Raw genomic sequence first — 40,487 nt, forward strand, 5'->3', positions numbered from 1 at the left:
GGAGCGGACACGGCGGAGGGCTTTCGCGACGAGGGCGGGGCCTCCCCTGCCGGGTGGGCGGGGAGGCGGGAGGTGCCACCGGGCCGGAGAGCTCCGGGCAGCCTTGAAGGCTATACCCCGGCTATGTGCTCCGTCCAGCGGCCGCCGCGATCCGGCGGTTCCCCCGCCTCCGCCGTCAGCGGACGCGGACCGAGAGGCAGGTGACGCAGCCCTCGAGCTTCTCGAACTCCGAGACGTCCACGGTGAGGACGCGGTAGCCCAGGCTCCGCAGTAGCTCGGCGCTCCGGGGAGCGGAGGCGGCCATCAGGAGGGTGTCGTCGTCGAGGACGACCACGTGGGCGCCCGCCTCCTCAGGCATCGGCAGGAAGGAGGGGAACAGGCGCGGCTCGTCGACGACCGGCTCCCAGCCGATGACCGTGCCGTCGGGCAGCGCGGTCACGGCGCTCTTGAGGTGCAGCACCTTCGTCAGCGGGACCGCGACGACGTCGTACCCGCGGGGCCGGAGGATCGCGCGCAGCTGGGCGACCCCCGCCGCGTCGGTCCGGCCTCCGCGGCCGACGTAGACCGTCGATCCCACCTTGAGGACGTCGCCGCCGTCGAGCGTGCCCGGCTCCTCGATGCGGTCGACCGTCAGGCCGAGGGCGCGGACGGCCTCCTCGGCGCCCGCCGTCTCTCCACGGCGGGACTCCGCTCCGGACCGGGCGATCACAGCGTGGTCGCCGAAGACGACGACCGCGTCCTCGAGGAAGACGGAGTCGGCGAGTCCGGGCGCCGGTGCGGCCTCGACCGTCTCCCAGCCGGCCCGCTCGAGCAGGTCGACGTACGCCTCCCACTGCTGCTGGGCGCGCTGCTGGTCGACGGGGACGCGCTCGAGGTGGGTGAGCTCGCCCGCCGAGAGGTCGGCGGCCGGGGCCCGGACGATCGCGATGCGGCGGTCGGTGACGACGGCGGCCGGAGCGCCCGTGGTGCGGAGGCGGTTCCAGAGCGCGCGGCCGACGCTCGCCGCCGAGACGGTGAACGCGAGCAGGAAGACGAGGTTGAGTCCGGCGAAGGTCTGGAAGATGGAGGCCCAGACGGCGCCCGTGACGGCCTCGCCGGTGGCGCTGGCTTGGACGAGCGTGCCGAACACGGCTCCGACCACACCCGCGACGAGTCCCGCGAGCGCGGCGCTCCAGGTGCGTCCGAGCATCCCCGCGACGGCGAGGACGAGGACGACCACGAAGCCGAGCACGCTCGAGAGCAGGAAGTAGGCGTTGACCTGCGGGATGGAGCCGGGCTGCAGCTGGTTGCCGATGAAGAAGGCCAGCAGGTTGGCGAGGTGCGCCACGAGCGCGGTCGCCGCGGCGGCGAGCAGCGCGACGAGGATCCGGCGGCCCGTCCCGGGCGCGCGGCCCCGGTTCGAGGCGATCGTGGAAGCGGCGGTCGGGGTGTCGGGAGTGGACGCGGGCGTCGAGTCGGAAGGCACCCGGTGACCCTACGCGCCCCCGCCCGCGCCCCGCCTGTCGATCCCCTAGCAGCCCCCTAAGAGCCGCCCGCCGCAGGGCAGAGCAGTTTCAGCGGCGTCCCGTGCCAAGCGATTCCCGCGACCGGCGACGCGACCCGCTCTACGGAACGCGCCCCGTCGCCGAGCCGACCGCGCCCCGCCGCGCAGGGAGCGGCGGTGAGATCGAACACCACTTCTTCCACCGAGTGGCGGGCGCTCCGCGCCCGTCACTCAGTGGAAGAAGTGCCGCTCCCCCGTCGTGTACATCGTGACGCCGGCGCGGGCGGCCGCGTCGATGACCTCGGCGTCGCGGACGGACCCGCCGGGCTGGACGACGGCCTTCACGCCGGCGGCGAGGAGCACCTCGAGGCCGTCAGCGAAGGGGAAGAACGCGTCGGAGGCGGCGACGGAGCCGGGGGCGCGGTCGCCGGCGCGGGTGACGGCGAGGTGGCAGGAGTCGACGCGGTTGACCTGGCCCATGCCGACGCCGACGGAGGCGCCGCCCTTGGCGAGGAGGATCGCGTTCGACTTGACGGCGCGGCAGGCCTTCCACGCGAACTCGAGGTCGAGCATCGTGTCGGCGTCGGCGGGCTCGCCGGCGACGAGCTGCCAGCCGGAGCTGACCTCGCCGGGGCCGCCGATGAAGCGGTCCGGCTCCTGCAGCAGCAGGCCGCCGGAGATCTGCTTGAACTCGCGCTCGACGGGGGCGTAGAAGTCGGGGAGCTGCAGCAGGCGCAGGTTCTTCTTGGTCTTCAGCACCTCGAGCGCCTCGGGCTCGAAGCCGGGGGCGACGAGCACCTCGGTGAAAATCTCCTTCACCGTCTCGGCCATGGCGAGGGTGACGGGCCGGTTCGCGGCGATGACGCCGCCGAAGGCCGACACCGGGTCGCACTCGTGGGCGCGGCGGTGGGCGGAGGCGATGGGGTCGATCGCCTTCGAGCTCGCGATCGCGATGCCGCACGGGTTCGCGTGCTTGATGATCGCGACGGCGGGCAGTACGAAGTCGTAGGCCGCGCGGACGGCCGCGTCGGCGTCGACGTAGTTGTTGTAGGACATCTCCTTGCCGTGCAGCTGCGTCGCCTGCGCGATGCCGGTGCCGTCGGGCGAGACGTAGAGGGCCGCCTTCTGGTGCGAGTTCTCGCCGTAGCGGAGGACCTGCTGCAGGGTCCCGCGGATCTCGACCGAGCCCTCGACGCCCTCGGCCGCCTCCTGCCCGGCGAACCAGGCGGCGACGGCGGAGTCGTAGGAGGCGGTGTGCGCGAAGGCGCGGGCCGCCAGGGTGCGGCGAGCGGCGAGCGTCGTGCCGCCGTCGGCGAGGGCGGTCGCGATCCCGGAGTAGTCGGCCGGGTCGACGACGATCGCGACGTTGGCGTGGTTCTTCGCGGAGGCGCGGACGAGGGCCGGGCCCCCGATGTCGATGTTCTCGACCACGGTCGCCGCGTCGGCGCCGCCGGCGACGGTCTCGCGGAACGGGTACAGGTTCACCACGACCAGCTCGAACGCGGCGATGTCGAGCTGCTCCAGCTGCTCGCGGTGCGAGGCGAGCCTCAGATCGGCGAGGATGCCCGCGTGCACGGCCGGGTGCAGCGTCTTCACGCGGCCGTCGAGCGACTCCGGGAACCCGGTGACGGCCGAGACGTCGGTGACCTCGTGGCCGGCGCCGCGGAGGGTCGCTGCGGTCGAGCCGGTGGAGACGAGCTCGACGCCGGCCGCGGCGAGCGCCGCTCCGAGCTCGAGCAGGCCGGTCTTGTCGCTGACCGAGATCAGCGCCCGGCGGACGGGGACCCGGTCGCGGTCGTCGTAGCTGCTGGGGTCGTGGGCGGTGATGCTCATGCGCGGGCGAGCTCCTCGAGGTCGACGGTTCCGTGGGCGATGTCGAGCACCGTCTGCACCAGCAGGCGACGCTCGATGGTCTTGATGCGCTCGTGCAGCGCGTCCTCGCTCTCGCCGAGGAGCACGGCGAGGCTCTCCTGGGCGATGACGGGGCCCGTGTCGACGCCGGTGTCGATCACGTGCACGGTGACGCCGGTCTCGGTCGCGCCGGCGGCGAGGGCGTCGCGGACGGCGTGAGCGCCGGGGAAGAGGGGCAGCAGGGCGGGATGCGTGTTGATCATCCGCGGGCTGAGCGCGTCCACCACCACGGGCGGCAGGATGCGCATGAAGCCCGCGCAGACGACGAGGTCGGGCTCCCACTCCCGGATGCGCCCGAGCAGGGCGGCGCCCCACTCGTCGCGGGAGGAGAAGCCGCGCGGCGCGACCGTGAAGGCGGGGACTCCGCGCTCCTCGGCGTGGCGGAAGCCCTCGGCGTCGGTGTCGCTGCCGACCGCGACGATGCGGGCGGGGAAGCCCTCGTCGCCGGTGGCGTCCAGCAGGGCGCGGAGGTTCGATCCGCCGCCGGAGAGGAGCACGACCAACTTCAGCACTGCGCAAGTCTAGGGGGACGCCTCCGCCGGCGTCAGCCGCGCCGGCTGCGGCCCGCGGCGAGGCCCAGGCCCGCGGCCAGCGCGAGCTCGAGGGCGGCGACCGCCCCGACGACGAGCGGGTCCGGGCCCACCTGGGCGAGCCGCCCGGGCCCGGCGGCGCCCGCCGAGAACCAGGCGAGGAGCCCGAGCAGCAGGCCGCCGACCACGCCGATCCCGCCGGCCGCGGCCGCGCCCCAGCGCAGCAGCGAGCGTCCGTCGAGCGCCTCGATCACGCCGCGCCGCAGCCGCCATCCCGCGGCGAACCCGGCGAGCAGCGGCACGAGCAGCCCGAGGAATCCGAAGGCCGAGTCCCCTGCGGGCAGTGCGGCGAGGACCGGGATCGACGGGATCGGTCCGAGCAGCGTTCCGGCCGCGCTCACGGAGGAGCCGGTGCCGAGGGCGAAGCCCGGGCCGATCAGCCAGCTCGCCGCCCAGATCACCAGGTTCGGGAGGAACGCGAGCTGCCCGAGAGTGAGGGCCAGGCCGCCGAGCGCCTCGGCGCCGAGGCTCTCGTAGAGCGCGACGACCGAGGTGTAGTGCACGACCAGCAGCACGGCGACGAGCACCGCCGCGACTCCGACCACGCCGGCCGCGGCGAGCGCTCCCCCGCGCAGCGACGCGAGGACGAGCCCGGGCCCCGGCGCGGGGACGCGGTCGAGCGCGGAGGCGGCCAGCTCGCCGAGGGGGTCGGCCTCGTCGCTGCGGGCGGAGTGGAGCGCTGCTCCGACGAGCACCCCCAGCGCGAAGACGAGCGGCGGCAGCAGCGTCCCCTGCAGGGGATCGACGGTGGCGGCCGGGTCCGCGGATCCGAGCGAGACCAGGAGCGCGATCGCCAGGTAGGTCGCGATCGCGACGAGGACGCCGATGGCCCGGAACGGCGACTCCTGGGCGCGGCGGCCGGTGCGCGCGCCGAGCAGCACGGTGAGGAGTGCGAAGGCCAGCGGAGCGATCGTCACCGGGAAGGCGTCCGCGCCTCCGGGCAGCGCGACGGCGAGGGCTGAGTCGGGGGCCAGCGCCGCCTGCAGGTCGGCCCCGTGGCCGAGCAGCCAGGCGTCGGCGGCGACCCGCCAGAACACGCCGAAGTCGACCGTCGTGTCGTACTGCACGGCCCAGAGGACGGTCAGCGGGACGAGCGGGATCGCGATCCCGATCAGCGCCGACAGCGCGGCGTCGAAGGCGGCGAGGAGGGCGACGGTGATCCGGTTCATGGGCCTGACGAGCCTAGCGGCGGCGCGCTCGGAGGCGGGTCAGGGGCGCGCCGCCCGGCCCTCTAGTGTCGGAGCCATGACGGGGACCTCGGACGCACGGACGGAGCGCGGCCTGGACCGCCTCGTGAACTTCTCGGACGCCGTCGTCGCCATCGCCATCACGTTCCTCGTCCTCCCCCTGGTCGACGTGGTCGAGGAGGGCCGCGCGGCCGATCTGGGGTCCCTCCTCACCGGGCACTACGGCACCCTCTCCGCCTTCTTCATCACGTTCGCCGTGATCGGGCGGCTCTGGGCGGTCCACCACTCCGTCTTCGAGGGCGTGGCCCGGTACTCGCCCGCGCTCGTCGTCGCGAACTTCGTCTGGCTGGCCGCGGTCGTCCTGCTCCCCTTCGCGGCGAACCTGATCTCGAACGTGCTCGACACCGACGGCAGCGTCATCGCGCTCTACATCGGCACGATGATCGCGGCGAGCGCGGCGACCCTCGCGATGCAGCTCATCGTGCGCCGCGATCCGGATCTCCTGGCCCCGGGGGCGGAGCCGCGGCGCTCCCTCTCGAGGTCGCTGATCGTGATCAGCGTCCTCCTCGCGGCCCTCGTGCTCGCCGTCGCGGTGCCGGCCGTCAACATGTTCGCGCTCCTGCTGCTCCTGCTCTCGGGTCCGATCGAGCGCCTGGTGCACCGCGGGCGCCCCGGGGGACGCGCGGCCCACCGTCGGACGGAGCGCGGGCTCGACCGGCTCGTCAACTTCTCGGACGCGACCGCCGCCATCGCCATCACCGTCCTCGTCCTGCCGCTGGTGCAGCTGGCTCCCGAGGTCGCCCGGGAGGGCGGCGGAGTCCCGGCGCTGCTCGCGGAGCACCTGGACTCGGTCCTCGCCTTCGCGCTCTCCTTCGCGGTCATCGCCGTCTTCTGGATCCCCCACCACCGCGTCTTCGAGATCGCCGGGGACTACGACGGCGCCCTGGTGTGGCTGGACCTGCTCTGGCTGGCCGCGCTGGCGTTCTTCCCGTTCTCGACGAGCGCGCTGGCGCTGTTCCCGGACTCCCGGGCGACGATCGGGCTCTACATCGGCACGATGGCCGCGATGAGCGGGGCGCTGGTCCTGATCGAGCTGCGCCTCTCCCGGCACCCGGAGCTCAGGCGGCCCGGCGCAGGGCCCCTGCCGCTCGCGCCCGCCCTGCTGCCCTTCGCGCTGCTCCTCGTCGCACTGGGGCTGGCGCTGCTGATCCCGTCGGTCGGGCTCTGGTGGCTGCTCCTGCTCCTGCTGCAGCGGCCCGTCCGGGCACTGCTCGCGCGGCGCTGATCCTCAAGCGCCGGGCGTCCAGCCCAGCTGCGGGGCGATGCGCTCGGCGACGGCGCGCAGGATGCGCCGGTGCGACTCCACCCCGCCGACCGCCGGGAGCGTCACCGTGAGCGCGTCCGCCTCCGCGAGCGCCGGATCCGCGGCGAGCGATGCGACGATCCGCTCCGGGCTCCCGACATGGAGGGGGCTGAAGCGCATCGGGGCGGCGATGATCGACCGGTCGGCCGTGCGGGGGCGGCCCTCGTCGTCCATCCGCGCGAGGTAGCCCTCGATGAAGGGGCGGTGCGCCTCCTCGTCGGCGGCGTCGAGCAGCGGCAGCACGATCCGGCCCGCCGTCACCCTCGACGTGCGCCCCGGGTGCGCTGCGGCGAAGGCCTCGCGGTAGGCGCGGATCTGCACCGCCTGCTGCTCGGCGAACGGCAGGCCCGTCTCCTCCGTGTTGAGCGTGGACACCTGCAGGTGCATGCCCTGCTCGCCTGCCCGGACCGCGGAGGACACCGTTCCCGCCCCGTACCAGAGCCGGTCGGCGAGGCCGGGCGCGTGCGGCTGCTGAACCAGCGGAGCGCCGACCGGGACCGACATCAGGGCCGACTCCGCGACGCCGAGCACGGCGCCCGAGAGCGCCTCGCGGAGTCGCGCGATGCGCTCCTGCGCCTCCTCGCGGAAGTCGCGCTCGGCCTGCCCGAACACCCCGTCGAAGACGGAGGAGAGATGCGCGAAGCCGCTGCTGACGCCGAGGTCGAGGCGTCCGCCCGAGAGCAGGTCCACGGTCGCGGCGTCCTCGGCGAGGCGCACGGGCGACTCGTAGCGGGCGCCGATGACCGCGGTACCGAGGCGGAGGCGGCGGGTCCGCTGGGAGGCGGCCGCGAAGAAGGTCATCGGAGACGCGAGGTAGCGCTCGAAGTGCCGCACGCGGACCCAGCCGGTGCCGTAGCCGAGCTCCTCGGCGAGCTCGAGCAGGGCCAGCCCGTCCTCGAGGCTCCGCGCGGCGTCGCCGGGCTGCTCGGGGCCCTCCGGGTACGGCACGAAGGTCAGCAGGTCGAGTCCGAGGCGGCGTGTCACACTGCGACGCTACTCCGGCCGGACCCGCCCCGACGACGGAACGGACGGCGCCGCCCGCCGGAGCAGGGGCACCGTCCGTTCCGACGGTGGTGCGGGGAGGACGGGCGCTAGAGCGCCGCGTAGACCTCGCGGAGCAGGGCGGCCGTCTCGGACGGCGTCTTGCCGACCTTCACGCCCGCGGCCTCGAGGGCCTCCTTCTTGGCCTGCGCGGTGCCGGCCGAGCCGGAGACGATGGCGCCGGCGTGGCCCATCGTCTTGCCCTCGGGGGCGGTGAAGCCCGCGACGTAGCCGACGACGGGCTTCGTGACGTTCGCCTTGATGAAGTCCGCGGCGCGCTCCTCGGCGTCGCCGCCGATCTCGCCGATCATCACGATCGCCTTCGTCTCGGGGTCGGCCTCGAACGCGGCGAGCGCGTCGATGTGCGTCGTGCCGATGATCGGGTCGCCGCCGATGCCGATCGCGGTCGAGAAGCCCAGGTCGCGCAGCTCGTACATCATCTGGTAGGTCAGGGTGCCCGACTTCGAGACGAGGCCGATCGGGCCCTTGCCGGTGATCGTCGCGGGGGTGATGCCCACGAGCGACTCGCCCGGCGTGATGATGCCGGGGCAGTTGGGGCCGATGATCCGCGTCTTGTTCCCCTTCTCCTGCGCGTACGCCCAGAACTCCGCGGAGTCCTGCACCGGGATGCCCTCGGTGATGACGACGAGGAGACCGATCTCGGCGTCGATCGCCTCGATGACGGCGTCCTTCGAGAAGGCGGGCGGCACGAACGCGATGGAGACGTCGGCGCCGGTGGCCTCCATCGCCTCCTTCACGGTGCCGAAGACGGGGAGCTCGACGTCGCCGTGGGTGACGGTCGTGCCGGCCTTGCGGGCGTTGACGCCGCCGACCACGTTCGTGCCGGCCTTGAGCATCAGCGCGGTGTGCTTGGTGCCCTCGCCGCCGGTGATGCCCTGGACGATGACCTTGGAGTCCTTGGTGAGGAAGATCGACATGCTTGTTCTCTGATTCCTTGAGTCGTCGGGTCCGTTACGCGGCGGCGAGTTCGGCGGCCTTGTCGGCGCCCTCGTCCATGGTCGCGGCGAGCGTGATGAGCGGGTTGGCGGCGGCCTGGAGGATCGCGCGGCCCTCCTCGACCTTGTTGCCGTCGAGGCGGACGACGAGCGGCTTCGTGGCCGAGTCGCCGAGGATCTCGAGCGCCTGGAGGATGCCGTTGGCGACCGCGTCGCACGCGGTGATGCCGCCGAAGACGTTGACGAAGACGCTCTTGACCTGCTCGTCGCCGAGGATCACGTCGAGGCCGTTCGCCATCACCTGGGCGGAGGCTCCGCCGCCGATGTCGAGGAAGTTGGCCGGCTTCACGCCGTTGTGCCTCTCTCCGGCGTAGGCGACGACGTCGAGGGTCGACATGACCAGGCCCGCGCCGTTGCCGATGATGCCGACCTCGCCGTCGAGCTTCACGTAGTTGAGGTCGTTCTCCTTGGCCTTCGCCTCGAGCGGGTCGGCAGCGTCCTTGTCCTCGAGCGCGGCGTGGTCCGCGTGGCGGAAGCCGGCGTTCTCGTCGAGCGAGACCTTGCCGTCGAGCGCGACGATGTCGCCCTCCTCGGTGAGCACGAGCGGGTTCACCTCGACGAGCGTGGCGTCCTCGCCGGTGTAGACGTCGTAGAGCTTCACCAGGACGGGCGCGACCTTGGCGATCAGCTCCTCCGGGAACTTCGCCGCGCGGGCGATCTCCTCGGCCTTGGCCTGGTCGATGCCCTGGCCGGGGACGACCTCGACGCGCGCGAGGGCGTCGGGGCGCTCGACGGCGAGCTGCTCGATCTCCATGCCGCCCTCGTAGGAGGTGAGCGAGAGGTAGGAGCGGTTGGCCCGGTCCAGCAGCACCGAGAAGTAGAACTCGCGGTCGATGCGCGCACCGCCGGCGACCATGACGCGCTTGACGACGTGGCCCTTGATGTCGAGGCCGAGGATCGACTGCGCCGCGGCGAACGCGTCCTCGGGGGTCTTCGCGACCTTCACGCCGCCCGCCTTGCCGCGGCCGCCGATCTTGACCTGCGCCTTGACGACGGTGACGCCGCCCAGCTTCTCCGCCGCGGCGCGCACCTCCTCCGGCGTGTCGGCGACGATGCCCGGGAGCACGGGGACGCCGTACTTCTCGAACAGATCACGGGCCTGGTATTCGAAGAGATCCACGCTGCATTCCCATTCCGCGCCGAGCGCGCTTGCGTTTCGAGTTCGAGGTGGCCCGGACGACGCCGGAGTCTCGGCACTGTCCCTGGGCCGCGCCGAGTCTACTCCGCACCCGCCGGGGGCTTCCCGTGCGGTCGCTCCGCGCCCGCCGGACGCCCGCCGGGGGCACCGGCTCCTCCTATGCCCGCCGCTCCCGCGTAGCGTGGAGCCATGTCGTCGGCCACCCGCACCCCGGACGTCTTCCGCGAGGGCGTGTTCCTGCTGGCGGGGGCGCGCGCGATCCTCCTCCAGATCGCGCACCCGGCGGTCGGGCAGGGCGTCGCCGACCACTCCGACTTCGTGCACCGGGCCGTGAACCGCCTGCACGGGACGCTCTCCTACCTCTATGTCCTGCACTACGGCACTCCCGAGGACGTCCGCGCCGTCCGCCGCCGCGTGAACAGGGCGCACGTGCCCGTGCGCGGCCCCGGCTACACGGCCTTCGACCCGGAGCTGCAGCGCTGGGTCGCGGCGACGCTCACCCAGTCGATGCTGCAGCTCTACGAGGGCGCCTTCGGCGCGCTGAGCGAGGAGGAGGCGGACGACATCGTGCGCCGCTCCGTCGTCGTCGGTGCGGCCCTGCAGATGCCCGCGGACCTCTGGCCCGACTCCCGCACCGCGTTCGACGCCTACTGGGAGCGGGAGCTGGAGCGCCTCGACGTCACGCCCGCGGCCCGCCGCGTCGCCCACGACCTGCTGGGCCCGAGCATCGCCGCCTGGTACCTGCGCCCGCTCGGCCCCTACCTCCGCCTGATCACCGCCGGCCTGCTCCCGGCGGCGCTCCGCGAGCCCTTCGGCTTCCACTGGACCGCACGGCAGGAGGCGCGGTTCGAGCGGGCGCTCTCGCGCACCTTCGCCGTCTACCGCCTGCTTCCCGCGATCGTGAGGACGGCGCCCAGCCGCTACTACCTCGCCCGGGTCCGACGCGACGCTCAGAAGCCGGCCACGACCTCCCAGCCCGCGTAGGCGGCGAGCTCCAGCCCGAGCGCCTGCGCGGCCGCACGCGCCTCGTCGATCCCGCGCTCGTCGCGCACGTCGACGGTGACCGGCACGCTGTCGCCGAACCCCGCGATCTCGACCCGCGCGCTCGTCGGACCGCTGTAGAGCGGAACGTGCGCGTCCGCGGTCCGCGCGCCGACCACTCGCGAGCCGGTCGCCTCCGCGATCACCGCGAGGGCGAACGGAGCCGTCACCACCGCGTCCGTGTAGAGCGTCGCCTCGCCGCGCATCGCGCCTCCCGTCGTCCGACCCGCGAACCGGGCCGCAGCAGTCCGACTGTAGGCAGCCGCCCGCGCCTCCCGCACCCCCTTCCGCTCGGCGCCGGGATGCGCACTCCCCGCCCGTCCGTGCTGAACATCCGGTGCGGATCGCTCGACGCGGCCGCCCGGCGGATCTACGGTGAAGCACCCGGCATCCGCCGCGGCGGTCAACGACGACTGGAGCCTTGATGAGCATCACCGAACCCCGCACGGCCGAGGCCCCCGCCGCTCCCCCGCCCGCCGCCGGCTTCGGCACCCTCTCCGTCGCGGCCATCCTGGCGGAGGCGGCGCGGCGCACCCCTGACACGATCGCCATCCGCGTCGGCGAGCAGGCCGTCGACTACGCGACCCTCTGGCGGCAGACCCGTGCCTACGCCGGAGCCCTGCGCGCCCAGGGGATCGGACCGGGCGACCGCGTGGCCCTGCTCGTCCCGAACGTCCCCGACTTCCCCCGCGGCTACTTCGCCGTCCTCGCGCTCGGCGCCGTGGTGGTCCCGGTGCACGCCCTGCTCAAGCACGACGAGATCGCCTACGTCCTGCGCGACTCCGGAGCCGTCGCGCTCGTGTGCGCCGCTCCGCTGCTCGCCGAGGGGGCCGCCGGAGCGGACCTCGCCGACGTTCCCGTGCTGAGCGTGATGGTGCCCGACGGCACCGCCTCGCCCCTCCCGCGCCTGGAGGACCTCGCCGCGGAGGCGACCCCGATCGACGGCTACGTGCCCCGCTCCCCCTCCGACACGGCGACGATCCTCTACACCAGCGGCACCACCGGCCGCCCGAAGGGGGCGGAGGGGACGCACTTCGCGATCGTCTCGCAGTCGGACGTGCTGCTGATGAACACGTTCGACCTGCACCGCGGCGACGTGGTGCTCGGGGCGCTGCCGCTCTTCCACACCTTCGGGCAGGTCTGCGCGATGAACACGGCCTTCCGCACCGCCGCGACGGTCGTCCTGGTGCCGAAGTTCGACGGCGACGCCGCGCTCGAGGCGATGATCGCCCACGGCTGCACGGTCTTCGAGGGCGTGCCCACGATGTACGTCGCCCTGCTCGACGCCGCGACCCGGCGCGAGGACCGGCCGCCGCTGCGCTACGCGGTCTCGGGAGGCGCCGCGCTGCCCGTCGCCGTGATCGAGCGCTTCCGCGAGGTGTTCGGCGTCGAGATCTACGAGGGCTACGGGCTCACCGAGACCTCCCCGGTCGCCACCTTCAACCACGTCGGAGTCCCGCCGCGGCCGGGCACGGTCGGCACGCCGATCTGGGGCGTCGAGGTCGAGGTCGCCCGCCCCGACGTGACCGACCGCGTCGAGCTGCTCCCCCGGGGCGAGCTCGGCGAGATCGTGGTGCGCGGGCACAACCTGATGAAGGGGTACCTCGGCAATCCGGCGGCGACCGCGGAGGCGGTGATCGACGGCTGGTTCCGCACCGGCGACCTGGGCACGAAGGACGAGGAGGACTACGTCCGCATCCTCGACCGCACGAAGGACATGATCATCCGCAACGGCTACAACGTGTACCCGCGCGAGGTCGAGGAGGTGCTGATCGGGCACCCGGCCGTGCAGAACGCGGCGGTCTTCGGGATCCCGGACGAGCGCCACGGCCAGGAGGTGATGGCCGCGGTGATCCTCGCCCCGTCGGCGACCGCCACCGCGGAGGAGCTGATCGCCTACGCGAACGAGCACCTCGCCGCCTTCAAGTTCCCCCGCCGCGTCGAGTTCGTCGACGCCCTCCCGCTCGGGCCCAGCGGCAAGATCCTCAAGCGGGAGCTCGTCGCGCGCTACGCCGGCTGACCCCTTCCGCGAGATGCCACTCGGGTGAGCCCGCCACGGCGTGCCTCCCACTCGAGTGGAATCTCGCGGACGGCGACCAGAGGGCACACGGGAAGGGACGGACGTCAGCCGAGCAGGGACCAGACGGTCCCGGCGAGGACGGTGCCGACCGCGGCGCCCGCGAGGACCTGAGCGGGGGTGTGCGCACCGAGGCGCACCCGCGACCAGAGCACCCAGAGGACGATGGGCACGCTGATCAGCAGGGAGAGCGGTCCGTAGGCGATCAGCACGACGACGGCGCAGGTGGCGACCACCGCCGCGTGCCCGGACAGCTTCCAGACCAGGTTGACCACGCCGACGGCGAGCACCACGGCCACCGTCACCACGCCGAACGTGGTCACCGCGGCAGGAGCGCCGAGCACGGCGAGCAGTACCAGGCCGGCCGCGATCGACACCAGCGCCAGCGCGATCGGCAGCGCCCGCTCGCGCCGGTCGGGCACGTGATGGTCGCCGTGGATCCGGCCGGTGCGCATCAGCAGGCGGATGACGAGGTAGGGCACCACGCCGACGAAGAGCGCCGCGAGCGCTCCCCAGGCGACGCCGAGCAGGGGCGGATCCGCGACGCGCGCGCCGACCACGACCGGCACGAGCACCGCGAGGACCGCCGGGGAGAACACCTCCGTCGCGAGCCGCGCGGCCGCCGATCCGGCCGCCACCGGACTAGATCTTCTCGATCGGCGCGACCTTGATCAGCAGCTTCTTCGCGCCCACCTGGTCGAAGAGCACGTGCGCGACGCGCTTCGAGCCCTCGCCCGTCACCGCGTTCACGCGCCCCTCACCGAAGTCGGTGTGCCGGATGCGGTCGCCCGGGATCAGCTCGAGGTCGCCGTTGTCGCGCACCATGCCGGTGATCCGGTTCGGGAACTCGCCCTTGGCCTTCGGCGCCGCGGCGAGCGCCTCCCGGAATTCGGTGTTCGATCGCGACTTGCCGAAGCCGGGCCGCTGAGCGTTCAGGGCCCGGGGCTGCGTGCCGCCGCGCGAGGTCGCCGCGCCGGGCGACTGGCGCCACTGGATCAGCTCTCCCGGGATCTCCTGCAGGAAACGGCTCGGCATCGCGACCGACGTCTCGCCGTACTGCGCGCGGGTCATCGCGAGCGAGAGGTAGAGGCGCTTGCGGGCCCGGGTGATCCCCACGTAGAACAGCCGCCGCTCCTCGGCCGGGCCGCCGGGCTCGTTCGCCGAGATGCGGTGCGGGAGCAGGTCCTCCTCGATGCCGGTGAGGAACACGGCGTCGTACTCGAGGCCCTTCGCCGTGTGCAGCGTCATCAGCGAGACGGTGCCGGAGTCGTCGTCGAGGTCGTCGGCCGCGGCGACCAGCGAGACCTCGGTGAGGAAGTCCACGAGCCCGCCGTCCGGGTTGTTGCGCGCGAACTCCTTGGTGACGGCGATGAGCTCGTCGACGTTCTCGGCGCGGGCCTCGTCCTGCGGGTCGCGGCTGGCGCGGAGCATGTCGAGGTAGCCGCTGCGGGTGAGGAGCGCCGTCAGCACCTCGTGCACCTTCGCCTCGCCGCCCTCCCGTGCGGGGTCGAGCATCAGCGCGCACTCGTCGAGGAGGGTCGCGAGGTCGACGATCGCCTTCGTCACCTTCGGGCCCATCCCGAGTGAGCCGGCGTTGCGCATCGCCTCGCGCAGGGTCACCGCGTTGGTGTCGGCGAACGACTGCAGCTGCGCCTCCGTCGCGGGGCCGATGCCCCGCTTCGGAGTGTTCATGATGCGCCGCAGCGCCAGCACGTCGGCCGGGTTCGCCACCGTGATCAGGTACGCCAGGGCGTCCTTGATCTCGGCGCGCTCGTAGAACTTCGTGCCGCCCAGGATCCGGTAGGGCAGCGCGGAGCGGATGAAGATCTCCTCCAGCGCGCGGGTCTGCGCGTTGGTGCGGTAGAAGACCGCGATCTCGTCGTAGCCCGTGTCCGCCGCGTGCAGGCGGGCGATCTCGTCGACCACGAACTGCGCCTCGTCGTGACCCGAGTACCCGGTGTAGCCGACGATCTTCTCCCCGTCGCCGCTGGAGGACCAGAGGTTCTTCGCGCGACGGTCGAAGTTGTTCGAGATGACGGCGTTGGCCGCCGAGAGGATGTTCTGCGTCGAGCGGTAGTTCTGCTCGAGCAGGATCACGCGGCAGCCCGGGAAGTCGCGCTCGAACTCGACGATGTTGCGGATGTCGGCGCCGCGGAACGCGTAGATGGACTGGTCCGAATCGCCGACGACGGTGAGCGAGGCCCCCGGGATGGAGCCGTCGGCCGTGACCGGTCCGCGGTAGGGGCGGTCGAACTGCGCCGCCGCCATCGTCGCCGGCGGCACGGGCCGGGTCAGCTCGTGGATCAGCGAGTACTGGGCGTGGTTCGTGTCCTGGTACTCGTCGACCAGCACGTGGCGGAAGCGCCGCTGGTACTTCGCGGCGACGTGCGGGAAAGCGCGGAAGAGGTAGACGGTCTGCGCGATCAGGTCGTCGAAGTCGAACGCGTTCGCCCCCTCGAGCGCCCGCGAGTAGGCCCGGAAGACCTGGAGGAACATCTCCTCGTTCGGGTCGCTGAGGTTCGCGGTGCGGGCGTAGGAGTCGACGTCGGCGAGCTCGTTCTTGAGCTTGGAGATCTTCGCGGAGGCGCTCGCGACGGTGATCCCGAGCGAGTCGGCCTCGAGGTCCTTCACGATGCGCTTGAGCAGGGCGCGCTGATCGCCCGAGTCGTAGATCGTGAACGACTTGGTCATGCCGAAGTTCTCGGCCTCGCGGCGCAGGATCCGCACGCACGCGGAGTGGAACGTCGAGATCCACATCCCCTCGGCGCTCTGCCCCACCAGCTTCTCGACGCGCTCGCGCATCTCGGCCGCGGCCTTGTTGGTGAACGTGATCGCGAGGATCTGGCTCGGCCAGGCCTCGCCGTTGCCCAGGAGGCTCGCGATGCGCCGGGTGAGGACGCTGGTCTTGCCCGAGCCCGCACCCGCGACGATGAGCAGCGCGTCTCCGCGGTACTCGACCGCCTCGCGCTGCTGGGGGTTCAGCCCCGCGACGAGCTGCTCGTGCGCCGGGTCGGTGCGGGGCGCGTCCCCGGGGCCGCCGGGGGGATCGACGATGACCGGGGTGGCGCGGGAGTCGCTCGGATCGAAGAGGAAGCTCATGTCCCTCCGAGTGTAGATCGCCCCTCCGACACCGGGAGCGGTCAGGCGGTCCGCTGACGCGGCGCGGGCGAGGTGAGCGCCCCACCGACGTCCAGTCCGCGCCACGCGAGGGAGAAGCCGAGCACGGCGAGCGCCGACGTCGACACCGCCAGGAGCTGCAGGAGCGCGAAGGCGGTGAGGTCCTTCGTGTCGTCGGGGTAGTACTGGATGCCCTGGACGGCGAGAGCCGCGAGCAGCACCACCACGATCACCGAGCACACCAGGAGCAGCCGGTTCACCCCGCGCCGCGCGGGCCTCTTCGGCGCTCGGCCCACCTGGGCCCTGGTGGTCAGCCACGCGCAGGCGGCGGAGGCGGAGGCGAGCGCGACGAGGTCGGCCCCGAGGACGTCGCTCGCCCGGTGCCAGGAGGCGGCCATCGTCAGGTTGCCGACCAGCACCACGACCGCGCCGCCCAGCGCGAGCACGACGGTCCGCGCGCGCCCGGGGACGACCATCGCCAGGGCGAAGACCACCGAGACGGCCGCCGCGGTGTGCCCGCTCGGGAAGCTGCCGCCGGTGTACCAGGAGTCGGTGTCGACCAGCTCGGGCCGCTCGAGGACCACGTTCTTGAGCAGCTGGGTGAGCCCGGCCGTGACGACGATCGAGCCGACGGAGGCGACGGCCAGCGCCGGGCGCCTCCGGATCAGCGCGATCGCCGCGACGAGCAGGGCGCCGACGACCATGGAGAGCGGGGTGACGTCCGCGAGCGCCCCCGCGGCGGCGCCGGTGGCCCGGCCGAAGACGAGGTCGGCGCCCCGGAGCCCCGAGTTCTCGACGCCCTGGCCCTGAGGGGTGAGCACGGCGAGCCAGTAGACGGCGGCGACGCCGATCACGGCGAGGACGGCGGTGGTGATCCAGCGGCGGGTGATGCGCTCTCGGGTGGACACGGGGCCTCCTCTCGAGGGTCGGGCGGGCGGTGGTGAGCCGATGATGCCAGCGCAGCCTCCGCGTCCGCTCGGCACGCGCCGGACGAGAACCCGATCGGCGGGCCGGTCAGCCGCGGAGCAGGCGCTCCTGCTCGGCCGCCCGCGCCTCGATCGCCAGATCGGGCTGGTCGGCGAAGACGCCGTCCACTCCCGAGCGGAGGATCATCGCGAACTCCTCCTGCCAGCCGCCGTACTCCGCCGGGTCCTTCCCGCGGCGGTGCACCTTCTCGAGGAACCGGTTCTCGGCGCGCAGCGTCCAGCAGTAGACCTCGAGCCCGGCCGCGTGCGCGTCCTCGACGAGCGGACCGGTCCCCGTCGCCCGGCCGGCCGCGTCCCGCGAGAAGAGCATGCTCTTGTCGACGCTGATCCCGTCGACGGCTCCGGCGAGGTTCCGCAGTCCCGCCGGCGTGGTGAAGGCGGAGTAGGGGGCCGCGTCGGCGCCGTGGGCGGCCACGAGGTCGGGCGGGGCGCCGCGCGACTCGAGCAGGTAGATCCGGCGGGTGCCGACTCCGCTCACCGCGAGCCGCTCCAGCACGGTCTTCTCGAAGCTCTCGATCGTGAGCCGCGGGTCGCGCGGACCCCAGCCCGCGGCGGCGAGCTCCTCGCGCAGCAGCACGTCCAGCGGCAGCCCGATCCCGGCGAAGTACGTCGCGTGCTTGATCTCGGCGACGAGCCCCGGCGGAGCGAGCGGATCGTCCTCCGCCGCCCGGTCCAGCAGCGCCAGCAGCTCCCTGAAGCGCAGCAGCGGGAACTGCCCGTCGAACGTGGCGCTGGAGCCGCGCACCGCCGGCAGCCGCTCGCGGGCCCGCAGCTCCGACAGCTCGTCCCAGGTGAAGTCCTCGGTGAACCAGCCGGTGATCTCGCGGCCGTCGATCCGCTTGGTGGTGCGGCGCGCAGCGAACTCAGGGCGCTTCTCGACGTCCGTCGTGCCGGAGATCTCGTTCTCGTGGCGGAGGACGAGCACGCCGTCGCGGGTCGCCACCAGATCGGGCTCGAGCGCATCGGCGCCCAGCGCGATCGCCAGCTCGTAGGCGGAGCGGGTGTGCTCCGGTCGGTAGCCGCTCGCTCCGCGGTGGCCGATGACGAGCGGTGACTGACGCGCGGGCATGCCGCGATCCTACGGGCGGCACTGCGCGGCTCGCAGCGGAGTCGAGGTCCGCTCGAAGAGAACAGCCAGACTCTGAGAGGTGCTCTCAGATATGGTGGTGTCCATCGTCGCAGTCCTCTCGGATCCGCGGCGCACCCCGCACCCACAGCGACTCAGATCCGCGAGTTCCCTCGGAGACCAGCGCACCTGAGAGAAGAGGAACCATGGCAAGCAACAATCCGGCCTTCGGACGCCCGGAGTTCAGCAACCGCGGCTACGCCGGCCGCGTGCAGGACCTCCCGGACGTCTCCCCCGGCACGCTCGACCAGATGTACTCCCGTCCGGCCGCCGGCTCCGTCGAGACCGACCGGATGACCGTCGAGGACACCCTCGCCAAGACCGCCCTCGCCTTCGTCGTGCTCCTCGCGGGTGCGGCCGTCGGCTGGTTCGTCCCGGGCCTGATGCTCCCCGCCGTGCTCGTCGCGCTGGTGCTGGGCATCGTCAACGCGTTCAAGAAGCAGCCGTCGCCCGCCCTGATCCTCGGCTACGCCGCGACCCAGGGCATCGCGGTCGGCGCGATCTCGAAGTTCTTCGAGAGCGCGTACGCCGGAGCGGTCGTCCAGGCCCTCATGGCGACCGTCATCGTGATCGGCGTCACCCTGGCGCTGTTCATGAACGGCAAGATCCGCACCTCGCCGAAGCTCAACAAGATCTTCTTCATCGGAATGATCAGCTACGCGGTGTTCTCGCTGGTGAACCTGGGCCTCGGCCTCTTCGGCGTCGGCGGCGGCTTCGGTCTCCGCACCGGCTTCATCGGCATCGTGATCGGCCTCATCGCCGTCGCGCTCGCCACGTACTCGCTCGTGATGGACTTCGAGTTCATCCAGCAGGGCGTGCGCAACCGCCTCCCCCGCATCTACGGCTGGACCGGCGCCTACGGCATCCTGGTCACCGTCGTCTGGATGTACCTGGAGATCCTGCGCCTCGTCGCGATCTTCCGCGAGTAGCACGGCGCACCACGTCCGACGGGCGCTCGACCTCCGGGTCGGGCGCCCGTCGTCGTTCCCGGCCCCAGCGTCGTTCCCGGTGCACTGCCGGGAGCGCCTGGCACGATGGAGGGATGAGCGCCGCAGACTCCCGGATCGTCGGCCTCGACGTCGCACGCGGCCTGGCCGTCCTCGGCATGTTCGCCGCCCACCTCGCCCCCGTCGAGAGCGAGATGCTCTGGAACGGCCGCAGCTCCGTCCTCTTCGCCGTGCTGGCGGGAGTGTCGATCGGGCTGATGACGGGCGGCGCACAGCGCTCCTCGCGGCCCTGGCAGGACACGGGATCGATCCTGCTCCGCGGGCTGTACCTGCTCGTCATCGGCGTCGCCCTCACCCTGCTCGGGACGCCGATCGCGGTGATCCTGCCGCACTACGGGGTGATGTTCCTCGTCGCGGCGCTGCTGCTCTTCCTGCCGCGGGCGGTCCTCGCCCTGCTGGTCGCGGTCGCGGCGATCGCCGGGCCCCTCGCGGTCGACGCGCTGACCAGCGCCGGCGGCTCCTGGCTCTCGACCCTGTCGCCCGACGAGGCGCTCCTGGCCGCGCAGCCCCTCATCTGGCTCACCCAGTACTACCCGGTGCCGTCGTGGCTGGCGTACGTGGTGCTCGGCCTCCTGATCGCGCGCTGCGACATCCGGTCCGCGACCACCCAGCGCCGGGTCGTCGTGGGCGGCGCCGTCTCGGCCGTGCTCGGCTACGGCGGCGGGCTGCTGCTCGGGGGTCCGGAGGCGGTGGAGGCGCACGCCAGCACCACTGCCGAGCTGCTCGGGGCGGGCGGGGGCGCCTGCGTCGTCCTCGGCGCGCTGACGGCTCTGCTGCAGCGGCTGCCGCTCCTGGCGCGGGCGGCGACTCCGATCGCGGCCGTCGGTGCGATGCCGCTGACGATCTACTCGCTGCAGCTCGTGGCGCTGGCGGTGTACCTGGTCCCGTACGAGCCGTTCGACTTCGAGGCGTGGCGCAGCTGGGCGCTGCTCGGCGTCTTCGTGGTCGGCTCGATCGTCGCCGCTCTCCTCTGGAGGCGGCTCGTGGGGCAGGGCCCGCTGGAGTGGCTGCTCGCGCGCGCGTCGCTGCGGCCTCGGGGTCCGCGTCCGGCGCTGGGTTAGGGTGGCCGGATGATCACGCGTCGCGAGGCCGCTCAGCGCCTCGACATCCCCCTCGAGATGGCGACGCGGCACGGCATCCCCACCCGTCTGTCGGAGGAGGAGCTCGCCGCCCTCGAGCAGGATCCGCCCGCCTGGCTCGTCCAGTCGCGCGCGAACCGCACCGGCAGGCGTCCCGTGTGGGTGACCCTCGACTGCGCCGTCTGCGGCCGCTCCGAGGCCGCCCGCCCGAAGAAGTGGTGGCCCGAGTTCACGTTCCTCGTCTGCGAGGACCACTCCCCCGCCTCCTGGCCGCACCACCCCGAGGGCCACCGCCGCGACGAGTACGACGGCATCGGCACCCGCTTCATCGGCGTGCTCGACACCCCCGCCTGACCCGCGCTCGCGCGCCTGCCGCCCTCCGCCTGCGCCCCGACGCCCGGACCGCCGCGCAGACCCGCGTTCCCCGATCACCCGGCAGGAGCTCGCCTCTCGAGCGGAACCTTTGCAACGTCCCCGCACGGCCTCGTTCCCCTGACCGCCACTCGGTACACCTCGCGAGGAACCGGTCGCCCCTGACCGATTCTCCGACCTCACCGCGGCCACCCGTTCCCTGAACAGCCACCGGAGCTCGTTCCCCGACCTGCACCCCGGGAACGGCCCCCTCGGGGCTCGTTCCTCTCTACTTGCACCCGGAACGGCCCCGCAGGGGCTCGTTCCCTCTACCTGCACCCGGGAACGGCCCCGCAGGGGCTCGTTCCCCCACCCGCTCCCCTCAACAAGAAACGGCCCCCTTCGAAGGGAGCCGTTCCTGACGTTCCGCGGGTCTCCGCGCGGTCAGCTGCAAGGCGGAGAAGGGCGCGATACCGGAGGTATCGCAACCGCCGACAACGCCGCAGATGACCGTGCGGAGACCCGCGGAATCACTCCCACTCGATGGTGCCGGGGGGCTTGGACGTCACATCCAGCACCACCCGGTTCACGCCGCTCACCTCGTTGGTGATGCGGTTGGAGATGCGGGCGAGGAGGTCGTAGGGCAGGCGGGTCCAGTCGGCGGTCATCGCGTCTTCCGAGGAGACGGGGCGCAGGACGATGGGGTGGCCGTAGGTGCGGCCGTCGCCCTGGACTCCGACGGAGCGGACGTCGGCGAGGAGGACGACAGGGCACTGCCAGATCTCGGTGTCGAGGCCGGCGGCGGTGAGCTCGGCGCGGACGATGGCGTCGGCGTCCTGGAGGAGGTCGAGCCGCTCCTGGGTGACCTCGCCGACGATGCGGATGCCGAGGCCGGGTCCGGGGAAGGGCTGGCGGCCGACGATGACCTCGGGCAGGCCGAGCTCGCGGCCGATCGCGCGGACCTCGTCCTTGAAGAGGGTGCGGAGCGGCTCGACGAGCGCGAACTGCAGGTCCTCGGGGAGTCCGCCCACGTTGTGGTGGGACTTGATGTTGGCGGTGCCGGTGCCGCCGCCGGATTCGACGACATCGGGGTAGAGCGTGCCCTGGACGAGGAAGTCGATCGTCTCGCCCTCGCCCTGCGCTTCGAGCACGAGCGCTTCGGCGGCGGCCTCGAAGGTGCGGATGAACTCGCGGCCGATGATCTTGCGCTTCTGCTCCGGGTCGCTGACGCCGGCGAGTGCGTCGAGGAACTGCTCGCGCGCGTCGACGGTGACCAGGCGGACGCCGGTCGCGGCGACGTAGTCCTCCTCGACCTGGCGGCGCTCGTCCTTGCGGAGGAGTCCGTGGTCGACGAAGACGCAGGTGAGCTGGTCGCCGATGGCACGGTGCACGATCGCAGCGGCGACGGCGGAGTCGACTCCGCCGGACAGGCCGCAGATGACGCGTCCGGTGCCGACCTGCTCGCGGATCACGGCGACCTGGTCGTCGATCACGTTGGAGGAGTTCCAGTCGGCCGGGATGCCCGCGGCGCGGTGGAGGAAGTTCTCGATAACGGCCTGGCCGTAGGCGGAGTGCTTGACCTCGGGGTGCCACTGCACGCCGTAGAGGCGGCGCTCGTCGTTGCCGAAGGCGGCGACCGGGGTGGAGCTCGTGGAGGCGAGGACCTCGAAGCCCTCGGGCGCCTGTGCGACCGAGTCGCCGTGGCTCATCCACACCGTCTGGTCGGCGGGCTGCTCGCCGAGGAGCACGCCACCGTCGGTCGAGACGGCGGCGTCCGTCGCTCCGTACTCGCGCAGCCCCGTGTTGGCGACCTCGCCGCCGAGCGTCTTCGCCATCACCTGGAAGCCGTAGCAGATGCCCAGGACCGGGATCCCGAGGTCGAAGATCGCGGGGTCGAGCTGCGGGGCGCCCTCCTCGTACACGCTGGAGGGGCCGCCCGAGAGGATGATGCCGACGGGCGACTTCGCGGCGATCTCGGCGGCCGTGGCGTTGGAGGGCACGATCTCGGAGTAGACGTTCGCCTCGCGGACCCGGCGGGCGATCAGCTGCGCGTACTGCGCGCCGAAGTCGACGACGAGGACGGGCTGCGCGGCCAGGTGCGGCTGGGGAGCGGTGGGCTGCTCGCTAATGGGGGGCCTCCACGGAGTCGGTCGGGGTCTTCGGGTCGGTGCCGGCGGTCCGGCGCTCGAGGTACTGCTCGACCTCGCGGGCGATGCGGGTCTCGACGAAGAAGGAGAGGGTGGGCACCACGCCGCCGAGCGCGATGAGCACGAAGCGCGTGAACGGCCAGCGCATGAGGCTCCACAGGCGGAAGTCGGCGAAGAGGTAGACGACGTAGAACCAGCCGTGCGCGATCAGGATGCCGGTGGACAGGTTCGCGCCGGTGCCGCTCGACGTGAACTCGCCTCCGGGCGCCTCGTACATCGGGGCGAAGTGCAGGACTCCCTGCTGTCCGAAGGCGAACAGCTCGAGGTGGAAGACGTACTTGAGGAGCATCTCCGCGCAGAGCAGGAGCAGCATCACGCCGGTGATGATCGAGGTCACCCGGTAGAAGCGCAGCGCGCTCCGGATCGCAGGGAACTGCGCGGGCTTGGGCTCGAGGGGCATGACGACCAGTTTACGGTGCGGGGGCGGGGGCCTCGGCCCGGTCGCCCAGGTCGGCGCGGGCGCGCTCCTCGGCGTCGAGCGCCTCCTCTGCCTCGCGCTCCCACGCGTCCTTGACGAGGCGGAACCAGAGGTAGAGGGCGAAGCCGGCGAAGACGACCCACTCGATCGCGTAGAAGACGTTGAGCCAGTTCAGCGAGACGTCGCTCACGCGCGCCGGGGAGTCGATGGCCCCGAGGCCGGCGACCGGCTCGTCGACGACGACGTAGCCCTGGTAGACGTCCTGCGGCGGGTCCGGCCAGCGGTTGATCAGCGCGGGGACGGAGAGCGCGGTGAGGGTGGCGGGGTCCAGGCCCTCCGCCGGCACCTCCGCGGCCTCGTTGGCCACGAGGCGGCCGGTGAAGGAGGAGGGCGCCTGCTCGCTCCCGCTGTTGAGCGCGTCCGCGACGGACTGCGCCTGCGCCTCGTCCTGCGTCCAGCCGTAGGCGAGCACCAGGTCGGCGTCGGCGGTGCGGGTGCGGGCGATGACCCACCAGCCCGGCTGCTCGCCGTTCAGGCGGCCGCCGAGGATCTCGGCACCGCCCGGCACGAAGACGGACGAGCCCTCCACGCGCTGTCCGTCGGCGGTCGCCGTGATCGAGCGGGAGGGGGTCGCGACCTCGGCGAGCGGGAGCGTCGTCTCCGACACTCCGGAGTCGGGCGCGGCGGCTTCGACCGCGCGGCCGACCTGCCACTGCCCGAGCGCGGCGAAGAGCCCGGCGATCAGGAGTGCGAGCGCCAGCGCGGCGATCCAGCGCGGGCGCCGGGCCACCTGCCCGACCGTGCTCTGCGTCATTCGTCCCTCGTCCGCCCTCGATCCGTGCGGTGTCCCGCGGGCCGGATCGAGCCTAACCCGTGAGTGTGGGAGCTCCGTGGGATCAGTAGTCGGGCTCCCTCGGGCGGCGGGGCCGGGCGTCGTCGGCGCCGTCGGACTGCTGCATCGCCTGGTCGATGAGCGCCTGGCGCATCGGATCGGGGAACTCGTCGTCGAGCTCGTCCGGCTCCGCGGGGCGCCTCGGAGGAGCGGGGGCCTCCTCCGCGGAGACGGCGGGCGCGGCCATCGCCGCCTCCACGAGCGCGAAGTCCTCCTCGTCCATGGCCGTGGCCGCTGCGGGTGCCGGGCGGTGCCGCCGCCGCGAGAGGAACGCGCCGATGCTCTCGGAGCGCGAGGCGAGGATCGGCCCGACGATCGCCATGATCAGCACGTAGAGGCCGGCGAAGGGCTGGATCCGCTCGTCGAGCCCCGCCGAGAGCGAGAGCGTCGCCAGGATGAGCGCGAACTCGCCGCGGTTGTGCAGGATGAACGCCGCGTTCAGGCCCGCGCGCGGTCCGAGCTTGTTGAGCCACGCGACGAACTGCCCCGCGCCGAGGTTCAGGACGATGGTCATCACCGCGGCGATCAGCACCGGGACCACGACGCTCGGGAACGCGCCGGGATCCAGCCCGAGACCGAAGTTGACGAAGAAGAAGGCTCCGAACACGTCGCGCAGCGGGATCGCGATGTGCTCGACCCTCGACCGGAACCGCGTCGCTCCGATGACCAGTCCGATCAGGAACGCGCCGATGGCGTCCGTCACTCCGAGGACCTCGCCGATGCCGCCGAACAGGATGGCGAGACCGAAGAACAGGATCGTGAACAGCTCGTCGTCGCGAGTGCGGAAGAAGCGGGAGACGACCTTCCCGCCCCAGCGGGCGATCGCGAACATCACCACGAGGAACGCGAACGCGATGACGAGCTTGAGCACCACCGGCCACGGCTCCGTCTCGCCCGAGAGCACGACGGACACGATCGCCAGGTAGACCGCGATGAAGATGTCCTCGACGACCGTGACGCCCAGGATCATCGGCGTCTCGGGGTTCGCGAGGCGCTTGAGCTCGATCAGCAGCTTGGTGACGATCGCGCTCGAGCTCGTCGCCGTGATGCCGGCGATGATCAGCGCCTCGCGGCTCCCCCAGCCCAGCGCGAAGCCGAAGCCGAGGCCGACGGCCATGTTGACCGCGATGTAGGAGCCGCCGGAGAGGATCAGGCGGCCGGCGTTCCCGAAGAACTCGTCCTGGTCGAACTCCAGGCCGAGGTTGAACAGCAGGAGTATCAGCCCGAAGACCGCGGTCAGCTCGATGTAGCTCGACTCGAAGTCGAGTGGGAAGAGGTGGAAGTTCGGGCTCGCGAGGAGCCCGACGACCATGTAGATCGGGATGGCCGGGAGCCCGATCGTCCTCCCCAGCCGGCCGAGGACGTAGGCGACGACGAACAGGACGCCGAGGACGATGAGGTCTTCGCCGTGGTGCATCCTCAGGCTCCGGGCGGGGCGTCGACCGTCTTGGCGAAGCTGCCGGTGCGGAAGAACGCGAACGCCTTGGCGACCTTCTCGGGGCTGCCGGCGACCACGAGGGTGTCGCCGGGGAAGACGCGGAAGTCGGGGGCCGGCGCCGGGTTGGCGGCGTCACCCCGGACCACGGCGACGACGGTCAGCCCGACGATCCCGCGGTCGGCGGGCTTGCCGAGCTGCTGTCCGGCGATGTGGTCGTCGTAGTCGACGGTGAACCAGTCTATCGAGAGGCCCGGGATCTGGTCGAGCGCGGTCAGCGACTCCGTGATCTGCGTGCCGCCGAGGAGCTCGGCGAGGGTGTGCGCCTCGTCGTCGCTCAGGCGGAGGGACACCTTGGCGCCGTCCTGGTCGCCCTCGGCGAACGTGATCAGGTCGCTGTGGCCGGAGCGGTGGGCGATGACGCCGACCTTGCCGCCGTCGGCCGTCAGGAACGTGTGCAGAACGCCGACACCGGGCAGTTTGACCCTGCGGACCTCGACCATGCGTGCTCCCTCCGCGCCGTGCGGCGCTCCCACTCGGGACTTCCAGCTTAGGCGCGTGCGGAGCCCTCCTGCCGAGGGAACCCCGACCCGTCGAGGGATCCCGCAGTTTCCCGGCGGCCTCGGCGGTCCTGCGTCCCTCACTGTCCACAGGGGGTGGGGGGAGTCTCCACAGGAGGAGCGGAGGGAGGGAAAGGGGGGCGGAAGCGTGCAGTGGGGATCTGTCGAGACGGGGCGTGCCGCCGGTCGGACGAGTCCGTGCGGCTGCGCCGCGGTACGCGCGGACCGGCGAGTGGGCGAGGGCCTCCGCGGACGAGCGGCAGCGGGCGCGGATCGACGCCGTGGCCGCGACCTGGAGCGCGCCCTTCGTCCTCCGCGAGTCGGCGGCGGCGGCGGTCCGGGACGCCCCTTGGTCGAGCCTCTTGCGGAGACCGTGCATGTCGAGGGGCGACGGACCCGGGCAGCCGGACGTGGAACGGCGTCGCGGAGCGCGCGTCCGCCCTCACCCGCACTGATCGACGGACTCGCCGTCTCGGATCTCGCGCAGACCGCCGTCGATCCGAACCGACCCGGCGTTCCTCGGGGGCCGCTCGCCCGAGCACGTGCTTCTCGCCCAGAAGCGCCGGGAAGACCGTATTCGCGCGCGCGGGTCCGCAGTGTCGTCCGCCGGGCTGGCGCGAGGCCTACGACGCCAGCACGTCCGGCCGGCCCGCGCCGGCGTCCGCCGCGTCCAGGGACTCCCGGGCCGTCGAGGGAGCCCGCTGTTCGCGGTGGCCTCGACGGTCAGGATCGCCTCGGTCGGTGAGCGTCAGCTGGGCTGGTACGGCGCGACGACGACCTCGACCCGCTGGAACTCCTTGAGGTCGGAGTAGCCGGTCGTCGCCATCGAGCGGCGCAGGGCGCCGATGAGGTTCGCCGTGCCGTCGGCGCCGGTCGCCGGGCCGTAGAGGACCTGCTCGAGGGTGCCGACGGTGCCGACCTCGACGCGGCGGCCGCGCGGCAGCTGCGGGTGGTGCGCCTCCGCGCCCCAGTGCCAGCCGCCGCCCGGAGCGTCGGTCGCGCGCGCCAGCGCCGAGCCGAGCATCACGGCGTCCGCGCCCACCGCGACGGCCTTCACGATGTCGCCGGAGGTGCCGAGGCCGCCGTCCGCGATGACGTGCACGTAGCGTCCGCCCGACTCGTCGAGGTAGTCGCGGCGAGCGCCGGCGACATCGGCGACCGCGGTCGCCATCGGAGCCTGGATGCCGAGCGTCGTGCGGGTGGTGGAGGCGGCACCGCCGCCGAACCCGACGAGGACGCCCGCGGCGCCCGTGCGCATGAGGTGCAGGGCCGCGGTGTAGGTGGAGGCGCCGCCGACGATGACGGGCACGTCGAGCTCGTAGATGAACTTCTTGAGGTTCAGCGGCTCGGTGTCGCGCGAGACGTGCTCGGCCGAGACGGTCGTGCCGCGGATGACGAACACGTCGACCCCGGCGTCGACGACGGTCTGGTACAGCTCCGCGGTCCGCTGGGGCGACAGGGCCCCGGCGACGGTCACGCCCGCGGCGCGGATCTCGGCCAGGCGCGCGGTCACCAGCTCGGAGCGGATCGGAGCGGAGTAGATCTCCTGCATCCGCTGCGTCGCGGTCTCGGCCGGAAGCCGGCGGATCTCCTCGAGCAGCGGCTCCGGGTCCTCGTACCGCGTCCACAGACCCTCGAGGTCGAGGACGCCCAGCGCCCCCAGATGCCCGAGCCGGATCGCCGTCGCCGGCGACACCACCGAGTCCATCGGCGCGGCGAGGATCGGCGTCGCGAACTGGTACGCGTCGATCGACCACTTCACCGACACGACCTCGGGGTCGCGCGTCCGGCGGCTCGGGACGACGGCGATGTCGTCGAAGGCGTACGCGCGGCGGGCGCGCTTGGCGCGCCCGATCTCGATCTCCATGACGCTGAGTTTACTGTGGCTCGCTCCTCGCTCCGCTCGTCGCTCGCCCGCGGTCGGCCCGAGCGGGCGGTCGCGTTCCGCAGAGCGGGTCGCGTCCGCGCTACGACGATCCGCTCGCACGCGGATCGCCGGTTACCGCTGAGCGGTGTCAGCCGTGGCTCGCTCCTCGCTCCGCTCGTCGCTCGCCCGCGGTCGGCCCCAGCGGATGGTCGCGTTCCGAAGAGCGGGTCGCGTCCGCGCTACGACGATCCGCTGGAGAGCGGATCGCCTGCTACCGCTCCTACCGGGCTCCTCACCGGGCCGCGATCGACGCGAGCGGGCGCACTCCACCAGCAGGTGAAGCCTGCGCGGCCGCCACCACAATTCGCTGCAACGCGGGAAGCCCGTCCCCACTCCGTCGCGCTCGCGCGCGGTGCATGACCACTCCCCCGCGACGGCACAGGCGGAAGCCTCCCCCCGCAGTCGCGGCGGCGCCTCGCGCCGCTCGCGCTGCGTCCCCCGCCCCTCAGCCGAGGACCGGCGCTCGTCTCCCGGAGGGAGGCGGCGGATCGGGATCGCGGCCCCTCCGGCGTGGTGGGCGTATGGGCCGCAGGCCCATCGGGCAGAGGGGCCGCGATCCCGATCCGCCGCCGGCCCCACCAGACCCCCTCAGCGCCGGTAGTTCGGCGCCTCCACCACCATCTGCACATCGTGCGGGTGCGACTCCTTCAGCCCGGCCGCCGTGATGCGCACGAACTTCCCGCGCTCCTTCAGCTCGGGGATGGTGCGCGCTCCGACGTAGAACATCGACTGGCGGAGCCCGCCGGCGAGCTGGTACGCCACGTTCGCGAGCGGGCCGCGGTAGGGCACCTGGCCCTCGATGCCCTCGGCGATCAGCTTGTCGTCGGTGGGCACGTCGGACTGGAAGTAGCGGTCCTTCGAGTAGGAGGTCCGCTCGCCGCGGGTCTGCAGGGCGCCGAGGGAGCCCATACCGCGGTAGGTCTTGAACTGCTTGCCGTTCTGGAACACGAGGTCGCCGGGGCTCTCCTCGCAGCCCGCGAGGAGCGAGCCGAGCATCACGGTGTCGGCGCCGGCGACGAGCGCCTTGGCGATGTCGCCGGAGTACTGGAGGCCGCCGTCGGCGATCACCGGCACGCCGGACTCGCGCGCGGCGAGGGACGCCTCGTAGACCGCGGTGACCTGCGGGACTCCGACGCCGGCGACGACGCGGGTGGTGCAGATCGAGCCGGGGCCGACGCCGACCTTGATGGCGTCGGCGCCCGCGTCGACGAGTGCCTGCGCCCCGGAGCGGGTTGCGACGTTGCCGCCGATGACGTCGACGCCGGCGAACGCGGAGTCGGACTTCAGGCGGCGGATGATGTCGAGCACGCCGGCGGAGTCGCCGTTGGCGGTGTCGACGACGATCACGTCGACGCCCGCGTCGAGCAGGGCGGTGGCGCGCTGCCAGGCGTCGCCGAAGAAGCCGATCGCGGCGCCGACCCGGAGGCGGCCCTCGTCGTCCTTCGTGGCGTTGGGGTACTGCTCCGACTTGTCGAAGTCCTTGACCGTGATGAGGCCGGCGAGCTTGCCCTGTGCGTCGACCAGCGGCAGCTTCTCGATCTTGTGCTGCGCGAAGAGGGCGATGACCTCGCTGTCGGGGATCCCGACGCGGCCCGTGATCAGGCCGGTGCTGGTCATCACGTCGCGGACGAGCGTGGTCGCCTTCTCGAACGGCGAGACGAAGCGCATGTCGCGGTTGGTGATGATGCCCACGAGCACGCCGGTGGAGTCGACGACGGGGAGGCCGCTGATCCGGTACTGGCCGCAGAGGTCGTCGACCTGGGCGACGGTGGCGTCCGGGGTGGTGGTGACGGGGTTCGAGACCATGCCCGACTCGCTCCGCTTCACCCGGTCGACCTGGTCGGCCTGGTCGGCGATGGAGAGGTTGCGGTGCAGGACGCCGAGGCCGCCCTGGCGGGCCATCGCGATCGCCATGCGCGCCTCGGTGACGGTGTCCATCGCCGCGGAGAGCAGCGGGGTCGCCACGCTGATGCGCTTGGTGAGACGGGAGGCCGTGTCGGCCTCGCTCGGGATGACGTCGGTGTGCCCCGGGAGGAGCATGACGTCGTCGTAGGTGAGTCCGAGGAATCCGAAGGGATCCGGCTGGTCCATCAATGCCCCTTAGCAGGTCGAGTGCGGGAGCCCGGAGAGGACGGGAGGAGTCCGCTCACGAGCGCCACGGTTGTTCGATCTTAAGCGCCGTGAGGCTCGCGGTATTCCTCGACGGCGCGGCCGCCGGGCCGCGGATGGGCGCTGGAGCGCTCTCCTCTCCCTCATAATGTCGTCACGCGTAAGTGCGGACGGTGAAACACCGCCGACACATGCGGAACGTATGGTCAACCAACGTTGTTTGACGACGGCGATTCGGGCGTGCCCGGAGACCCCATCCGTCTGTGCACCCTGACGAGAGGTAGACGTCTTGCTCACAGCCAGCCGTTCGATGCGCCGCCAGCGCTCGACGACCCTGCATCCGACGGACCGGGAGGCGCCCCGTGGATAGGAGACGCCCGAGGCTCCGAGACCGGCTCCTGGCCCTGGGTCTGCTCGCCGCGACCCTCACCGGGATCGCCGCGGCGGCCCCCGCCGCACTCGCCGCCACCACCGCCGACCAGTCGATCATCGCCTGGGTCCGCGTGCAGGGGACGAACGAGAACCTGACGGGGGTGACCGTCGAGATCGGCGGCGACGCCTCTGCGACCGTGACCACCGGCGAGGACGGCCGGGCCACGTTCCCCCTCGACGCCGCGGGCACCTACACGGTGACCGTCGACGAGGAGTCCCTGCCCGTCGACAAGGGCTACCCCGCCGCGGGTCAGAACCCGAAGCAGGTGAAGATCGTCGCCTCGCAGAACCAGATCGTGAACTTCATCGTCTCGACGGCCAACCCGAAGGGCTCCGGAGCGACCGTCCCGGTCCCGACGGACTCCGCGGCTCCGACGAGCCCCGCGACCGAGGGCACGACCGGCAACGACGCGACGAACCCCGACGGCACGTCCAATGCGGTGAACCAGCCGGTGTCGGCCGACACGTTCTGGATCATCTTCTGGCCGAAGGTCGTCACCGGCCTGATCTTCGGGCTCCTGATCGCCCTCGCGGCGATCGGCGCCTCGCTGATCTACGGCGTGACCGGCCTGAACAACTTCGCCCACGGCGAGCTGGTCACCTTCGGCGCGCTGATGGCGTACCTCTTCTCCGGGGTCTTCGGACTCCCGGCGCTGCTGGCCATCCCGATCGCGGTGATCCTCGGCGGGGCCTTCGGCTTCGTCCAGGACGGACTGCTCTGGAAGCCGCTGCGGAAGAAGGGCATCCAGCTCATCCCGCTGATGATCGTGACGATCGGCCTCTCGCTGGCCCTGCGCTACGTGTTCGTCTTCTTCTTCGGAGCCGACCGCCTCTCGCTCCCCAACAGCACCGCTCCGTTCTTCACGGTGCCGGAGCTCGGGATCAGCCTGAAGTTCACCGACATCGTCGGCGCCGTCGTCGGCGTCGTCTGCATCGTCGCCGTGGCCTACGTCCTCACGAAGACGAAGATCGGCAAGGCGATGCGGGCGGTCTCGGACAACCGGGCCCTCGCCTCCGCCTCGGGCATCAACGTCGAGCGCGTCATCCGCGTCGTCTGGGTGATGTCGGGCGCTCTCGCCGCGCTGGCGGGCGTCTACATCGGCTACTACCAGTCGCTGCGCTGGGACACGGGAGCGTCGATCCTGCTGCTGATCTTCGCGGCGATCACGCTCGGCGGACTCGGCTCCGCCTACGGCGCGCTGGTCGGCTCGCTCATCATCGGACTGATGATGAACATCTCGACGATCTGGATCCCGGAGAACCTCAAGTACGTGGCTCCGCTCGTTCTCATGATCATCATCCTCCTGGTCAGGCCGCAGGGAATCCTGGGCCGCAAGGAACGGATCGGCTAGGACACCATGAACCTCAACTTCATCTGGCTGGCGATCGGGCAGATCGTCGATCCCACTGTCGCCGCGTACGCGCTGGCGACCATCGGCCTGGTCATCCACTTCGGATTCACGGGGCTGCTCAACTTCGGACAGGCCGGCTTCATGGCAGTGGGCGGCTACGCCTTCGCCATCACCTCGGTCAAGTTCGAATGGCCCGTCTGGGGCTCCTTCCTCGCGACGATCGTCGCGGCGACCGTCTTCGCGCTCATCCTGGGCATCCCGACGCTCCGGCTGCGGGCCGACTACCTCTCGATCGTGACGATCGCGGCGGCGGAGATCATCCGGCTCTCGGTCAAGACCCCCGAGTTCTCGGCGATCACCGGCGGCTCGGAGGGCATCAACGGCGCGGCGAAGGCGTTCAACGACCTCAACCCGCTCCCCGAGGGCCGCTGGGGCATCGGCGTCCTCACCTACAGCCAGGACCAGTGGTGGGTGCGGATCGTCGGCTGGGGCCTCGTGCTCCTGGCCTGCCTCCTGGTGTTCCTCCTGATGCGCAGCCCCTGGGGCCGCGTCATCAAGGGCATCCGCGAGGACGAGGACGCCGTGCGCTCGCTCGGCAAGAACGTCTTCTCGTACAAGATCCAGGCGCTCATCCTGGGCGGCGTGCTCGGAGGCCTCGCAGGAGCGCTGTTCATCCTCCCCCGCTCGCTCCAGCCCGACAACTACGGCACCCAGCTCACGTTCTTCCTCTACACGATCATGCTGCTGGGCGGCGCCGCGACGGTCTTCGGACCCGTCGTCGGCTCGATCATCTTCTGGGTCGTCCTCGGTCTGACCGACGGACTGCTCACGCTCGGGATCGACACCGGGGTCCTCAACAACGACCTCATCCGCCTCACCACCGTGCAGACCGGACCCATCCGGTTCATCGTGGTGGGGGTAGCCCTCATGCTCCTGGTGATCTTCAGACCCCAGGGGATCTTCGGCAAGAAGAAGGATCTGCACTTTGCCTAAGACGCCGGTCTCGGACATCACCGAGGAAGCAATCGTCCCCGGGGTCAGGAAGAAGGACCCCATCGTCGTCGCCGACAACGTCAGCCGCCGCTTCGGCGGCCTGACCGCAGTCGACGTCGAGCACCTCGAGATCCCCCGCGGATCCATCACCGCCCTGATCGGCCCGAACGGGGCCGGCAAGACCACGTTCTTCAACCTGCTGACGGGCTTCGACAAGCCCAACACCGGCAAGTGGAACTTCAAGGGCAAGAACCTCGCCAACGTCCCGGCCTACCGGGTGTCGCGGATGGGCATGGTGCGCACGTTCCAGCTCACCAAGGCGCTCGGCGGCATGACGGTGCTCGAGAACATGCTGCTCGGCGCGAAGGGGCAGAAGGGCGAGAACATCTTCACCTCGCTCATCCGCCCGCTGTGGTCGAAGGAGGAGGACTCGATCGAGCAGCGCGCGATCCGCCTGCTCGAGAAGTTCAAGCTGGACACCAAGCGGGACGACTACGCGTCGAGCCTGTCGGGCGGCCAGAAGAAGCTGCTCGAGATGGCGCGGGCGCTGATGTCGGAGCCCGAGCTCGTCATGCTCGACGAGCCGATGGCCGGCGTGAACCCGGCGCTGACGCAGTCGCTCCTGGGTCACATCGTGAACCTGAAGGACGAGGGCATGACCGTGCTCTTCGTCGAGCACGACATGCACATGGTCAACACGATCGCCGACTGGGTGATCGTGATGGCCGAGGGCAAGGTCGTCGCCGAGGGCCCGCCCTCGACCGTGATGAACGACCCGGCCGTCATCGACGCGTACCTCGGCGCGCACCACGACACCGACCTGGGCACGATCGAGGGCCAGCTCGAGATCGCCGAGGAGATGGACTCCGACCTCGTCCGCGAGGACGTGGAGCGGCAGGCGGAGCAGGCCGGCATCCCGACGCCCGGCCACGACGCTCCGGCGGCCGGAACGGCGTCCCCGTCGGCCTCCGCGCCGACGAGCGTCGCCCCGACGACCGACGCCCCGGCCGTCGAATTCGAGAAGGACGAGAGATGACCGCCGACACGACGACTCCGAACACCCTCGAGACGCACGATCTGCACGCGGGCTACGTGCCGGGGGTCAACATCCTCAACGGCTCGAACGTCTACGTGAAGCGCGGCGAGCTCGTCGGGATCATCGGCCCGAACGGTGCAGGCAAGTCGACGCTGCTGAAGGCGATGTTCGGCCTGGTCAACATCCGCCAGGGCACCGTCCTGCTGAACGGCGAGGACATCACCGGCCTCAAGGCCGACAAGCTGGTGTCCAAGGGCGTGGGCTTCGTGCCGCAGAACAACAACGTCTTCCCGTCGCTCACCATCGAGGAGAACCTCGAGATGGGCATGTACCAGAAGCCGAAGCTGTACAAGGAGCGGCTCGAGTTCGTCACCGAGCTCTTCCCGGAGCTCAGCAAGCGGCTCAAGCAGCGCTCGGGGTCGCTCTCGGGCGGTGAGCGCCAGATGGTGGCGATGTCGCGGGCTCTGATGATGGACCCGTCGATGCTGCTGCTCGACGAGCCCAGCGCCGGCCTGTCCCCGATGCGGCAGGACGAGACCTTCGTCAACGTGCAGCGGATCAACCGCGCAGGCGTCTCGATCATGATCGTCGAGCAGAACGCGCGGCGGGCGCTGCAGATCTGCGACCGCGGCTACGTCCTCGACCAGGGCCGCGACGCCTACGAGGGCGCGGGCCGGGAGCTGATGAACGATCCGAAGGTCATCGAGCTCTACCTGGGCACGCTCGCGACGACCAACGAGGTCACCACGAGCACCCCGACCGTCGGCGGCTGACCCCCGCTGCGAAGGGCCCGTCGTCTCCGGACGGCGGGCCCTTCGTCGTTGCCGGGGCGCGGAGCGGGCGCGAGCGGGCCGAGGGGCCGGTGCGGCTCCGGGGCGGAGGCGGGGCCGCTCGCGCAGGGCGCCGGGCGGCTCGGAGACCACTCCGAGCAGGGCGGGAAGGCAGGCGGCTCGGTGCCCGGAGACGCGCCGGCACGGGGTGCCGCAGAAGGGAGGCGGGGGGCCGCTCTCCCGGCGCGGACAGGCCTTCACCGGTCTCTCCGCGATGCCCGCCGAACCCCCGGGAAGTCGGCGGAACGGCGGGCCAGACCCTCGGTCTCCTGTCCGCGGGACGGGGGCAGGACAGTGAGAGTCTCTCCGCACCAGCGACACCCACGAGGGGGACAGGATATCGCCCTGCCTGCCGTAGTTTTGGGGACACGGGACAGCCCTGCAGGGGGACGTCCCGCTCCCCTCTCCCCCGGTAGGGACCGAGATCGGCCGCCGATCTCCTCCCCTCCCCGCAGCGCCTCGAGCGCCGCGTCGTCCGCCTCGAAGGAGCCGACCATGAAGAGATACACCCCCGCCCCTGTGGAACTCGGAGCCGGCTTCGGCACCGGTGCGATCGGCGACTACGAGCGCTGGCGCGTCGTCGGCGTCTACGCCCAAGTCGTCATCGCCGAGACCACCGGCGGCAAGCGCCGCAACTACAGCCGTTCCTTCGTCACGTACCGCCTGGCGCAGGAGGCGGAGCTGCTCCGCGCCTCCTAGGCCCTCCGCACTCCACGAGCGCGCGTCCTCCCACTGGAGGGCGCGCGCTTCTGCGTTCCCGCTCGACGTCGTCGCTCCCGCCCGCGGTTCGGCAGGGCGCCCCCTCGAGGCCGGGAGAGGCGCTCGGAGGCGCGTACAGGCCGTCAGAGCCGCTCCTCCTCCCGGGTGGCTCCTCGACGCCACGCCGGGCCCTGGACGCCGCGGAGCCGTCCGCCCGCACCCGACAGCGGCCACCCTCCCGGACGACCGCCGCGCCTCGCTGCGTCCGCACGACCGGCGCGTCTCCTGCTCTCCGCTCCGGGAACGGCGGAGGGGCCCGGTCCGAAGACCGAGCCCCTCAGGGATGCGGCAGGAGCCGCGTCACCGCGTCGTCAGTTCAGCGAACCCTCGACGGTCTCCTCGAAGGAGGTGGTGTTGCCCGTGCCGTACTTGTAGATCGAGACCGAGGCCTCGCTGGTGTCGCCGTTCTCGTCGAACGAGATCGGGCCGGAGAGGCCGTCGTAGTCGACGTCCTCGCCGTCGGCGATGAGCTTCGCGCAGTCGGCGAAGGTCGTGCACTTGGTGCCGCCCTCCGAGACCGACATGAGGTTGTCGCGGATGGTCGCACCGTCCGTCGCCTTGCCCTGGAGCGCGGCGAGAGCGGTCAGGACCGTGGCGTCGTACGACTCCGGCGCGTAGCTGAACACGGTCAGCGCGTCGTTGCCCTGCGACTCGACGAGCGACTGCAGCTTGCCCTGGAAGTCCTCGGACGCCTGGACGCCCGGGTTGGTGAACTGGGCGCCGGCGATGTCGACGTTGGTGTCGGACTCGCCGATGACGCCGTAGTTGCCGTCCGTGCCGTAGAGCTTCGAGAAGTCGAAGCCCTTGGCCGAGAGCTGCTCCGCGATGGTCTTGATCTCGTCGAACGAGATGACGACCAGCGCGTCGGGGTTCGGGGCGAGGACCGAGGTCAGCGCCGAGTTGAAGTCGGTCGAGGCCGGCTCGAAGATCTCCTCGGCCGCGACGGATGCTCCGCCCGCCTCGAGGGTCTCCTTGATGTTCTTCTCGAGGCCGGTGCCGTACGCGTCGTTCATGTACAGGATCGAGACGTTGGTCTTGCCGTCGCCGAGGATCTTGTTGCCGAGGATTCGGCCCTGGAGCACGTCCGAGGGAGCGGTGCGCCAGTAGTAGCCGTCGTCGTCGTAGGTCGTGAAGTCCGGCGAGGTGTTGGCCGGCGAGATCTGGACGACGCCCGCCTGGGTCACCTGGTCGATGAAGGTCTTCGAGACGCCCGAGGACGCCGCGCCGATGATGGCGGAGACGTTGTCGGCGATGAGGGACGTGGCCGACTGCGTCGCGATGTCGGTCGTGGTGTCGCCCGAGTCCTTCTGCTCCACGTCGATCGTGATGCCGGCCTTGGCGTCGTTGATGTCGACGACCGCCTGGTCGACGCCCGCGATCTCGGGCGGGCCGAGGACGGCGAGGGTGCCGGTCTGCGGGAGGATCGTGCCGATCTTGAGGGACAGGTCGCCCGAGCCGCTGTCGCCGCTCGATCCGCTGTCGCCGCCGCCGGCGCAGCCGGCGAGGACGAGAGCGCTGGCGCCCAGAATGGCGACGCCGCCGAGGGTTGCCCGGAGGGACCGCGCGCGGGCCGAGCCGGCCTTCGCGTAAACGCCCATGTTGCTCCTTGAGAGGTGTGTGTCAGTGGGAGCGGCGCCGGTGGCAACCGCTCGGCCAACCTAACCTTCGAAGCAGCCGTGAACAATACAGGGGTGTTACCAATACGTTTCGCGACCGGATCGTTACCATTCCGCTGTCGCGCCGCGCCAGGACGACGCGTTCCGCAGATCAGACGGAGGATCGGCGCCGTCTGCGCTCCGCGGCGACGAGGTCGCCTGAGAAGATCGCCAGGGCGGCCCACACCAGCGCGAAGCCGATCCAGCGCTCGAGCGGCATCTCCTCGTGCAGGACGAAGGCCCCGACGAGGAACTGCAGGAACGGCGTCAGGTACTGCACGAAGCCGACGATCGACAGCGGGAGGCGCCGGGCGGCGCCCGCGAACAGGAGCAGCGGGACGGCCGTGACGATCCCGGCCGAGGCGAGGATGAGGGCGTGCCCCGTCCCCTCCGTCGTCAGGGTCAGCCCCACCGTGGAGCCGACGACCGCCAGCTGCACCACGGCGAGCGGCGTCAGCCAGAGCGTCTCGAGCGTCAGCCCGCCGACCGCGTCCACCGTGCCGCCGACGCGGCTCTTCACCAGGCCGTAGAGGCCGAACGAGAAGGCGAGGGCGAGCGAGATCCACGGGAAGGATCCGTAGCCCACCGCGATGACCAGAACCGCGACGGCGCTGACGCCCATCGCGGCCCACTGCAGGGGCCGGAGGCGCTCGCGCAGCACCAGGACGCCCAGCAGCACCGTGACCAGCGGGTTCATGAAGTAGCCCAGGGCCGCCTCGATGACGTGGCCCGTGGTCGTGGCGATCACGTAGACCTGCCAGTTGACGTAGATGAGCACGCCCGCGATCGCCATCACGCCGAGCAGGCGGGGGCGGCGCAGCAGCGCGCCGAAGGAGCGCGAGCCGCGGAGGACCGTGAGCAGGATCACGCAGAAGACGAGCGAGAAGAGCACCCGGAACGCGACGATCTCGAACGGCGAGGCCGGCGCCATCGCGATGAAGTAGAGGGGCATCGCACCCCAGAGCAGGTAGGCCGAGAACGCGAACAGCAGCCCCGTGCCGGACATCCCGCCCGGGCGTCCCGCCGCTCCGAGCGCCTCCACTCCTTCGCCGACGGGCACGTCCGAAGGGGACGGCGAGACGGCCTCGGCAGGGGTGCGGGAGCTGGTCACTCCCCCGATGCTACGCAGGCGCGGGGTGGGAGGACGGCCCCGCAGCGGGCGGATCAGGCCACTGGTCGCGAGGAGGACCGGGAACGACGGAAGGGCCCGCCGACCGAGGTCGACGGACCCTTCCGAGGGATGCTGCCTAGCGGACGACGACCGCGAGGACGTCGCGAGCGGAGAGGACCAGCAGGTCCTCGCCACCGAACTTGACCTCGGTTCCGCCGTACTTGGAGTAGATCACCTTGTCGCCGACGGCGACGTCGAGCGGCACGCGGTTGCCGTTGTCGTCGATGCGACCGGGTCCGACGGCGACGACCTCGCCCTCCTGCGGCTTCTCCTTGGCGGTATCGGGGATGACGAGACCGGAAGCGGTCACCTGCTCCGCCTCGACCTGCTTGATGACGATGCGATCTTCGAGCGGCTTGATGGACACCGACACGGTTGACCTCTTTCTTGACGACGATGTGGGCGGAACGCGGTTCTGGCACACACGCTCCGAGAGTGCTAGATCCATCGTAGGGGCTCCGCTGGCACTCGTGCAATCAGAGTGCCAAGCGGGGCGGCGGACCCGCCGGGAGGCCGTGGCCTACCATGGCCGGATGCGACGCGACGAGCTGGTCGAGCTCCTCTCCCCCGAGGGCCTCCGGCTCCTCGACTCCCTCGACGGCTACCGGTCCGACGACCTGGTGCGGGCCGTGGCACGCCTCCGGGCCGCCGGCCACTCCCCCGTCCTCGTCGCCGCGGTGCTCACCCAGGCGAGGCTCCGGCAGAAGGCGGAGGCGAAGTTCGGCGAGTTCGCCCGCTCGATGCTCTTCACGGACGCGGGACTCGAGCAGGCGACGCGGCTGCGCGTCGCCGCCCTGCACGCCGGCCGGTTCGCCGCGGCGGGAGCGGCGCGCGTCGCCGACCTCGGCAGCGGGATCGGCGGCGACGCCCTCGCGATGGCCGCGATCGACCTGGCGGTCACCGCCGTCGAGGCCGACGAGGTCACCGCGACCCTGGCCAGCTTCAACCTCGCCCCGTTCCCCGCGGCGAGCGCCGTGCACTCGACGGCCGAGGCCTTCGACCTCGACGGCTTCGACGCCGTCTACCTGGACCCGGCACGCCGCACGGCGGGCCACCGCGAGACCCGCCGGCTCGACGATCCGGACGACTACTCCCCCTCGCTCGACTTCGCGTTCGGCCTGGCCGAGCATCGTCCCGTGGGCGTGAAGGTGGGTCCCGGCTTCGACCGCGAGCGCCTGCCGCGGGACGCCGAGGCGCAGTGGGTCTCGGTCGACGGGGAGCTGGTCGAGACCGGGCTCTGGTTCGGTTCTCTGGCGCGCGCGGGCGTGCGCCGCTCCGCTCTGCTGCTCGGCGCGACCGGCTCCTCCGAGCTCACCGCGGCGGGCGACAGCGAGGACGAGGAGGTCGGCCCCCTCGGCGCGTTCGTGCACGAGCCGGACGGCTCCGCGATCCGCGCGCGCCTCCTGGGCGAGCTCGCGCGCTCCAGCGACTCGCGGATGCTCTCGCCCGGCATCGCCTACCTGACCGGCGACCATGCGGCCGCCTCGCCCTTCCTCCGCAGCTTCCGAGTCCTCGCCGAGCTGCCGCTGGACGAGCGCACGCTGGCGAGGGAGCTGCGCACCCGCGGCATCGGCGTGCTCGAGATCAAGAAGCGCGGGGTGGACGTCGACCCCGCCCGCTTCCGCAAGCGGCTGGGCCTCTCCGGCACCGACAGCGCGGTGCTGATCCTGACGCGGATCGCCGGGCGCCACCGCGCGCTGCTCGCGGAGCGCGTCGAGCGGCCCGCGCCGGCTCAGTAGCCGGAGGTGCCGGCGGCGAGGGCGACCACGACGAAGACGAGGAAGACCGCCAGGTAGATCAGCGAGACGGCGATGCCGGCGAACCCGGTGATGATCGCGGTCAGCGCGAAGCCGCGCGCGGCCGGCTCGCGCCGGCGTCCGAGGAAGCCGAGCACGACGGCCGGAGCCGACAGCAGGAAGCCGAAACCGGCGGCGAAGAGCGTGATGACCAGGCCGACGATGCCGAGGATCATCCCGACGAGGCTCAGCGTGCGGGGGACGACGGGCGCCGGAGCGGCCGCGTAGGCGGCGGGGTGGCCGGGCGCGGAGGAGTAGGCGGGCGCCGAGGGGTACGCGGGCGGCGGCGGCGACCCGTAGGCCGGCGGTGCGGAGTCGGCGAGCGGCACCGACGGCTGCGACGCGGCCGCTCCGGCGCCCGTCGTCCCCCGCACGCTGAGCCTCGTCGGGATGATCCTCGGC

General features: G+C 71.9%; 34 protein-coding genes and 1 pseudogene. 12 read left to right on the forward strand and 23 right to left on the reverse strand.

The window, feature by feature from the left end; translation table 11 throughout:
* Positions 1-175 precede the first annotated feature (175 nt).
* The 4 genes from ddaH to C5B95_RS14880 form a co-directional block, all read right to left on the reverse strand.
* Positions 176-1,465 carry a dimethylargininase gene (gene ddaH / locus C5B95_RS18015; protein ID WP_308471276.1) on the reverse strand — a complete coding sequence of 430 codons (1,290 nt, stop codon included), beginning with the start codon at positions 1,463-1,465 and terminating at the stop codon, positions 176-178.
* 249 nt (positions 1,466-1,714) lie between these two features.
* Positions 1,715-3,316 (reverse strand): bifunctional phosphoribosylaminoimidazolecarboxamide formyltransferase/IMP cyclohydrolase, encoded by a 1,602-nt coding sequence (gene purH, locus C5B95_RS14870; protein WP_104238472.1) that lies wholly within the window; start codon positions 3,314-3,316, stop codon positions 1,715-1,717.
* A complete protein-coding gene (gene purN / locus C5B95_RS14875; RefSeq protein ID WP_104349513.1) occupies positions 3,313-3,906 on the reverse strand; it encodes a phosphoribosylglycinamide formyltransferase in 594 nt (197 codons plus the stop codon). The genes purH and purN overlap by 4 nt, the downstream gene beginning before the upstream one ends.
* 32 nt (positions 3,907-3,938) lie before the next feature.
* On the reverse strand, positions 3,939-5,153 hold the full coding sequence (locus tag C5B95_RS14880) for a DUF6350 family protein (protein ID WP_104227293.1): 1,215 nt from the start codon (positions 5,151-5,153) through the stop codon (positions 3,939-3,941).
* Between the two features lie 76 nt (positions 5,154-5,229).
* On the opposite strand from C5B95_RS14880, the gene C5B95_RS14885 reads away from it, so the two are divergent.
* A complete protein-coding gene (locus C5B95_RS14885) occupies positions 5,230-6,456 on the forward strand; it encodes a TMEM175 family protein (RefSeq protein ID WP_181068101.1) in 1,227 nt (408 codons plus the stop codon).
* Between the two features lie 3 nt (positions 6,457-6,459).
* Here the strand turns inward: C5B95_RS14885 and C5B95_RS14890 are convergent, their stop codons facing one another.
* The 3 genes from C5B95_RS14890 to sucC form a co-directional block, all read right to left on the reverse strand.
* Positions 6,460-7,518 (reverse strand): LLM class flavin-dependent oxidoreductase, encoded by a 1,059-nt coding sequence (locus tag C5B95_RS14890; RefSeq protein WP_104256119.1) that lies wholly within the window; start codon positions 7,516-7,518, stop codon positions 6,460-6,462.
* A 107-nt stretch (positions 7,519-7,625) separates the two neighbouring features.
* The gene (gene sucD, locus C5B95_RS14895) at positions 7,626-8,513 is read right to left on the reverse strand and encodes a succinate--CoA ligase subunit alpha (protein WP_104224929.1); all 888 of its coding nucleotides are present in this window, start codon (positions 8,511-8,513) and stop codon (positions 7,626-7,628) included.
* Between the two features lie 34 nt (positions 8,514-8,547).
* Complete coding sequence (sucC, locus tag C5B95_RS14900) at positions 8,548-9,711, reverse strand: ADP-forming succinate--CoA ligase subunit beta (RefSeq protein ID WP_104224928.1); 1,164 nt, start codon at positions 9,709-9,711, stop codon at positions 8,548-8,550.
* Positions 9,712-9,918: 207 nt separating this feature from the next.
* Here sucC and C5B95_RS14905 point away from each other — a divergent pair, with 207 nt between their 5' ends.
* Entirely contained in the window at positions 9,919-10,713 is a 795-nt protein-coding gene (locus C5B95_RS14905; protein ID WP_104349515.1) for an oxygenase MpaB family protein, read from the forward strand.
* On the opposite strand, the gene C5B95_RS14910 is transcribed toward C5B95_RS14905, so the two are convergent.
* Entirely contained in the window at positions 10,680-10,976 is a 297-nt protein-coding gene (locus C5B95_RS14910) for a hypothetical protein (RefSeq protein WP_104224926.1), read from the reverse strand. The two genes, C5B95_RS14905 and C5B95_RS14910, sit on opposite strands and share 34 nt — an antisense overlap.
* A 218-nt stretch (positions 10,977-11,194) precedes the next feature.
* Between C5B95_RS14910 and C5B95_RS14915 the strand changes: the two genes are divergently transcribed.
* On the forward strand, positions 11,195-12,790 hold the full coding sequence (locus tag C5B95_RS14915) for a long-chain fatty acid--CoA ligase (protein ID WP_104317960.1): 1,596 nt from the start codon (positions 11,195-11,197) through the stop codon (positions 12,788-12,790).
* 104 nt (positions 12,791-12,894) lie between these two features.
* Here C5B95_RS14915 and C5B95_RS14920 read toward each other — a convergent pair whose 3' ends face one another.
* From C5B95_RS14920 to C5B95_RS14935, 4 genes are all read right to left on the reverse strand, one after another.
* On the reverse strand, positions 12,895-13,485 hold the full coding sequence (locus tag C5B95_RS14920) for a phosphatase PAP2 family protein (RefSeq protein WP_104227299.1): 591 nt from the start codon (positions 13,483-13,485) through the stop codon (positions 12,895-12,897).
* Positions 13,486-13,489: 4 nt separating this feature from the next.
* Positions 13,490-15,946 carry an ATP-dependent helicase gene (locus tag C5B95_RS14925; protein WP_104349516.1) on the reverse strand — a complete coding sequence of 819 codons (2,457 nt, stop codon included), beginning with the start codon at positions 15,944-15,946 and terminating at the stop codon, positions 13,490-13,492.
* A 41-nt stretch (positions 15,947-15,987) separates the two neighbouring features.
* Positions 15,988-16,872 (reverse strand): phosphatase PAP2 family protein, encoded by an 885-nt coding sequence (locus C5B95_RS14930; protein WP_104349517.1) that lies wholly within the window; start codon positions 16,870-16,872, stop codon positions 15,988-15,990.
* Between the two features lie 106 nt (positions 16,873-16,978).
* Positions 16,979-18,019, reverse strand: a complete 1,041-nt coding sequence (locus C5B95_RS14935; protein WP_104349518.1) for a glycerophosphodiester phosphodiesterase family protein — start codon at positions 18,017-18,019, stop codon at positions 16,979-16,981.
* A 203-nt stretch (positions 18,020-18,222) separates the two neighbouring features.
* Here C5B95_RS14935 and C5B95_RS14940 point away from each other — a divergent pair, with 203 nt between their 5' ends.
* From C5B95_RS14940 to C5B95_RS14950, 3 genes are all read left to right on the forward strand, one after another.
* The gene (locus C5B95_RS14940; protein WP_104224741.1) at positions 18,223-19,005 is read left to right on the forward strand and encodes a Bax inhibitor-1/YccA family protein; all 783 of its coding nucleotides are present in this window, start codon (positions 18,223-18,225) and stop codon (positions 19,003-19,005) included.
* Positions 19,006-19,118: 113 nt separating this feature from the next.
* Entirely contained in the window at positions 19,119-20,144 is a 1,026-nt protein-coding gene (locus tag C5B95_RS14945) for a DUF418 domain-containing protein (RefSeq protein ID WP_104349519.1), read from the forward strand.
* 9 nt (positions 20,145-20,153) lie between these two features.
* Positions 20,154-20,516, forward strand: a complete 363-nt coding sequence (locus C5B95_RS14950) for a DUF5997 family protein (protein ID WP_104224739.1) — start codon at positions 20,154-20,156, stop codon at positions 20,514-20,516.
* Positions 20,517-21,043: 527 nt separating this feature from the next.
* Here C5B95_RS14950 and guaA read toward each other — a convergent pair.
* From guaA to guaB, 7 genes are all read right to left on the reverse strand, one after another.
* Positions 21,044-22,609 carry a glutamine-hydrolyzing GMP synthase gene (guaA, locus tag C5B95_RS14955; protein WP_104349520.1) on the reverse strand — a complete coding sequence of 522 codons (1,566 nt, stop codon included), beginning with the start codon at positions 22,607-22,609 and terminating at the stop codon, positions 21,044-21,046.
* A gap of 28 nt (positions 22,610-22,637) precedes the next feature.
* Positions 22,638-23,120: a DUF3817 domain-containing protein gene (locus C5B95_RS14960; RefSeq protein WP_104349521.1), complete on the reverse strand. Its 483-nt coding sequence runs from the start codon at positions 23,118-23,120 to the stop codon at positions 22,638-22,640.
* A 10-nt stretch (positions 23,121-23,130) separates the two neighbouring features.
* Positions 23,131-23,952, reverse strand: coding sequence for an SURF1 family cytochrome oxidase biogenesis protein (locus C5B95_RS14965; RefSeq protein WP_104337893.1), 822 nt, complete (start codon positions 23,950-23,952; stop codon positions 23,131-23,133).
* Positions 23,953-24,034: 82 nt separating this feature from the next.
* Positions 24,035-25,447 carry a cation:proton antiporter gene (locus C5B95_RS14970; RefSeq protein WP_104234167.1) on the reverse strand — a complete coding sequence of 471 codons (1,413 nt, stop codon included), beginning with the start codon at positions 25,445-25,447 and terminating at the stop codon, positions 24,035-24,037.
* Positions 25,448-25,449: 2 nt separating this feature from the next.
* The gene (locus C5B95_RS14975; RefSeq protein ID WP_068256939.1) at positions 25,450-25,968 is read right to left on the reverse strand and encodes a cation:proton antiporter regulatory subunit; all 519 of its coding nucleotides are present in this window, start codon (positions 25,966-25,968) and stop codon (positions 25,450-25,452) included.
* Between the two features lie 805 nt (positions 25,969-26,773).
* On the reverse strand, positions 26,774-27,892 hold the full coding sequence (locus C5B95_RS14980) for a GuaB3 family IMP dehydrogenase-related protein (RefSeq protein WP_104349522.1): 1,119 nt from the start codon (positions 27,890-27,892) through the stop codon (positions 26,774-26,776).
* A gap of 648 nt (positions 27,893-28,540) precedes the next feature.
* Entirely contained in the window at positions 28,541-30,043 is a 1,503-nt protein-coding gene (gene guaB, locus C5B95_RS14985; RefSeq protein ID WP_104224733.1) for an IMP dehydrogenase, read from the reverse strand.
* Between the two features lie 380 nt (positions 30,044-30,423).
* Between guaB and C5B95_RS14990 the strand changes: the two genes are divergently transcribed.
* The 5 genes from C5B95_RS14990 to C5B95_RS15010 all read left to right on the forward strand — a co-directional run bounded on the left by C5B95_RS14990 (position 30,424) and on the right by C5B95_RS15010 (position 35,403).
* Complete coding sequence (locus tag C5B95_RS14990; protein ID WP_104234166.1) at positions 30,424-31,845, forward strand: branched-chain amino acid ABC transporter permease; 1,422 nt, start codon at positions 30,424-30,426, stop codon at positions 31,843-31,845.
* 6 nt (positions 31,846-31,851) lie between these two features.
* The gene (locus tag C5B95_RS14995; RefSeq protein ID WP_104224731.1) at positions 31,852-32,838 is read left to right on the forward strand and encodes a branched-chain amino acid ABC transporter permease; all 987 of its coding nucleotides are present in this window, start codon (positions 31,852-31,854) and stop codon (positions 32,836-32,838) included.
* Positions 32,831-33,874, forward strand: a complete 1,044-nt coding sequence (locus tag C5B95_RS15000; RefSeq protein WP_104251056.1) for an ABC transporter ATP-binding protein — start codon at positions 32,831-32,833, stop codon at positions 33,872-33,874. Before C5B95_RS14995 ends, C5B95_RS15000 begins: the two co-directional genes overlap by 8 nt.
* Positions 33,871-34,647, forward strand: a complete 777-nt coding sequence (locus tag C5B95_RS15005; RefSeq protein ID WP_104224729.1) for an ABC transporter ATP-binding protein — start codon at positions 33,871-33,873, stop codon at positions 34,645-34,647. Before C5B95_RS15000 ends, C5B95_RS15005 begins: the two co-directional genes overlap by 4 nt.
* A gap of 552 nt (positions 34,648-35,199) precedes the next feature.
* Positions 35,200-35,403: a hypothetical protein gene (locus tag C5B95_RS15010; protein WP_146076626.1), complete on the forward strand. Its 204-nt coding sequence runs from the start codon at positions 35,200-35,202 to the stop codon at positions 35,401-35,403.
* Between the two features lie 371 nt (positions 35,404-35,774).
* Here C5B95_RS15010 and C5B95_RS15015 read toward each other — a convergent pair whose 3' ends face one another.
* The 3 genes from C5B95_RS15015 to groES all read right to left on the reverse strand — a co-directional run bounded on the left by C5B95_RS15015 (position 35,775) and on the right by groES (position 38,662).
* Positions 35,775-37,061, reverse strand: coding sequence for an ABC transporter substrate-binding protein (locus C5B95_RS15015; RefSeq protein WP_104234163.1), 1,287 nt, complete (start codon positions 37,059-37,061; stop codon positions 35,775-35,777).
* A 169-nt stretch (positions 37,062-37,230) separates the two neighbouring features.
* Complete coding sequence (gene rarD, locus C5B95_RS15020) at positions 37,231-38,124, reverse strand: EamA family transporter RarD (protein WP_104349523.1); 894 nt, start codon at positions 38,122-38,124, stop codon at positions 37,231-37,233.
* Between the two features lie 241 nt (positions 38,125-38,365).
* Positions 38,366-38,662 (reverse strand): co-chaperone GroES, encoded by a 297-nt coding sequence (gene groES, locus C5B95_RS15025; RefSeq protein ID WP_097167691.1) that lies wholly within the window; start codon positions 38,660-38,662, stop codon positions 38,366-38,368.
* Positions 38,663-38,822: 160 nt separating this feature from the next.
* Here groES and C5B95_RS15030 point away from each other — a divergent pair, with 160 nt between their 5' ends.
* The gene (locus C5B95_RS15030) at positions 38,823-40,028 is read left to right on the forward strand and encodes an SAM-dependent methyltransferase (protein ID WP_104349524.1); all 1,206 of its coding nucleotides are present in this window, start codon (positions 38,823-38,825) and stop codon (positions 40,026-40,028) included.
* On the opposite strand, the pseudogene C5B95_RS15035 reads toward C5B95_RS15030, so the two are convergent.
* Positions 40,022-40,487 (reverse strand): annotated as a pseudogene (locus C5B95_RS15035) (hypothetical protein); the annotation flags it as partial. The gene C5B95_RS15030 and the pseudogene C5B95_RS15035 sit on opposite strands and share 7 nt — an antisense overlap.

Origin of the sequence: Rathayibacter sp. AY1A7 (assembly GCF_002930845.1) — a bacterium.
Taxonomy (GTDB): domain Bacteria; phylum Actinomycetota; class Actinomycetes; order Actinomycetales; family Microbacteriaceae; genus Rathayibacter.

Coding starts and splice junctions, on each gene's coding strand:
- C5B95_RS14995 (WP_104224731.1), top strand. CDS start 31,852: ATGAACCTCAACTTCATCTGGCTGGCGATCGGGCAGATCGTCGATCCC.
- C5B95_RS14970 (WP_104234167.1), bottom strand. CDS start 25,447: ATGCACCACGGCGAAGACCTCATCGTCCTCGGCGTCCTGTTCGTCGTC.
- C5B95_RS14980 (WP_104349522.1), bottom strand. CDS start 27,892: ATGGAGATCGAGATCGGGCGCGCCAAGCGCGCCCGCCGCGCGTACGCC.
- C5B95_RS14960 (WP_104349521.1), bottom strand. CDS start 23,120: ATGCCCCTCGAGCCCAAGCCCGCGCAGTTCCCTGCGATCCGGAGCGCG.
- C5B95_RS14880 (WP_104227293.1), bottom strand. CDS start 5,153: ATGAACCGGATCACCGTCGCCCTCCTCGCCGCCTTCGACGCCGCGCTG.
- C5B95_RS14915 (WP_104317960.1), top strand. CDS start 11,195: ATGAGCATCACCGAACCCCGCACGGCCGAGGCCCCCGCCGCTCCCCCG.
- C5B95_RS14945 (WP_104349519.1), top strand. CDS start 19,119: ATGAGCGCCGCAGACTCCCGGATCGTCGGCCTCGACGTCGCACGCGGC.
- C5B95_RS15010 (WP_146076626.1), top strand. CDS start 35,200: ATGAAGAGATACACCCCCGCCCCTGTGGAACTCGGAGCCGGCTTCGGC.
- rarD (WP_104349523.1), bottom strand. CDS start 38,124: ATGTCCGGCACGGGGCTGCTGTTCGCGTTCTCGGCCTACCTGCTCTGG.
- sucD (WP_104224929.1), bottom strand. CDS start 8,513: ATGTCGATCTTCCTCACCAAGGACTCCAAGGTCATCGTCCAGGGCATC.
- C5B95_RS15005 (WP_104224729.1), top strand. CDS start 33,871: ATGACCGCCGACACGACGACTCCGAACACCCTCGAGACGCACGATCTG.
- C5B95_RS14950 (WP_104224739.1), top strand. CDS start 20,154: ATGATCACGCGTCGCGAGGCCGCTCAGCGCCTCGACATCCCCCTCGAG.
- C5B95_RS14905 (WP_104349515.1), top strand. CDS start 9,919: ATGTCGTCGGCCACCCGCACCCCGGACGTCTTCCGCGAGGGCGTGTTC.
- C5B95_RS14935 (WP_104349518.1), bottom strand. CDS start 18,019: ATGCCCGCGCGTCAGTCACCGCTCGTCATCGGCCACCGCGGAGCGAGC.
- C5B95_RS15015 (WP_104234163.1), bottom strand. CDS start 37,061: ATGGGCGTTTACGCGAAGGCCGGCTCGGCCCGCGCGCGGTCCCTCCGG.
- C5B95_RS14885 (WP_181068101.1), top strand. CDS start 5,230: ATGACGGGGACCTCGGACGCACGGACGGAGCGCGGCCTGGACCGCCTC.
- C5B95_RS14940 (WP_104224741.1), top strand. CDS start 18,223: ATGGCAAGCAACAATCCGGCCTTCGGACGCCCGGAGTTCAGCAACCGC.
- C5B95_RS14965 (WP_104337893.1), bottom strand. CDS start 23,952: ATGACGCAGAGCACGGTCGGGCAGGTGGCCCGGCGCCCGCGCTGGATC.
- guaB (WP_104224733.1), bottom strand. CDS start 30,043: ATGGACCAGCCGGATCCCTTCGGATTCCTCGGACTCACCTACGACGAC.
- C5B95_RS15030 (WP_104349524.1), top strand. CDS start 38,823: ATGCGACGCGACGAGCTGGTCGAGCTCCTCTCCCCCGAGGGCCTCCGG.
- C5B95_RS14975 (WP_068256939.1), bottom strand. CDS start 25,968: ATGGTCGAGGTCCGCAGGGTCAAACTGCCCGGTGTCGGCGTTCTGCAC.
- C5B95_RS14925 (WP_104349516.1), bottom strand. CDS start 15,946: ATGAGCTTCCTCTTCGATCCGAGCGACTCCCGCGCCACCCCGGTCATC.
- purH (WP_104238472.1), bottom strand. CDS start 3,316: ATGAGCATCACCGCCCACGACCCCAGCAGCTACGACGACCGCGACCGG.
- C5B95_RS14910 (WP_104224926.1), bottom strand. CDS start 10,976: ATGCGCGGCGAGGCGACGCTCTACACGGACGCGGTGGTGACGGCTCCG.